Raw genomic sequence first — 57,301 nt, forward strand, 5'->3', positions numbered from 1 at the left:
CGGTTCGGTCCCCGTCGCGGGGCGGGTAAAGGTCACGATCAGGCGGCGTCCGCCGTCGATCGGAGTACGGGTAATCTGATAATCGGCACCGGCGACCTTAGCCGATGTCGGGCTCTCGGTCATGATGCCGCGCTCCACTTCCTCGCGGCCGGGCAGGCCGAGGCTGGCGAGCGGGCGGTCGACCCAGCGGGCGAACTGTTCCTTCGCAAACGGGCTGGAATCGAGGTTCACGATGTCGAGCGAGAAGGCGAGCTTCCCGATGCGTTGCGCATCGCCGGTCACCGTCAGATTGGCGGTGTTGACCGGCCTGATCGACGGATCGGCCATCGGCGTCGGCTGTGCCGTCGCCTCCATGCCGCCCTCGACCGCTGCATAGGGCGACAGGCGGAAGCCCATGCCGTTCAGCAGGTCGATCGTCTTCGGCGCATCGCCGAACACCGTTGCCCAGCCACCGGTGACGAACGGCGTCGGCGTCGCGCGCGGACGCTCCGCCGCCTTGTCGGCAGCGGGCTGACCACAGCCGGCCAGCATGGCGACAAGCGCCAGCAGGACGGCTCCGCGGATCACAGCGCCTCGGCGCCCGAGATGATTTCGACCAGCTCGGTCGTGATCGCGGCCTGACGGGTGCGGTTATATTCGATCGTCAGACGGTTGATGAGGTCGCCCGCGTTGCGCGTGGCGTTGTCCATCGCCGTCATCTTCGAACCCTGTTCCGACGCCGCATTCTCGCGGATCGCGCGGTAGATCTGCACCGCGATATTGGTCGGCAACAGGCTGTCGAGGATCGCTTCCTCACTGGGCTCATATTCGACGACCGCGTCGGCGGAAGGTTGCGAAGTTGCCACGGACGGGGTCGGAATCTTGACCGGAATCAGTTGCTGTTCCGTGGGTTCCTGCGTCAGCACCGTCTTGAAGGTTGCATAGAACAGGTGCGCGACGTCGAATTCGCCCGCTTCGAAGCGACGGATCAGGTCGTCGGCATAACCCTTCGCATCGGCGAAGGTCAGCTTGCCGAGATCGCCCGGTTCGACCGCATGGACGAAGCCGTCGCGGAACTGACGCGCCAGCACCGCGCGGCCCTTGCGACCGATCGTCAGGAACTTGACGGTCTTGCCCTGCTCCTGAAGCTCCAGCGCACGGCGGCGGGCCAGACGGGCGATGTTCGAATTGAACGCGCCGGCCAGCCCCTTGTCCGAGGTCGCGACGACGAACAGATGGACTTGATCGCTGCCGGTGCCGGCCAGCAGCGGCGAGCTACCTTCGGTGACCTGCACCTTGCTGGCGAGGCTGGCGACGACCTGTTCGACGCGGCTCGCATAGGGACGACCGGCCTCGGCCGCCTCCTGCGCACGGCGCAGCTTGGCGGCGGCGACCATCTTCATCGCCTTGGTGATCTTCTGCGTCGACTTCACCGAGCCGATGCGCAGTTTCAGGGCCTTGAGACTAGCCATTTGTCTTCCCTACTCCCTCCCGGCTTGCACGGAGAGGGCGGGGAAGAGCGGGAGTGGCAACTTCGGCCGTCCCGCGCTTCCCCTCTCCCAACCCTCTCCCCTGAAGGGGAGAGGGCTTTGATTTATGCGAAGTTCTTTGCGAACTGGTCGAGCGCGGCCTTCAGGCCCGACTTCGCCTCGTCGCCCAGATCCTTGGTATCGCGGATCTTGGCGAGCACCTGCGGGTGGTTCGCCTTCAGGTCGGCGAGCATCGCCTGCTCGTAGCGGGTCACGTCGTTCACTGCGACCTGATCGAGATAGCCCTGGGTGCCGGCGAAGATCGACGCGACCTGTTCCTCGAACGGCATCGGCGAGAACTGCGCCTGCTTGAGCAGCTCGGTCAGGCGCGCGCCGCGGTTCAGCAGCTTCTGCGTCGACGCGTCGAGGTCCGACCCGAATTGGGCGAATGCGGCCATTTCGCGATACTGGGCCAGCTCGAGCTTGATCGACCCTGCGACCTTCTTCATCGCCTTGGTCTGCGCGGCGGAACCGACGCGGCTGACCGAGAGGCCGACGTTGATCGCGGGGCGGATGCCGGCGAAGAACAGGTCGGTTTCGAGGAAGATCTGGCCATCGGTGATCGAGATCACGTTGGTCGGGATATAGGCCGACACGTCGCCCGCCTGGGTTTCGATGATCGGCAGCGCGGTCAACGAGCCGCCGCCATTGGCGTCCGACATCTTGGCGGCGCGCTCAAGCAGGCGGCTGTGCAGATAGAACACGTCGCCCGGATAGGCTTCGCGGCCCGGCGGACGGCGCAGCAGCAGCGACATCTGGCGATAGGCGACGGCCTGCTTCGACAGATCGTCGAACACGATCAGGCCGTGCATGCCGTTGTCGCGGAAATATTCGCCCATCGCGGTGCCGGTGTACGGCGCGAGATACTGGAGCGGCGCGGGGTCCGACGCGGTCGCGGCGACGACGATCGAATATTCCATCGCGCCGTTTTCTTCGAGCGTGCGCACCAGCTGCGCGACGGTCGAACGCTTCTGACCGACCGCGACATAGACGCAGTACAGCTTCTTCGATTCATCCGAGCCGGCGTTCGCCGTCTTCTGGTTGATGAAGGTGTCGATCGCCACCGCCGACTTGCCGGTCTGACGATCGCCGATGATCAGTTCGCGCTGGCCACGGCCGACCGGCACGAGGGCGTCGATCGCCTTCAGACCCGACTGCATCGGCTCCGAAACCGACTGACGCGGGATGATGCCCGGCGCCTTCACGTCGACGCGAGCGCGCTGTTCGGACACGATCGGACCCTTGCCGTCGATCGGGTTGCCGAGACCGTCGACGACGCGACCCAGCAGGCCCTTGCCGACGGGAACGTCGACGATGGTGCCGGTGCGCTTGACGGTGTCGCCTTCGCGGATCGACGAGTCCGAGCCGAAGATCACGACGCCGACATTGTCGGCTTCGAGGTTCAGCGCCATGCCCTGGATGCCGCCACCGAACTCAACCATTTCGCCCGCCTGGACGTTGTCGAGCCCGTGGATGCGGGCGATGCCGTCACCGACCGACAGGACCTGTCCGACTTCCGAAACCTGCGCTTCGGTGCCGAAATTGGCGATCTGGTCGCGGATGACCTTCGAGATTTCTGCGGCGCGGATATCCATGTTCAGCCTTTCATCGCGTGCGCGAGCGTGTTCAGTCGGGTCTTGATCGAGCTATCGATCATCTGGCTGCCGATCTTCACGACCAGTCCGCCAAGGAGAGTGGGGTCGACCTTCAGGTCGATCGCGACGTCGCGGCCGACCCGGTGGCGCAGCTGCTGGCGCAGCGCGTCGACCTGCGAATCGTCGAGCGGATGCGCCGAGACCACTTCTGCATTGGTCTCACCACGGCTGCGCGCCGCCAGTTCGCGAAAGGCGCGGATGATCGCAGGCAGATCGCCCAGACGACGATTCTGCGCCAGCACGCCGAGGAAATTGGCGGTGAGCGGGTCGAGGCCCAGCACCGGCACCAGCGCGACGATGGTGCGCGCGGCATCGGCGCGACCGATCAGCGGGCTTTTCACCAGTGCCGCCAGATCGGGCGATTCGGCAATGCCCTGCGACAGCGTCTTCAGGCTCGATTCGACCGCGGTAAGCTGGCCCTGTTGCTGGGCGAGGTCAAACAGCGCGGTCGCATAGCGGCCACCCAGGCTCGCCTGGATCATGCCACCGCCAGTAGTTCCGCTGGATGTCTCCACGCGCGCGTCCTTGTCAGGGGTCAATTCATCGTCCCATGCATGAAAGGGGGCCGCATTCCCAACCGCCGTCGCGAACAAGTGTCGCGCCGCTGACCGGCCCATGCGCCCCCGATGGGTCGTGGGGCCGCTAGCATCGGTGTCACGATTTCGCAAGCTTTGCGGCGAGGATGCGGCGCAATGCGATTCGTGCCGAAGCTGAACGGGGGGTGATGCAGACGAAGCAGGAAGCAGATCCGGTTCGCGCGAAGGCGCGAAGGCGCGGGGCCGCGGAGGGGGCACGTTCGTTGCAATGTCCCCCGCGCCAGCGGCCTAGAGCATGATGACATGAGGCCAATCCGTTCGTCCTGAGTAGCCATTGAGCCTGTCGAAATGGCGTATCGAAGGACCTTCTGGGGAAGGTGCTTCGATACGGGTCTTCGACTTCGCTCAGCCCCTACTCAGCATGAACGCTTCTACTTATTATCATCAGGCTCTACTGCCCGCTGCAACCGAGGGCCGGTTCTCCCGATCGCATGCGACGGCGCGATGAGCGCAACCCTCCGCGTCTCCGCGCCTTCGCGTGAAAATGTCTTAAACTACTTCGCCGCCGTGCAGCGATAGACCAGCCGTTCATTCACCTGCTGCGGCAGCGAAGTGCGAATCGCCGATTGCTGCGTCGCCAGCGCGGCGCGTGCGCCGGTGTCGGCGGCGCATGCCTTTTGCTGCACCTGTCCGCGCAGCGTGCGGGCGCGGTCCATCGATTCGGCGGACAGGAGATAGCGGCTGTTGGTGTAGCTGCCGCTGACCGGATCGAAGCGCAGCACCGACACGGTCGCGTCCTCGCTGGGGACGAGGATGCGTTCCCAGCCGCCGCCCGGCGCCTCGGCATATTGGGTGCGGCCGTTCATGCAGCCATCGGCACGCCAGTCGAAGCGGACGGTTTCGACCGGCGACAGGATGATCCGGCTACGTTCGGGCACCAGCGTGCATTCGAGCGGCCCCGACAGCGGCGTGACGCGGGTCGCAGCGGTATTGCCCGATTCGTCGGCGGACGCGATCGAGGCCGGATCGAAATCGGGCCGGAGCAGGAAGGTCGCGATCGCACCGACAAACAGCACGGCGCCACCGATCGCGGCGAACTTCGCCTCGCGTTTCTGCCCGCGCGTCAGCAACAGCCCGGCCCCGCCCGTCGCCAGCACCGACAACGCCAGCAGCAATGCGGCGGCGGCGATCATGTTCTCGCGCGTCTCGGTATTGTCGGCGCGCGCCTGTTCGAGCGCGGTCGCGCGTTCCTCGCGCGCGCGTTCGGCGGCGGCGCGGGTGCGTTCGCGGTCCTCGACGCTCTGGCGTTCGGCGTCGGCGCGGTCGCGGGCGTCGGCGTCGGCCAGCGTCAGGCACGGGGTGGCGATGGTCGCAACCTGCTGCTCCGCCTCGCGCAAAAACGTGATCAGTTCGCCGTCCGAAATGGCGAAGGCGAAGCTGGCATCGCCTTCTTCGCCACGGGTCAGCGCCGAATTGACGCCGAGCACCCGGCCGCAGGCGTCGAGCAGCGGCCCGCCCGAATTGCCGCGCGCGATGTTGGCGGTGTGAACCAGCACCGCTGTCCCCTCCAGCCGACGATTGCCCGACAGCACGCCCTGCGACCGGACCGGTGCGGTCGGCGTGACGAAATCGTCGACCGACCGCGCGGTGGCCAGGTCGACATTGCCGGGATAGCCGAGCGCGATCGCCGAGTCGCCTTCGCCGACACCGCCGGTATAGAGGGTGAGCGGCGGCAGGCGGACGCCGCTCACCTCGATCAGCGCCAGGTCGCGCGACTTGTCGATGCGCACCACGCGCCCTTCGAACGAACGGTCGCCTTCGGACGGGACGACGCCGACGACGGTATCGCCGGGATAGCGTTCCATCAGTTCGACGACGTGCGCGTTGGTGACGACGCGATTGGGCGCGACCGCAAAGCCGGTGCCGTGTTCGACATCGACCATTTCGCCATCGACCGTGGCGATGACGACAACGCGCACGACCCCGCGCGCCGCCGCCGATACGTCGTCGGCGCGGGCGGGGGCGGACAGGACCAGCAAAGCGGCAAGCGCCGCTAGCCAGAGCGTCAGCAATCGCGGGAACGGGTTCGCGTTGGTAACCATGACCGCCGCCGTTTCGGCGAAACCGGTGCCGGGGGCAAGGGGGTGCGGCGCGTCGACTTCACAGGCCGTATCCCCGCGCAGGCGGGGATCCAGAACCACATACGCAGACCGTTGTTCTGCTTGGCTCTGGACCCCCGCCTGCGCGGGGGTACGGAATGGCCGCGGCTCGGTGTCCTAGAGCGGTTTCCGACCAGCTTGAACCACCGTCATCGCCCTACGGGCGACCGCTGACGCGGCGGGGTGATTTCGGCACGGGGCAGCGTTGCTTCGTCGGTCACGATGCTTCGGCATCGCTCCCTCCTTGCGCCTCGCCCCGAACCAAAATCACCTCCGTGCCGGTGATCCAACCTGATCGGAAACCGCTCTAAACGAAACTGTACGGATCGACGTCGACCGCGACGCGGACCTTCGGTCCCCATTCGACGCCGTCCAGCCAGTCGCGCAGCACGTCCTGCACGTCGAGCGCGCGGGTGGCGTGGACCAGCAGGCGGAAACGATGCCGGCCGCGCAACATCGCCAGCGGGGCGGGGGCGGGACCATAGACATGGCAACCATCGACCTGCGGCGCGGCGCGGCCGATCGCGCGGGCGGTCGCCTCCGCCGCACCCTTGTCCTCCGACGACACGATGATCGCGGCATAGCGGCCGAAGGGCGGCACCTCGGCCTCGCGCCGCGCTTCGGTCTCGGCGGCATAGAAGCTGTCGGCATCGCCCGAGATCAGCGCCTGCATCACCGAAGCATTGGGCTGGGTCGTCTGGATATAGACATGGCCGGGCTTGGTCCCGCGTCCGGCCCGCCCCGCGACCTGCGCGATCTGTTGAAAGGTGCGTTCGGACGCGCGCAGGTCACCGCCCTGCAACCCGAGATCGGCATCGATCACCCCGACACAGGTCAGGTTGGGAAAATGATAGCCCTTGGTCACCAGTTGCGTGCCGACGACGATGTCGATGTCGCCCGCCTCCATGCGGCCGACGAACTCGGCCGCCTTGGCCGGGGACCAGATCGTGTCGGAAGTGACGATGGCGATCTTCGCGGTCGGCCACAAAGCGGCGGCTTCGTCGGCGATGCGCTCAACACCGGGACCGCAGGCGACCAGCGCGTCCTCCGCCTGGCATTCGGGGCAGGCGCGCGGGGTGGGGATGACATGGCCGCAATGATGGCAGGACAGCCGGTGGATCAGCCGGTGCTCGACCATCCACGCGGTGCAATTGGGGCATTGGAAGCGATGCCCGCATGACCGGCACAAGGTCAGCGGGGCATAGCCGCGTCGGTTGAGGAACAGCAAAGCCTGTTCGCGGCGCGCGAGCGTCTCGTCGATCGCCTTGACCAAAGGCGCCGCGATCCAGCGCCCGCGCTCGGGCGGTTGTTCGATCAGGTCGATCGCCTCGATCGTCGGCAGCTGCGCCTTGCCATAGCGGCCGGGCAGCTTGACCTCGGTATAGCGGCCCTGCGCCACCTGTTGCCGGGTTTCGATCGCGGGTGTGGCGCTGGCGAGGATTACCGGGCATTTCTCGAACAGTCCGCGCATCACCGCCACGTCGCGGGCGTGATAATGCACGCCCTCTTCCTGCTTGAAGCTGGTTTCGTGCGCTTCGTCGACGACGATCAGCCCGAGATCGGCATAGGGCAGGAACAGCGCCGAGCGCGCCCCGACCACGACCTTCGCCTGTCCGCTGGCGATCGCGCGCCATGCCCGGCGGCGCTGCGTCGATCGCAGGTCGCTGTGCCATGGCACCGGCTCGCAGCCGAAGCGCGCGGTGAAGCGTTTCAGGAACGGTTCGGTCAGCGCGATTTCGGGCAGCAGCACCAGCACCTGCCGGTTTTGGCGGATTGCTGCCGCCACCGCTTCGAAATAGACCTCGGTCTTGCCCGATCCGGTGACGCCGTCGAGCAGGAAGGGGTGGAAGGCGTCGGCCTCGACCGCCTCCGTCAGCATGTCCGCCGCCGCGCGCTGGTCGGCGGACAGTTCGGGGCGGTGATGGTCGGGATCGGGGATGGCATAGGGCTGGTCGATGTCGACCGACACCGCCTCAATCGCGCCCAGTTTCACCAGCCCGCGGATCACCGCGTCGGACACGTCGGCGATGGCGGCCAGTTCGCGGACCAGCCCGCGCCGCTCGCCGATCCGCTCCAGCGCCTGTTGCCGCTGCGGGGTCATGCGGTCGGGCACCTCGCCGGTCGCGCGGTATTCGATGGCGAGCTTCGCCCCCTCCAGCGCGGAGTTCGACGCGAGGCACATGCGCAGCACCGATGCCGGGGCGGCCAGATAATAGCCCGCCGTCCATTCGACCAGCCGGCGCAAGGGCGCGGCGATCGGCGGCACGTCGGCGACGCCCAGCAACGGGCGCAGGCGATTGTCGCCGACCTCTTCGGTCGCCAGCCGCTCGGCGTCCCAAACCACCCCCAGCAATTGGCGCGGCCCCAACGGGGCGGTGACGATCGAGCCGGGCTCGACGGCCATGCCGTGCGGCACGCGGTAGTCGAGCGGCCCGAGCGCGGCATTGAGCAGGAGAACGCGGGCGCGGGACATGGCGCGCTAGATAGGGTGGGCGGGGGCGGATGGAAATCCATCACGCCCCGCCCGCAAGCGGGGAGGCGGTTACAGAGCCAGCCGCGCGGTCACCCGGATGTCGCGCCCGGCGAGCGGCGCATAGTCCTTCAGGAAGCTCGCATGGCGGCGCGCCTCGACGTCGAAGAGGTTGTTCGCCGACACCATCAGCGTCGTTTTGCTGTCACGACCGAACGGCCGCAATGAGACCGAGGCGTTGACCATCGTATAGGCCGGCGTCGTCGTCTCCAGATCGGCGACGCGGTCCTGTGCGGTCACATGTTCGACCTCGCCGCGCAGCTGCACCAGCCGGCCCTGCGCTTCGACGCCGCCCAGCACGCGTAGCGGCGGGATGCGCGGGGCGGGGCCGCGATCGACGATCGTCGCGCGGGTATAGTCGGCAAGGCCGTCGAGGTTGATCGCGGTCTCGCCGATCTTCGCCAGCCGCGCCGACGCCTCCGCCTCGAAGCCCCATAGCCGCGCATCGGCCTGTTGATACTGGAACACCGGCAGTTCGTCCTGCTCGGCACCGGTCGGATTCTCGTAGATGAAGTTGCGGAACCAGTTGTGATAGGCCGACAGGCCGAAGCTGTAGCCGTCGCCCGACCCCTTCAGCGTCGCTTCGAGACCGTCGCTGATTTCCTTGGCAAAGCCCGGATTGCCGATCTCGAACGCCTGGGTGCCGGCGTGCGGGCCGTTGGCGAACAGTTCCTCGGCCGAAGGCGCGCGTTCGGTATGGCTGGCGTTCAGCCCGAAGCGGACATTGTCGGCCAGCCCGACACTGGCGCCGAGCGAGCCGGAGAAGCTGTCGAAGCGACGGCGGATATTGTCGTTGCCCAGATCGATATCGGCCGCGGCACGGGCGGTGGAATATTCGTAGCGGCCGCCCGCCTCGGCCCGGAACGCGCCCAGATCGAACGACTGGAGCGTGAACAGGCCGAATTGCTGCGTCTCGCTCTTGGGAATGAATTTCTCTTCGCCGACGATGTTCAGGTCGCGGATATACATCTGCCCGCCGAACGCACCGCGCCATGCGCCCTGTGCCGCCTGCACCGCCTCGACGCGCGCTTCCAGCCCGCGATTGTAGAAGCTGGTGCCGATCTCGCCGGTGTCCTCGATCTCGTCATGACGATAATTGGCGATGCCGCCGCGCACGCGCAGCTTTTCGACGAAGCCGTCGCCGGTATTCACCTCGGCACGCATGTCGGCGCGCGTTTGGCGGACGTGCAGCGTCACCTGTTCGTGGCCGTGGCCCTCTTCCTCGCCCTCCGCTTCGCCTTCATGGTCGTGGTCGGCGACGTCGAACCGTTCGGGCACGCCATAGCGATTGTCGAGATGGCTGACCGAAAAGCCGAGATTGCCGGTGTCGGTCACGATCGCGGCACCGCCGGCCACTTCCCACATCCGTGACTGCGAATTGGGCAGCCGCCCGCGCAGGTCGGCGAGTTCGCGCACCTCCGCCTCGTCGCTCGCCGCCGCCTGTTCGCGCAACGGCCGCGACAGCAGATAGCCGCCGGTCCGCAGATCGTCGGTCTGACCGAAGGTGCCATCAAGGTGGAACACGACCTTGTCGGTCACCGGCACATCGACCGCCGCCGCGCCGCTCCGCTCGTTGGCGGCAGTGCCATAGGTACCGATCGCATCGACATGGATCGGTTCGGTCGGCACCCGGCGCGGGATGCGGCTGTCGATGACGTTCACCACGCCGCCGATCGCCGACGACCCGAACAGCAGCGCCGACGGCCCGCGCAGCACCTCGATCCGGTCGGCGGTCAGCGGGTTGATCGCGACGGCATGGTCGACCGAGGTGTTCGATACGTCGAAGCTGCCGATGCCGTCGGTCAGCACGCGCACCCGTTCGCCCTGCAGGCCGCGCAACACCGGGCGTGACGCGTTGGGGCCGAAACTGGTCGCCGATACGCCCGGCTGGCGCGCCAGCGTCTCGCCGATGGTCGGGCGCAGTTCGCGGGTCAGTTCCTCGCCGCTCAGCACGCTGGTGCCCGACAGGATATCGGCCTGGTTGCGGGCATAGGGGGCGGTGATGATGATCTCGGGCGGGGCATCGCGATGATAGTCGTCGCCGGTCGCCGGCACGGGCGCACTCTGGGCAAAAGCGGCGGCGGGAAGGATCAGGGCGGCGCTCGACAACCACAGGGCGGCACGGACCATTTGCTACGACTCCGATGTACAGTGATCCGTGCCGCTACCGTAATATGATACAACGTATCAAGTGCTTTGTGCGATGCAGCGTTTTTGCAGCTTGGGGGCGGCGGACCGGCGTGCAGGTCGCCGGCACCCGCATTGCGCCGTTCCGAAGCAGGATTTGCTACACCTTATTGTGTATGGACTCTGTCGAACCCGCCTTTCTACTTGCCGAAACGTTTCAAGGCGGTTCGATGCAAAGTCCTGTGATATGTCCTACTTGTAAGGTCCGTGATTTTCGTTCCTATGGACAACGCCGTTACGGTCGTGATGCTATCGAACGGTCGCACGGCTGGACGAAGAACGCTTTGCGGATATTGTTCGAACGGTGGATTCCCGACGTAGCGGAGGCGCAGTTCGAATTCCTCGCGTGCAGCAATTGTGGCCTGATGATCTACGAACCCAGGCCGACCACGCAGGATATTGCGGACAAATATAGCTATGTTGGTGGTTTGGGTGACGCGACGCCCAGCAAGTCGGAACGCCCCGAACGAACGGCCCTGCGCGCCCGGCGGGTATTTGGCCTGATGTCGCGCCACCTTTCGCACGGGGCGCGGACGGCGCTTGATTTCGGCGGCGGGGACGGGCGCCTGCTGCAGAAATTCGTGGATCGGGGGTTCGATTGCGCCCTCGTCGACTATGCGGATCGTCCTGTTCCGGGGGTGCGCAAGATCGCCGATACCGAACGCGGCATCCCCCGCCAGGATCGCTACGACGCGATCCTGTGCAGCCACGTCGTCGAGCATCTGCCCGACCCGTTGGAAACGCTGCAGGAGCTTCGACGCTCGCTCGCGGCCGACGGCGTCCTGTATGTCGAGGTTCCTTATGAAATGTACCGGCAATTGCCGGCAAGGTCCGAACCGGTGACCCATGTGAATTTCTTCACCCCCGCCAGCTTGCACAATCTGTTGCAAGCCGCCGGCTATGATGTCGTTCGTTGCGAGATTGACCTGTATCCCCATCCCAAGGGGCATTGGAGCCTGTGCGTCGGCGCGATCGCGACATCGGGCAACGGTCGGTCGCAACGTCGGGCCGATGGTCTGGAAGCGCTTGACCGGGCTATCGCTCCGTCGCGGGGGCGCCGGCTTGCCATTCGCGCCTTTCAGAAATTCTATCCGCGGATCGCGATGGCCCGCTACCGCATCTGACCGGACGCCGCCCCGGCATCGGCTTGCACGGCATCGCATTTGCGACGAAGGTCGTCGCCATGACCACCGACCCCGCCGACCCCGCCGCCGATACCGACGACGATCGCCGCTATCGCGCGCCTGCGCTCGAAAAGGGGCTGGATATCCTCGAACTGCTCGCGGGCTGCGCGACGCCGCTGACGTTGACGCAGATCGTGCAGCGGCTGGGGCGGTCGCATGGCGAATTGTTCCGGATGGTGCAGGTGCTCGAATATCGCGGCTACCTGACCACCGAAGCGGGGGGCGAAGGCTATAGCCTGAGCGATCGGCTGTTCTCGCTCGGCATGAACCAGCCGCGCACCCGCTATCTGATCGAGGTCGCGCTGCCCGAAATGCGGCGGCTGGCGCAAGAGACCGGGCAGTCGTGTCACGTCGCGGTGCATACCATGGGCGATATGGCGGTCGTCGCGCGGATGGAATCGGCCGAGCAACTCGGCTTCTCGGTGCGGGTCGGCTATCGGCGGCCACTGTTGCAGGTGGCGTCGGGCGCGGTGCTCTACGCCTTTCAGCCCGACGACGTCCGCGCTCGCTGGGAAAAGCTGCTCGACCCGCAGCCCGATGCCGACACGCTGGCCGCCTTTCGCGCCCATGCCGACGACGTTCGCCAGCGCGCGGTCGAACGCACCCCCAGCCGCTTCGTCAGCGGCGTGACCGACCTGTCGGCACCGATCCTGCGCGGTGGCGCGGCGGCGGCGGCATTGACCATGCCCTATCTGGCCAAGCTCGGCGAACCTGATGCGATCGATGCGGCGGCCATGGCGGTGCAGGCGGCGGCGGCGCGGATCTCGGCGCAACTGGTGGACGACGACCACCATCCCTGAGGGCGCTAGGGTCGATCGACATTCGGCAACCATCGTCAATCCACATCCCCTTCGTCGGGGGGATGGCGCCGGTGTTGCGTTCGGTCCGCTGCGAACACCCGCTTTCCGGTTGCAAGCGAAAATCTGTTCACATATGAAAACATCATCGGCACCCGATAGGAGGTGACCGGGACGGGGCGGATCGATCATCACCACCGATGCCCCATGGGGGCTGCGCATGACGATCATCACCCGGCTATCGGTCCACGACATCCGGTTTCCGACCTCGACCTTCCTCGACGGGTCGGACGCGATGAACCCGGAGCCGGACTATTCGGCGGCCTATTGCATCCTCGAAACCGATACGCCGGGGCTGGAGGGGCACGGCCTGACCTTCACTATCGGGCGCGGCAACGACCTGTGCTGCGCGGCGATCGCGACGCTGGCGCCGCTGGTCGAGGGACTGTCGCTCGACGCGATCCGCAGCGACGGCGCGGGCTTCTGGCGGCGGATGACCGGTGACAGCCAATTGCGATGGGTCGGCCCGGAAAAGGGGATCATCCACCTTGCCACCGGCGCGGTCGTCAACGCGGTATGGGATCTGCTCGCCAAGGCGGCGGGCCTGCCGCTATGGGACTATATCGGATCGATGTCGGCCAGCGAGATCGTCGGGCTGATCGACTTCCGCTACATGACCGACTGCATCACCCCGGAAGAGGCGGTCGCGCTGCTCGAGGAACGTGCGATCGGCAAGGCGGAGCGGCGCGCCACGCTGCTGGCGGAGGGCTATCCGGCCTATACGACGTCGCCGGGCTGGCTCGGCTATTCGGATGAGAAGCTGGTTCGCCTGTGCCGCGAGGCGGTGGCCGACGGCTTCACCCACATCAAGCTGAAGGTCGGCGGCGATCCCGAGAACGACCGGCGCCGCGTGGCATTGGCGCGCGAGACGATCGGGCCGGACATCGACCTGATGATCGACGCCAATCAGGTGTGGGAAGTGTCCGACGCCATCGCCCGCGTCAACGCGCTCGCCTTCGCCAAGCCCCGCTTCATCGAGGAGCCTACCTCGCCCGACGATGTCGAGGGACATCGCGCGATCCGCGAAGGGGTGCGGCCGGTGCAGGTCGCGACCGGCGAGATGTGCCAGAACCGCATCGTCTTCAAACAGTTCATCATGCGCCACGCACTCGACGTGGTGCAGATCGACGCGTGCCGGCTGGGCGGGGTGAACGAAGTGCTGGCGGTGCTGCTGATGGCCGCCCGCTTCAACCTTGCCGTGTGGCCGCATGCCGGGGGCGTGGGGCTGTGCGAATATGTCCAGCATCTGTCGATGATCGACTATCTGTGCTTTTCGGGCGTGAAGCACGACCGCGCCGCCGAGTTCGTCGACCATCTGCACGAACATTTCGTCGACCCGTGCATCGTCGAGAAGGGCGCGTATCGCGCGCCGACCCGGCCGGGCTATTCGATCGAGATGAAGCGCGCGTCGATGGATGCGCATCGGTGGTATCCTGCCTGAGCACCCCTGCCCGACGAAAGAGCGGAGGCACGCCCCGCGACAAATTGCGACAACTCGCGCATTGCGTCGCTTGACGTCGGGCGTATGAAAACGGTTCACGAAACTTTCGGGTGTCCGGCCGGTTATGCGGCCGGCGCATCCGCGCCGTATCCCGTCGTAAAGGTTGCCGCCTTGATCCGATCCGCGTCGTCGCGTGCTCGCCCGTGCCTGTTGCTACTGTCCTCCGCCCTGCTCCTGTCGAGTTGCGGGGGCGGTGCGGCGGAGGAGAAGGGTAAGAACGGCAAGGGCAATCAGGGCCCGGCCCAGGTCGGCTTCGTCGTGGTCCAGCCGACCAGCGTCGCCCAGACCGCCGACCTTGCCGCGCGGGTCGTCGCCTTCCAGCAATCCGAAGTCCGCCCGCAAGTCGCCGGTATCATCCGCCGCCGCTTCTTTACCGAAGGGGCGTTGGTCCGTGCCGGACAAACCCTCTACCAGATCGACCCGCGCCTTTATCGCGCACAGGCCAACGAAGCGGTCGCGAACCTGAACAGCGCACAGGCCAATGCCGAGGCGACGCGGGTGCGCGCGGAACGCTTCCGCCCGCTGGCCGAGATCGAGGCGGTGAGCCGCCAGGACTATACCGACGCCGCCGCACAGGCGCGTCAGGCCGCGGCCGCCGTCGAACAGAGCCGCGCCCAGCTCGAAACCGCCCGCGTCAACCTGTCCTTCACCAACGTTCCCGCGCCGATCACCGGGCGGATCGGGCGCAGCTATTTCACCGAAGGCGCGCTGGTCACCACCAACCAGACCGATCCGCTGGCGGTGATCCAGCGGCTCGACCCGATCTTCGTCGATATCCAGCAATCGGCCGCCGACCTGCTGGCGCTGCGTCGGCAGCTGGCAAGCGGCGGGGCGGTGCCCGCATCGGCGGCGGTGCGCCTGACCCTCGAGGACGGCAGCGATTTCGGCCAGACCGGCACCGTCCAGTTCGCCGAGGTGATGGTCAATGCCCAGACCGGCACGGTGACGCTGCGCGCGCGCTTCCCCAATCCGCAGGGAATATTGCTGCCCGGCATGTTCGTCCGCGCCAAGTTCGCGCAGGCGATCGACCAGCGCGCGATCCTCGTGCCGCAACAGGCGGTGAAGCGCGATCCTAGGGGCCAAGCGACCGTCTTCGTCGTCGGCCCGAACGATACCGCCGTGCAGAAGACGGTGCAGGCCGACCGGACGCAGGGCCAGTTCTGGGTCGTGACCGGCGGCCTCAACCCCGGCGACAAGGTTATTACGCAGGGGACCGCGAACCTGCGCCCGAACGCGAAGATCAAGCCGGTGCCGGCGAACGTGCCACAACGGATCGCCCCCAAACCCGCCGGCGACACCGCGTCCGCGCCTGCCAAGGGCGGATAAGCCATGTCCCGCATCTTCATCGACCGCCCGATCTTCGCATGGGTGATCGCGATCATCACCATGCTGGCCGGGCTGGGCGCGATCCTGTCGCTGCCGATCGCGCAATATCCCGACGTCGCCCCGCCACAGGTCAATATTCGCGCGACCTATCCGGGCGCCAATGCCGAGACGATCCAGAATTCGGTGACGCAGATCATCGAACAGCAGCTGACCGGCATCGACGGCCTGCTCTATTTCAGCTCGCAAAGTTCGTCGCGCGGACAGGTGACGATCAGCGCGACGTTCGACAAGGGCGTCGACCCCGACATCGCGCAGGTGCAGGTTCAGAATCAGGTGCAGCAAGCCCTGTCGCGCTTGCCGCAACAGGTCCAGCAACAGGGCATTCGCGTCACCAAGTCGAACCCCGACTTCCTGATGATCGTCGGCATCTATGACGAAACCGACCAGCGCACCAATGGCGACGTGTCGGACTATATGGAGGCGAACCTCGTCGAGCCGCTGGCGCGGATCAACGGCGTCGGCGAAACCAACGTGTTCGGGTCGCAATATGCGATGCGCATCTGGCTCGATCCGGCGAAGCTCGCGTCCTTCTCGCTGATGCCCGGCGACGTCATCACCGCGATCCAGAACCAGAATACCGAAGTCGCCGCGGGCGAACTCGGCGGCCAGCCCTCCGGCCCCGAACAGCAATTGAACGCGACCGTCACCGCCCAGTCGCGGCTGCAGACCCCGGCGCAGTTCCGCGCGATCATCCTGAAGACGCTGCCCGACGGATCGACCGTCCGCCTGTCCGACGTCGGGCGGATCGAACTGGGCCAGGAAAACTATGCGGCGCTGAGCCGGGTCAACGCCCATCCCGGCGCCGGCCTCGCAATCAGCCTCGCCCCGGGTGCCGACGCGTTGGAAACCGCCGAGCTGGTCAAGGCCGAGGTCGAGCGGCAATCGGCCAACTTTCCTGCCGGCCTGACCTATGCCTATGCCAACGACACCACCGCCTTCATCGAGCTGTCGATCGAGGAAGTGGTCAAGACGCTGGTCGAGGCGGTCATCCTCGTCGTCATCGTCATGTTCGTGTTCCTGCAAAGCTGGCGCGCGACGCTGATCCCGACGATCGCGGTGCCGGTCGTGCTGCTTGGGACCTTCGGCGTCTTCTATCTCGCCGGCTTCTCGATCAACACGCTGACCCTGTTCGGCCTCGTCCTCGCCATCGGCCTGCTGGTCGACGACGCGATCGTCGTCGTCGAGAATGTCGAGCGGTTGATGGAGGAGAATCCCGACCTCACCCCGCGCGAAGCCACCATCCAGTCGATGGAGGAGATCCAGGTCGCGCTGATCGCGATCGGTATCGTCCTGTCGGCGGTGTTCCTGCCCATGGCGTTTTTTGGCGGGTCGACCGGCGTCATCTACCGCCAGTTTTCGGTGACGATCGTCGCGGCGATGATCCTGTCGGTGCTGGTCGCGCTGATCCTGTCGCCCGCGCTCACCGCGACGCTGCTCAAGCAGAAGAAGCGCGGCGAGGACGGCAGTCTGGAGGGCGGCTGGCTGGAGCGCAAATTCCCGCGCGTCGCCCATGTCGGCGAACGGCTGCGCAACGGCTTCAACACCCGGTTCGATCGCGGGGTCGAGAAGTACGAACGCGGCGTCGTCCATGTCATCGACCGCAAATGGCTGTACCTGCTGCTCTATGCGGCGGTGCTCGCGATCCTCGTGCTGCTGTTCGTCCGCCTGCCGACCAGCTTCCTGCCGACCGAGGATCAGGGCGCGGCGCAGATCCGCTTCCAGTTGCCCGCCGGCTCGACGCGCGGCCGTACCGAGGAGGTGCAGCGCTCGGTCGAACAATATCTGCTGACTCATGAGAAGAACAATATCCGCACGATCCTGACCGTCGCCGGCGGGGGCGGTGGCACCTCGGGTCAGAATACCGGGCAAGGCTTCATCAACTTCACCGACTGGGCCGATCGCAAGGGCAAGGAAAATGGCGCCGACGCGATCGTCGACCGTGCCTCGTCCGCCTTCCGCAACTTCCGCGATGCACAGGTCTTCGCGCTGCTGCCCGCCGCCATCCGCGGGCTGGGGCAGTCGAACGGTTTCACCATGGAGTTGCAGAATGCCAGCGGTATGAGCGCGGCGCAGTTCGCCGAGGCGCGCGACAAGCTGCTCGCCGCCGCCAACGCCGATCCGATGCTGACCGGCGTGCGCCTGTCCGAACTGCCCGACATCGCGACGCTGAACGTCGATATCGACCAACAACGTCTGTCGACGCTGGGACTGAGCCAGGGCGACGTCAACAACACGCTGTCGACCGCATGGGGCGGGCGCTATGTCAACGACTTCATCGATCGCGGTCGGGTGAAGCGCGTGTTCGTACAGGGCGACGCGCCCTATCGCAGCGAACCCGGCGACCTGTCGCAATGGTTCGTGCGCGGGTCGAACGGACAGATGGTGCCCTTCTCCTCCTTCTCGCGCACCGGCTGGACCGTCGCGCCGACCACCCTGTCGCGGTTCCAGGGCCTGCCCTCGTTCGAATTTCAGGGACAGGCGGCGCGCGGCGTCAGCTCGGGCGAGGCGATGGACCGCATCGCCGAACTCGCCGGACAGATTCCGGGCACCAGCGTCGCATGGGCCGGGCTGTCGTTTCAGGAACGGCTGTCGTCGGGACAGGCGCCCTTGCTCTACGGCCTGTCGATCCTCGTCGTGTTCCTCTGCCTTGCCGCGCTCTATGAAAGCTGGTCGATCCCGATCGCGGTGCTGCTGGTCATTCCGCTCGGCCTGATCGGCGCGATCGCATTCGTCACGCTGCGTGGCCTGGAAAATGACGTCTATCTCCAGATCGGGTTGCTGACGACGATGGGCCTGGCCGCCAAGAACGCGATCCTGATGATCGAATTCGCCGAACAGGCCGAGAAGAAGGGCGCGCGCGTCATCGATGCCGCGCTGGAGGCGGCGCGCATCCGGCTGCGCCCGATTCTGATGACGTCGCTTGCCTTCATCTTCGGCGTGTTGCCGCTCGCCATCTCGACCGGGGCGGGTGCCAACAGCCGCATCGCCATCGGCACGGCGGTGATCGGCGGCATGTTCACCGCGACGGTGCTGGCGATCTTCTACATCCCGCTATTCTTCGTGCTGGTCCGGCGCGGCGTGCGCGACGGCCTTGCCAAGCTGCGCGGCCGTAAGGCGACGGACAAGCAGGCGGAGGCGTCGGCATGAAGCGGTTGACCCTCGCGCTGCCGGCGCTGCTGCTGGCCGGCTGTTCGATGACCCCGGCCTATGAACGGCCGCAGGCGGTGGTGCCGCTGTCCTGGCCGGTCGGCGACGCCTATCTGCGGCAGAGCGAGGCGACGCTGCCCGCGCTGACCTTCGAACAGGTGTTCACCGATCCGCGGCTGCGCACGCTGGTCGGGCAGGCGCTGGTCAATAACCGTGACCTGCGCATCGCCGCCGCCAATATCCGCGCGGCGCGCGCACAATATCGCATCCAGCGTGCCGACCTTTTGCCGCAGGTCGATGCATCGGGCCGTTACAGCTATCGCGGCACCGGCAACGGCGCGACCACGACGACCATTCCCGGCACCGGAACGGGAACCGGCGGCACCGGAACGGGGACCGGCAATGGCGGCACCGGCACCGGCACCGGCGGGACGATCGTCACCAGCAGCCGGTCGCCGAGCAGCTTCTCGCTCGATCTCGGCGCGACCGCGTTCGAAATCGACCTGTTCGGCCGCATCCGCTCGCTGACCGAGGCCGAACAGAATCGCTATTTCGCGACCGAAGCCGGCGCGCGCGCGACCCGCCTGACGCTGGTCGGCGACATTGCCGAGGCATGGGCGGCGTACGGCGCCGACCGCAGCCTGATGGCGATATCCGAAGCGACGGCGGCGAGCGCCCGGCGCAGCGTCACCCTGACCCGCGCGCGGCTACAGGGCGGCGTCGCCCCGCGCACCGATCTGCGTCAGGCCGAACAGATCCTCGCGACCGCCGAAAGCGACCTCGCCGAACAGCGCACGCAATTGGCACAGGATATCAACGCGCTGCAATTGCTGGTCGGAGCGCCGATCGATCCGGCGTTGCTGCCCGCATCGATCGACCGCGTGCTGCCGACCATCGCCAACCTGCCGGCGGGTGTCGATTCGAGCATCTTGCTGCGGCGGCCCGATGTGGTGCAGGCCGAATATGAACTGCTCGCCGCCAATGCCGATATCGGTGCGGCGCGCGCGGCGCTGTTCCCGCGCCTGTCGCTGACCGGGCTGGTCGGCTTCGCCAGCGATGCGCTGCGTACGCTCTTCACCGGCGGTGCGTTCAACTATTCGGTCGCCCCCTCGCTCAGCTACCCGATCTTCCGCGCCGGGGCGGGCCGGGCCGGGGTGGAATTCAGCCAGGCACAGCGCGACGCACTGCTCGCGACCTATGAACGCACCATCCAGTCGGCGTTCCGCGAAGTGTCGGACGCGCTCGCCCGGCAGGGGACGATCACCGAACAGACCCGCGCCGACCGCGCCAACCTCGATGCGGCACAGGACACGTTCCGCTTGACCGAGGCGCGCTATCGCGGCGGCATCGACACCTTCCTGTCCAGCCTCGATGCGCAGCGTTCCTATTACACCGCGCAACGCCGGCTGGTCGCGACGCAGCTGGTAGCGGCGACGAACCGGGTGACTTTGTACCGGACGCTGGGCGGCGACTCGCTGCTGGAGGCGGGACCGGACGGGCCGGTGCCGGTGCCGGTGGGTACGCCCGTTCCCTGAACCGATATACCGTCGACGTACCCCGGCGAAGGCCGGGGCCCAGTTGGGGGACGCCGATGGCATGCGGGAAAGCCTGCCCAACTGGACCCCGGCCTCCGCCGGGGTACGGTAGGACTACGGGATGCTTGGGACCGTTGCGAGCCTCCCGCCTGTTCAAATGACGAGTGGGAATGCGTGCGGCCATCACGCCGCCAGCCAGACCCCCGCCGGCCCATCATCGTTCGCCGCCTTCCGCGCCGCGCGCACCCGCCGCGTCCGCCGGCTACGCCCTCTCGGCAGCCACCGCGCGACCCACAGCCGCACCGCCGTCCCGCGCACCGCGCCCGCCACCGCGAAGGCCGCCAGCATCGCATCGAGATACGCCGCGACATCGATCACCGCCAAAACGCCGGCCAACTCGGGCGCACCCAATGCCGACACGACAAGCATGTCGCCACCCATCCACAGCACCGTGCCGGTCGCCGCTGACACGATCAGAAACAACAGCCAATGCCCCGGCGTCAGCGCGGCGAGCTTTCGCGCCGCCGGCACGACCAGCACCGCCGCCAACGCGCGCGCCAGGGGTAGCTCCGGCCACCACCGCAAGATGGCGATACAGGCAATCAGAACGGCACCGACGATCAGCATATATTCCCCCTCCGTAACGACATGGGAAGCCGGCCGACGCGTGTAAAGATCAGCCGCCGTCGACGATCAGATCGACCGATGTGCCCTGTCCCTCAGGCGACAGGAACACCGCGTAGGCCGCATTGCCGCGCGTCCCGCCCAGCACATGCTGGTCGCCATCGGCCTGATGCTCGGTTGAATAGCCGCCCTTGGTCGCGCGGGTATAATACCAGTCGACCATGCGCCTGACCGGCTGCGCGATCACGAAGCTGACCACCCGCAACCGGCAACCATCGGCATCGGTCCACGCCGCTTCGGTCACCCGCGCATCGGGATGCAGCGCGAAGGCGGCGGGCAACCGGTTGGCCCAGCCCGCCGAATAGCCGACCTTGCTCGCGCATTGCCGGTTGCCGCTGCGCTGCACGCTGGCCAGTTCGCCCAGCGTCAGCGCCTCGCGTCCGCCCTTGCACGACGGACAGGCGCCCGGCGCGGGGGCCGATTGCAGCGTTTCCTCCGTCGCCGCGCTGCCCGCCGCGACGGTCGGGGCGGGGGCGGCGGCGCTGTACGGACGGTCGGGCGGGCGGACCGCGTCGCCATTGGCCTGTGACGTCAGCGTCGGATCGACCATGATCTGGTCCTGCAACGCCGCGGTCACCGCTGGATCGGTCGCATTCGCCTGGGCAAGTTGTGCGTCGAGTGTGTCGAGGCCGTTGTCGGGCGCAGTCGCGCCGCCGCATCCGCCCAACAGCAACAGGATCGCGAGGGGCAGGGCACGAATCATCGACTTGCGGCTCCGGTGGTCGGTCGGCGGCAACCGTTAGGGCGCGCGCCTTAAGATTCCATCGTACCGTAAAAAACCATTGCTGCCATTGCTCGACGGCGGACGGGGGGCCATGTCCTGTCCCATGCTGAACATATTCTCGATCCTGATCGGCCTTGTCGCACTGGTGCTGGCCATCCCGGCATTGATCCCGTTCATCTCGCTGATGAACTGGATCGTGTTCCCGATCGCGCTGGTCGGCTTCGTCGTCGGGCTGTTGTCGTCGAAGACGTCGGGCCGCAACCTGAACCTCATCATCCTGATCGTCAGCGGCCTGCGCCTCTTCCTGACCGGCGGCCTGATCTGACGACATGAGCGAGGGGGTGGACCGGCAGGGGCTGGCGTTCGGCGTCGGCGCCTATGTCCTGTGGGGCTTGCTGCCCCTGTATTTCCGGCTGTTGGGGCCGATCGACGCGGGCGAGATCGTCGCGCAGCGCGTGCTGTGGTCGGCGCTGCTGGTCGCGGGCATCGTCATCGCGGCCCGGCGCGGCGCGCTGCTGCGCGCGGCGTTCACTGACCCGAAGGCGCTGGCCAATCTGGTCGCCAGCGCCGGCTTCATCGCGATCAACTGGCTGGTCTATGTCTGGGCGGTGCTGCACGGGCAGGTGCTGGCCGCCAGCCTCGCCTATTTCCTCAACCCGCTGCTCAACGTTCTGCTCGGCGTCGTCCTGCTCGGCGAGCGCATGAACCGGACGCAGGGACTTGCGGTGGCGCTGGCCGGGGCGGGCGTGGCGCTGTTCGCCTTCGGATCGTCATGGATCGCGCTCGGTATCAGCCTCAGCCTCGCGATCAGCTTCGCGCTCTACGGCCTGATCCGCAAGACGGTGTCGGTCGGTGCGCTCGAAGGGTTGATGGTCGAAACCACGCTGCTCGCCCCCGTCGCGCTCGGCTATCTGCTATGGCTGGGCAGCAAACAGCCAATGGCGTTCGAACAGGGGCCGGGCATGGCGGGCCTACTGGTGCTGGCCGGTGCGGTGACCACCGCGCCGCTACTGCTGTTTTCCGCTGCCGCGCGCCGCCTTCGCCTCGCGACGATGGGCATGTTGCAATTCATCGCCCCGTCGCTGCAATTCCTGCTGGCGATCGCGGTGTTCGGCGAGACGCTGACGCCGACCCGGCTGGCCTGTTTCGGCCTGATCTGGGCCGGCCTCGCCGTCTATATCATCGGCGGGCGTCGGCCGGGGCGGCGCTCCACCGCCCCGGCCACCCGCTAACGGATCAGCGGCAGACCACCTGTCCGCGATCGACCGACCGGCCGAGCAGCGCACCCGCACCGCCACCGATCAGCGTGCCGAGCAGCCGCGAATCACCGCCCGCAATCACATTACCGAGCACACCGCCGCCGAGGCCGCCGATGATGAGGCCGGTCGTGCCGTCACTGCGCCGGCAATAATAGCGGCTGTCCTGCCCGCGATAGATGCGGTCGTTGCGGGTCAGCGCGCGGGTCCGGTAATATTGGCCGTCGCGATAATAGCGGTCGGCATAATAGCGGTTCCGGCCCGGTTCGAACCGATTGTAGTCATAGTTGCGATAGCCGCGCCAATCGCGCTGGTTCTGGCGCAAGTCGCGGCGCGCGTCGCGCACGTCGCGGCGATATTCGTTCTCGGCGCGGCGCAGGTCGCGGCGGTCGTCGGCCCGGCGGACGTCGCGGCGGTAATCGCGGCGCGCATCGCGCAGGTCTTCGCGATATTCCTGGCGGGGGGTCTGCGCCATCGCCGGTGCGGCGGCGATGGTCGGCAGAGCAATCGCCGCGACCAGCGTGGCAAGGATCGGGGTACGCATCTTACTTCTCCACTCCGTGAGGATGGCAAGTAGAACGGCGTGCCCCGGTCCAAGTTGCGTGAACGGAAAACTACGTTCCGTTCACTTTTGGGTCAGCTATATTTCTCGCCCGGATAGGCGAACAACAGGTCGGCATCTTCTCCCGACCGAACGGTAACTTGCCCTTCGAAGGTCAGGCAATCGCCCGCCGCCCAAGCGACGCCGTCGGCGCTGCCCGATCCGGTAACCGGCACGAACCAGCCCTTGACGCCTGCGGGCACCGTCACCGTGCGCTCGCCGCCGGTCCAGCGTTCCAGCACGAATTTCGGCCCGTCGACCAGGATGCTGCGATCCTCGGCGATCTTGCCCGGTGCTTCGGGTGCCACGAACGGTCGCGCGTCCGACACCGCGACGCCGTCCTCCAGATGCAGTTCGCGCGGACGGCCATAATCGTACAGCCGGTACGTCGTTTCCGAATTCTGCTGAATCTCGATCAGCGTGATGCCGGCCCCGATCGCATGGACCGTGCCCGACTTGGCATAGAAGAAATCACCCGGCTTGACCGGCTTCCAGTCGAGCTTTTCCTCGATCGACCCGTCGAGCGCCGCGTCGCGCAGCTGTTCGGCGGTCATCGGTTCGAGCGTACCCAGCGCGATCGTCGAATCGGGTTCGGCGGCCAGCAGCGTCCAGCATTCGTCCTTGCCGCGCGGCAGCCCGCGCGCCTGCGCCTGACGATCGTCGGGATGGACCTGCACCGACAGTTTTTCCGACGTGAACAGGTACTTGACCAGCAGGTCGGGAGTGTCGTCACCCGGCGTCTTGTACCAGATTTCGCCGACCGGATCGCGGTCCGCCGGCTGGTCTTCGAAACCGAAGCCGAGGCTGTGGCGGCCCCATGGTTTTTCGACGCGGTGCATTTCGAGCTTGGTGACGGGCATGAACGCACTCCGATTGGGCGTTGAACAGGTCGCGGCTCCCATGCGCGAAACCCATGGTTAGCGCTACCCCTTACCCTCGCGCGAAAGGGACTGTTCGCGATACCCCTTGCACAGTAGAAGCGTCGCCCATGCGTACCGTATCGACCCGCGCATCCGCGCTCATCCTCGTTGCTCTCGCCGGCGTCGGCCTTTCCGCCTGTGCCCGTGGCGGCGCGGGGGCCGGCCGCGACCTGCCCTATGTCGCCCGCGACGTGGGCACGCTCTACACCGCCGCCAAGAGCAGGCTCGACCGCCAGCAGTACAAGGTCGCCGCCGCCCTGTTCGACGAGGTGGAGCGCCAGCACCCCTATTCGATCTGGGCGCGCCGTGCACAGCTGATGGGCGCGTTCAGCTATTATCTCGACGGCGACTATACCAAGGCGATCGCCGGGGCGCAGCGCTTCCTGTCGGTCCATCCGGGCAACCGCGACGCGCCCTATGCCTATTATCTGATCGCGCTCTCCTATTACGAGCAGATCAGCGACGTGACCCGCGACCAGAAGATCACGATGCAGGCGATGGACGCGCTGGGCGAACTCTCGCGCCGCTATCCCAACACCGCCTATGCCGCCGATGCCCGGCTGAAGCTCGACCTCGTGCGCGATCACCTCGCTGGCAAGGAGATGGAGATCGGCCGCTTCTATCAGCAGCGCGGCCAGTGGCTGGGCGCGGCGATGCGCTTCCGCGCGGTCATCGACCAGTATCAGACGACGACCCACGCGCCGGAGGCGCTGATGCGCCTGACCGAAACCTATCTGGCGCTGGGCGTGCCCGAAGAGGCGAAGAAGTCGGCGGCAGTGCTCGGCGCCAACTATCCGGGCACCGACTGGTATCAGCGCGCCTATGACCTCATCAAGGACAAGAGTCCGCCGCCGCCCAAGCCGATCCCGGTCACCTATGCCAAGCCCGCCCCGCCGCCGGTCGGCACGGTGACGGTCGAACCGGCCGAGGACACGCCCGAAGCGACGCTCAACCCCGCCGGCGCGCCGACCCCGCCCGCCACCACGCCGCCCCCGGTCACCGGATCGCCGACCGGCCCGACCGACGGCACCACCACCGGCGGTTCGGGCGGATCGGTCGGCAATCCGGGCAACTGAGGCGACGTTTCGCTGCGTCCTGCTAGTATTCGGCCGGCATCGGGCGAGGGACGTATCGTTCCGAAAACAGCCGGTTGGTACCCCGGCGAAGGCCGGGGTCCAGTCGGGAAGGCCTTTCGGTAAGTTGCCGACCTCCCCCAACTGGGCCCCGGCCTTCGCCGGGGTACGGTAGGAAGCGCAGCCGGCGTCGGCAAAGGATTGGTTGCCGCGGGAACGGGAGTTCTCGTCGAACATCCTGTTTGATTGCGGCGGGATCGCGCTCGTCCCCCGGCAGATCGGAACGGCCTCCACCCTCCAAAACCCGCGCCGCGCCACACGAAGGGGTTTGTTCTCCGGCTGTTCCGCGGGTAAGGAGAGCGCGATGCTGACGGCGCTTTCCATTCGTGACGTGGTGCTGATCGAGGCGCTCGACCTCGATTTCGCCGCCGGTCTCGGCGTGCTGACCGGGGAGACCGGCGCGGGCAAATCGATCCTGCTCGACGCGCTGGGCCTCGCACTCGGCGCGCGCGGCGATACCGCCTTGGTCCGCCATGGTGCCAAACAGGCGGCGGTGACCGCGATCTTCACCGCGCCCGCACCCGACGGCCCGGTCGCGCGGCTGTTCGACGATAACGGTCTCGACCTCGAACCCGGCGAGCCGCTCATCATCCGCCGCATCGTCAAGGCCGATGGCGGCAGCCGCGGCTTCGTCAACGACCAGCCGGCGTCCGCAGGATTGCTGCGCGACCTTGCCCCCTATCTGGTCGAGATTCACGGCCAACATGACGATCGCGGCCTGCTCAACCCGCGCGGCCACCGGGCGCTGCTCGACGGCTTCGGCCGGATCGACACCGCGCCACTGACCCGCACCTATCGCGACTGGCGCGACGCCGAAGCGGCGCTGGGCGTGGCGCTGGCCGAGATCGAGGTGGCGCAGCGCGACCGCGACTGGCTCGAACATGCCGTCGGCGAGTTGACCGCGCTCGCCCCCGAAGCGGGCGAGGAGGAGGCGCTCGCCGAACGCCGCCGTTCGATGCAACGCGCCGAAAAGGTCGCCGGCGACCTCACCCAGGTCGAGGAACGACTCGACGGTCCCAATGGCGCGCTGTCGGCGCTGCGACAGGCGGCGCGCGCGCTCGAACGCATTGCCGAAGCGCATCCCGCGCTCACCGAATCGCTCGCCGCCGTCGACCGCGCGCTGGTCGAGGCTGAGGCCGCCGAAATCGCGCTACGCGATGCCGCCGATGCGCTCGCCTTCGATGCGGGCGCGCTGGAGGAGGACGAGGCGCGGCTGTTCGCGCTGCGGGCGATGGCGCGCAAGCACCGGGTCCAGCCCGACGACCTCGCCACGCTTACCGGCGACCTCGCCGCCCGGCTGGCACTGCTCGAATCGGGCGAGGCCGGCATCGGCAAGCTGGAGGCGACGGTCGCGACCACCCGTGCCGCCTTCGTGAAGGAAGCCGATCGAGTCCACACCGCGCGCACCGAAGCGGCGACCCGCCTCGACGCCGCCGTCGCGGGCGAACTCGCGCCGCTGAAACTCGACGCCGCGCGCTTCCGCACCGTCGTTGCCGATCTCGATGAAGGGCAATGGTCGGCCTCGGGCCGCGACCGGGTGGAATTCGAAATCTCGACCAACCCCGGCGCCCCCTTCGCTCCGCTCGCCAAGATCGCGAGCGGCGGCGAATTGTCGCGCTTCATCCTCGCGCTGAAGGTCGCACTGGCCGAAGAGGGCGGGGCGGCGACGATGATCTTCGACGAGATCGATCGCGGCGTCGGCGGCGCGGTCGCCTCGGCGATCGGCGATCGCCTCGCACGCCTGTCGCGCGCGACGCAGCTGCTGGTCGTCACCCACAGCCCGCAGGTCGCGGCGCGGGGCGACCGCCACCTGCTGATCGCCAAAGCGCATGACGGCACCGTCACTCGCACCGGCGTGCGACCCCTGTCGAGCGACGAACGCCGCGAGGAAATCGCGCGGATGCTCTCGGGCGCCGAGATCACCGACGAGGCCCGCGCCCAGGCCCGGCGGCTGATCGAACCGGCATGACCGACCCGCCGCGCACGCCCGACGGCCGCTATATCGTGGTCGACGGCGTGCTATGGCGCGCGACGCGGCCGGACCTGTCCGATGCGGAGCGCGAACGGCTGGTCCACGACCTGATGGACGCCCGTCGGGCGGTGGGTGCGGGGAAGCGCGCGGGCGACGATGCGGCGGTGGCAGCGGCGCGCAAGGCGGTCGATGCAGCCAAGGTGGCTTTGGGTGAACGGGGGCCGGTCTGGTGGAACGACGGCGCACCCGACTATAACCGGCGCAAGGTCGGGAACACGCCCTATGCCGGCTGGTGGGCTACCCCCTCCGGTCGTTCCGAGTAGCTCGGCCCTGCTCGGCACGAAGGGTCAGCCTAATCGTGTCGACAACAGCTAGGCCCGTTCGTGCTGAGTAGGGGCTGAGCTTGTCGAAGACCCGTATCGAAGCATCTGTGGCACAAGTCCTTCGATACGCCATTTCGACAAGCTCAATGGCTACTCAGGACGAACGGATTAGCCTCTGTCATTACGCTTTAACCAGCACGCTGCATCAGGCCGCCAAAAGTCACGTAGCGTTTCCCGACCTACTCCCGGGTCGCATTCCAATTGAAAAGAAACTTGCGATGCTCGGCCCAGGTCTGCCCCTCGACCACCGCGCCGCGCAGGCAAGCGCTGCTGTGATACGGCCCGACGCCATCGCTTGTCCGGAAACTGACGCAGGTCCGTCCCCGATCGGTCTTCCACCGCCCGCTTTCGATCACACTGTCGTAAAAGCTCCCGGCGACCGATCCATCGGGTGCCAGCTGCAATTCCATGGTCTTGCGATACGGCTTGGCCGGATCGGTCGACAGATCGACGACCCAGCGCCCGCCCAGCGGGTTGGCCGGCTCGGCAGCGGTAAGCGGCGCGGCACAGACGATGGCGAGCAACAACATCCCATGCATGGCAGTTCCCCCGAAAGTCGGCGGCAGACTAACCCTGAAACCCGGTCTTGCCCATGCCCCACCACCGGCGTCTTTTCCCTCTCCGGGCGCGAGAGGGGGAGGGAGCGGCGCAGCCGCCGAAGGGTGAGGGCGACCGGAGATCGCCACGTTCGACGCCAGACCGGAACCGCTGTCCTACAGCCGCCCACCCTGTCATATGTGCCGCCACTCCTTGATAACCGCATTTGCTACTCGAACGCGGTAACGTCACGTGAAGCGCGCACGACGTGGCGAGCGTGAACTTTGTGAACTTATGCGGATTTTCGCTTTGTTTTCAGTGGTCCGCCGCGGGCGAAATCGGGGTTGGTCGCACCGCCGACCGGGTGCGGCTTGAAGCCTCGGTGCAGTCTTGCTGGACCTCAGGCGCCGCGCCTAGATCGCACTATTCTTGGCCGCCTGCGTCGCCGGGTCGAACATGTAATGGTGCCACGCAAACACCGTCGCGGCGCTGCGATGCGGGCGCCATTTCTCGGCGAGTTCGCGAATCGCCTTTTCGCTCGGCCGTTCGGGCAGGCCCAATATCCGTCCGATCTCGACCTGCACCGCCAGGTCGCCCGCCGGCCAGACATCGGTCCGCCCCTCGGCGAACAACAGGTAGATTTCGGCCGACCACCGTCCGATCCCCTTGATCCGCACCAGCTGCGCGATCGCTTCCTCGTCGTCGGCGGGCAGGTTGGCGAGGTCGAGCCGCCCGCTCAGCACTTCGTCGGCAAGGCTGCGGGCATAGCCGGTCTTCTGCCGCGACAGGCCGGCGGCGCGCAGCTCCTCGTCGCTGGTCGCCGCGATCCGCGTCGGGTCGGTGGCATCGCCCAGCGTCGCCTCCAGCTTCTTCCACACCGCATCAGCCGCCTTGTAGCTTACCTGCTGCCCGACGATGGTCCTGAGCAGCGTCGCATAGCCTCGCTCGCGGATGCGCGGCTCGGGATAGCCGGCATAGGCCAGCGCCGCCCCGAACGCCGGCTCGATCCGCGCCAGCGCGTCGAGCGAGCTGCGTAATTGTTCGGCGGAAAGCCCCATGACCGGTCCTTGAAAAGCTTCGGCCGTCCCGGCATGGGGCGGCGACAGGAGAATGCACGATGCCCAAGCTTACCGTCGTCACCCGCGCCGGGGAAGAACGAACCGTGGACGGCGAGGCCGGGCTCTCGGTCATGGAAGTGCTGAAGGTCAACGGCTTCGACGAACTGCTCGCGCTGTGCGGCGGCTGCTGTTCGTGCGCGACCTGCCATGTCTATGTCGACCCGGCGTTCCTCGACCGCCTGCCGCCGATGAGCGAGGACGAGGACGATCTGCTCGATGCGGTCGATGATCGGCGAGCGACGTCGCGGCTGTCATGTCAGCTTCCGTTTGAGGCGGGGCTGGATGGGCTCACCGTGACCATAGCGGACGAAGACTGAAGCCGCAGCGTGAACAAGCCGCTGGCGGGACATGCCCCGCCCGGCCGGCGGGCCATCGGCCCGTCCGACGTCATGGGCTTTGCCCATGACGGCCTGTTTATGGGGAACCCCGTTCTTGATACGGGCTCTCGACTACGCTCGATCCCTACTCGAACCGAACGGGGTGGGGGGGTTAGGGGCACGCCATTACCCCAAATCCGTTCAGTTCGAGCAGCTTCGAGCTTGTCGAGAAGCGTCCGTCGAGAACCCGGTTGCCCCCACAAGCCCGCCATGGGCAAAGCCCATGTCGTCGGACGGGGCGCTGCCCCGCCGGCCGGGCTAGACGGGGTGCGAATTAGCGCCGCTAATTCGTCAGCCCGCCGTCGCCACCGCATACAAGGCGATCGCCGCCGCATTCGACACGTTCAGGCTCTCCACCCGGTCCGAAATCGGCAGCTTGGCGAGGATGTCGCAATGCGCCTCGGTATTCTGCCGCATGCCTTCACCCTCGGCGCCCAGCACCAACGCAACGCGCTTCGGGCCCAGCGCCTGCGCCAGCGTCGTGTCGGTATGCCCGGTCAGCCCGACGCGCCAATATCCCGCCTCGCCCAGTTCGACCAGCGCCCGCGACAGGTTTACGACGCGCACCCACGGCACGCTCTCCAGCGCACCCGACGCCGAGCGCGCCACCACCCCCGATTCGGGCGGAGCATGGCGGTCCTGCGTCACGATGCCCAGCGCATCGAACGCCGCCGCCGATCGCAGGATCGCGCCGACATTATGCGGGTCGGTTACCTGATCGAGCAGCAGGATCGGCCGGTCGTCGTCGCGCCCCTGTTCGATCAGGTCCGCCAGCCAGATATCCTCCAGCGGATCGGCCTCGACCACGATCCCCTGGTGCGGCGCATCGGGCGGCACGAAGCGGGCGAGGTCGGCGGCCTCGGCGAACACCACCGGCACGCCTTCGGGCAGGACCAGCTGCGACCCCATTTCGCGCGTGCACCAGATCTTGCGGATCACCCGCTCGGGATTGTCGAGCGCGGCGAAGGCGGCATGCCGGCCCCAGAAGCGCGGACGCTGCGGCGAAGCCTTGCTGGGGCGGTGTCCTTTGCGGGCCATGTCAGTCTTTCTCAGGGATTGCGTAGGGGTCGGTGGCGACCGGCTGGGTGGGCAGGGGCGGACGCGGCAGCGGCCGTTCGGCATTGGCCGCGCTCAGCAGCAGCGACGCGAGAATGATCGCGTTCTGCCGCATGTCGGGGCCTTTCAGGTGATCGTAGGTATCGATGCTGCTATGGTGCAACCGGCTGCCATAGTCGAGCGGGTCCTGAATGAACTGATATCCCTGCAGGCCGACCGACTGGAAGAAATAGTGATCGGTCGATCCGGTCCGCCGGTTGGCGACGGTGGTCGCGCCCATCGATGCGAAGGGGCTGAGCCATTCGCGTAAGCTCGGTACGGCGGCAACGTTGTTCTCGGCATTGATCCCGCGAATCTTGCCCGACCCGTTGTCGATGTTGAAATACGCGGTCATCGCGTCATAGCCGGGCTTCTTCGTGATCGGGAAGCGGTTGGTCCAGCCATAGAAGCAGGCGAGGCCACCATCCTTGCCGCCCGCCGGTTCGGGCCGCGCCGCGATATGCCGCTCGACATAGGCGAGGCTGCCGAGCAGCCCCTGTTCCTCGGCATTCCACAGTGCAAAGCGGATCGTCCGCTTCGGTTTGACCTTCAGCGCCGACAGGATGCGCGCCGCCTCCATCACCACCGCGGTGCCCGCGGCATTGTCGGCGGCGCCGTCGCCCGCGACCCAGCTGTCGAAGTGCGCGCCGGCCATGACATAGCCGGCCTTGGGATCGGTGCCGGGCAGGTCGGCGATGATGTTATACGCCGTCGCGTCGCTATCATCGAAGCGAACCTGCGTATCGATCTCGAGCGTCGGCGCCGCCCCGCTGACCGACAGCCGGGCGAGGCGGCGATAATCCTCCGCCGCGATCTCGATCCCCGGCACGGCGGGCGCGACCGCGCGCGTGAACAGATAGCCCGATCCGTGCAGCAGCTTGCCGTCGCGCGACGACATCGTCGCCATCGCCACCGCACCCTCAGCCTTCAGAAACGCATCGAGCTTGCGCGCGAAGTCGAGCCGCTTCGCCCGGCGGTCGGTGTCGGCCGGATCATACACCGGCTCCTTCCAGCTATCGGCCTTGGCCAGATCCTCGCCGGTCAGGCGGCGGAACGGTGCCTCGCCCGGTTCCGATCCCTCGCCCGGCCGCGATACCATCACCACCTTGCCCGACAGCTTGCCGCGCCAGTCGGTGAAGTCGGCCTCCTCGGCGATCGGCGCGACGATCACCGGCGCGGTGATGCGGCCATTGGTGCCCGGCGTCCACGCGATCGGGATCGCGGTCAGCTGGATCGGCCGGGGCGTGACCATGCGGACGCTGGAGCGCTCGATCGTCCAGCCGCGACCGAACTCGAATCCTTCCTTGCTGACGCTCAATCCCCATTCGCGGAACTTGGCCTCGGTCCAGCGCTCGGCGTCGCGCATCGCCGGCGAATTGGGCAGGCGCGGACCGATCACGTCGGTCAGGTGCTGGGCGATCGGCATCACCTGCGTATGGCTGGTGCCTTCGTCGATGATGCGGTTCACGGCGTCGCGATCGACGCTTTGCGCCGCCAGCGGTGCGGCGATCAGGGTGGTTGCCAGCAGGATTGCGCGCAATTCGGGGTCCTCGCGTCGAAAAATATGTGCCGACGACGCTAAGTTGCCCGACAAAGTGGCGCAAGGCGTTGACAGCGCCGCCCGGGGACGGCAATGGGCGCGCTCGCTCGGACGGCCAGCCCGTCCAAGCGGCGGCTGGACAGGTGGCCGAGTGGTTAAAGGCAGCAGACTGTAAATCTGCCCGGGTTTCCCGTACGCTGGTTCGAATCCAGCCCTGTCCACCACCGCCCGCGCTTTGGCGCGGCGGTGTTTCGCGGGAAGCAAGACGATCCCGACCCCCATCCTCTTCGCCATCGCCGCGCTGCTCGAAATTGCCGGCTGTTTCGCCTTCTGGGCATGGTGGCGGCTCGACCGGTCGCCATGGTGGCTGCTGCCTGGCCTCGCCGCATTGGCGGCCTTCGCATGGATACTCGCACAGAGCGACGCCGCCGGGGCGGGGCGCGCCTATGCGGCCTATGGCGGCATCTATGTGCTGAGCGCGGTGCTGTGGGGCTGGGCGGTCGAAGGGCTGGTGCCCGACCGGTTCGACCTTGCCGGCGCGGCACTATGCGTCGGCGGCTGCGCCGTGATCCTGTTCGGCCCGCGATAGGGGATTGGAGCGGGTAACGGGAATCGAACCCGTGTATTCAGCTTGGAAGGCTGCTGCACTACCATTGTGCTATACCCGCCCGCACGCTGCGGCGTGGAGGCATTGCCCCTGCCACAGTCGGGCGGACATGGTCAATGGTGCGCGTTCGCGGCATCTGCACCGGACCGGACAGGATCGAACGCCGTACCCCCGGCGCTAATCGCTGGCGTTCGGACGGCGGACGCCATAAATACCGCCGCCCAATGGCCAAGATCACGACACCACGCCCGGTCCGGGGCACGCAGGACATATTCGGCGATTTCGAGCGGCGCTTCACCCATGTCGCCGAAACGTTCGAACGCGTCCGCCGCCTTTACTGTTTTTCGCGGGTCGAGGTGCCGGTCTTCGAATCGACCGCGGTGTTCGCACGCTCGCTGGGCGAAACGACCGACGTCGTGTCGAAGGAAATGTATTCGTTCGAGGATCGCGGCGGCGATTCGCTGACGCTGCGCCCCGAATTCACCGCCGGCATCGCCCGCGCGTACCTGACCGAAGGGTGGCAGCAATATGCACCTTTGAAGCTCGCGACCCACGGCCCGGTCTTCCGCTACGAACGCCCGCAAAAGGGCCGCTATCGCCAGTTTCACCAGATCGACGCCGAAGTCATCGGCGCGGCCGAACCGATGGCCGATGTCGAATTGCTGGCGATGGCCGATCAACTGCTCCACGAACTGGGCATCGCCGATGGCGTGACGTTGCAGCTCAACACGCTGGGCGATGCCGCCACGCGTGATGCATGGCGCACCGCGCTGGTCGAGCATTTCGAGGCGCATCGCGGCGACCTGTCCGAAGACAGCCTCAAGCGGCTCGACAAGAACCCGATGCGTATCCTCGATTCGAAGGATCCGCACGACCGCCCGATCGCCGATGCGGCACCGGGAATCGACGCGTTTCTGACGGCGGAGGCGGCGGACTTCTTCGCGGCGGTGACCGGTGGTCTCGACGCGGCGGGGGTCAAGTGGACCCGCAACGACCGACTGGTGCGCGGCCTCGACTATTACCGCCACACCGCGTTCGAATTCGTCACCGACCGGCTGGGGGCGCAGGGCACGGTGCTCGCCGGCGGGCGCTATGACGGGTTGATCGAAAGCCTTGGTGGCCCCGCGACGCCGGGCGTCGGCTGGGCGGCCGGGATCGAGCGACTGGCGATGTTGCTGGACGAGCCGGAAGCGCCGCGCGCCGCGGTCTGTGTCATCCCGCGCGAGGGCGGGGCGGACACGCCGGCCATGGCGTTGCTGCAGGAACTGCGCGGCGCGGGGGCGGTCGCCGACATGGCCTATCGCGGCAACCTGAAGCGCCGCATGGCCAAGGCCGATACGCAGGGCGCGTCGATGGTTGCGCTGGTCGGGGCCGACGGGGCGGTGACGGTCAAGTTGCTCGCCACCGGTCGTCAGATCGATCTGTCCGCCGAGGATCGTGACGCCTTCCTGCATGCCGCCACGCTTTATTCATCGGGACTGACCGATGGGGAAGTCGATGGCGAATCGGTGTTGGACGAAATGATCGGCGAATGGCGCGAAGGGCTCTGGCAGGTATCGGATAGCGAATGACCATCGCTCCCGAACGCATCGCCCAGATCGAGGCGCGGCGCGACGAACTGGCGGCGCAGATGGCGACGGGCGACCTGCCCGGCGACCGGTTCGTCGCGGTGTCGAAGGAATATGCCGAACTCGAACCCGTCGCACAGGCGGCGGGCGAGGTGCGGCGGCTGCGCGCCGAGAGCGAAAGCCTCGCCTATATGACGCAGGACGCCGATGACGATCTGCGCGCGATGGCGGTCGAGGAACTCCACGCCAACCGCCAGCAGCTCGACGCTGCCGAACGCGCGCTGGCGCTCGCGCTGCTGCCGCGCGACGCGGCCGACGAACGCGCGGCGATGCTCGAAATCCGCGCCGGCACCGGCGGCGACGAAGCGGCGCTGTTCGCGGGCGACCTGTTCCGCATGTATCAGCGCTATGCCGACAATCGCGGCTGGCGGGTCGAGCTGATCTCGGCATCGGTGTCGGATGCCGGCGGATACAAGGAAGTCGTCGCCAGCGTCACCGGCGCGGGCGTGTTCGCGCGGCTGAAGTTCGAAAGCGGCGTCCACCGCGTGCAGCGCGTACCGGCGACCGAGAGCGGCGGGCGCATCCACACCAGCGCCGCGACCGTTGCCGTCCTGCCCGAAGCGGAGGACGTCGACGTGCAGATCGACGACAAGGATCTTCGCATCGACGTCTATCGTTCGTCGGGGCCGGGTGGCCAGTCGGTCAACACCACCGATTCGGCGGTGCGCATCACCCACTTGCCGACCGGGCTGGTCGTGATCCAGCAGGACGAAAAGTCGCAGCACAAGAACAAGGCCAAGGCGCTCAAGGTCCTGCGTACCCGCCTATACGAGGCGGAGCGCCAGCGGCTGGCCGACGAACGTGCCGGCACCCGTCGTTCGATGGTTGGATCGGGTGACCGCTCCGAACGCATCCGTACCTACAATTTCCCGCAGGGGCGGGTGACCGACCACCGCATCAACCTGACGCTGCATCGCCTGCCCGAAATTCTCGAAGGCGAAATGGAAGAACTGATCGGCGCGCTGATCGCGCAGGACGAAGCGGAGCGGCTGGCGACGCTGGATGCTTGATTCACGCGAAGGCGCGAAGACGCGAAGCGAAGAAAAGAGTTTTCGCGCAGAGGCGCAGAGGGAAGCTGGAAAGCGCCTGACGGCGCGGAACGTCCCCCGGAACACAACCCCTCTGCGCCTCTGCGTCTCTGCGCGAAATCTAGCCTTTTTCTTCGCGCCCTCGCGCCTTCGCGTGAACCCATGACCACGCTTCGCCAAGCGCTGACCGAGGCAGCGGCCCGCATCGCCAACGTCTCGCCCTCCCCCCGCCTCGACGCAGAACTGCTCGCCGCCCATGCCCTTGGCTGCTCCCGCGAGGCGATGCTGCTCGCCCGGCTCGACGATCCGGTCCCGGCGGCGTTCGACGTGCTGGTCGAACGCCGCCTGACCCATGAACCGGTCGCCTATATCACCGGCACGCGCGCCTTCTGGACGATCGAACTGGCGGTCGGCCCCGGCGTGCTGGTGCCGCGCGCCGACAGCGAGACGCTGATCGAGGCGGCGGTCGCGCATTTCGGCGGTAGCGCGCCCGTGCGGATTCTCGACCTCGGCACCGGGCCCGGCACGTTGTTGCTGGCGGCGCTCGCCGAATGGCCGGGGGCGAGCGGGCTGGGCATCGATGCGTCGGAAACGGCGCTCGATTATGCCCGCCGCAACGTGGCCGCCCTTGGGCTGTCGGATCGCGCCGTCCTGCGCACCGGCGACTGGACCGTCGGCATCGACGAACGCTTCGACCTGATCCTCGCCAACCCGCCTTATATCGGGACGACGGAGATATTGCCGCACGAGGTGGCCGGCCATGAACCGGCGGCGGCGCTGTTCGCGGGCACGGACGGGCTCGACGATTATCGCCGGATCGTTCCCGACCTGCCGCGCCTGCTCGCCCCCGGCGGGATCGCGGCGATCGAGATCGGGCATGAACAGGATGATGCGGTCATGGCGCTGGTCTGCTCGGCCGGTTTGCCCGCTCGGCTGGTGCGCGATCTGGGCGGCCGACCGCGTTGTGTGATCGCCGGTTGAAATGCACCGGATCGGACCCATATTTCCCCTTGGATAAGCCGTGCGCAGCCGCTAAGACCGGCTCGGGGCAGGCACCATCGACCAGGTCGTTGATTGCGGGGCGTGGCTCCTTCCATCGTCATGTGCACCACTGTCGTCCGGTGGTCATGGCAGGCGGACGGTGCCCATGCATCGCCTTGCGGATTTGCTCGCATCCGGGATCGGTAGATCGACGGACAGGTAAGGACAGGACAACCAACCCTTGATGAACAATCGTCAGGCCGGCCGCCGTCGCGGTCGCGGTGGCCAGCGTCAGCCGGGAAGCGGCGGCGGCAACCCGCGCGACAACGGCAATCGCATCGACAATCGCGCCCGCGGCAACGCCGCGCAGTTGCTGGAGAAGTATAAGAACCTCGCCGCCGACGCCCAACGCGCCGGCGATCGGGTGAACACCGAATATTATCTCCAGTTCGCCGACCATTATTTCCGGGTGCTCGAAGCCGGCCGCTCGCGCGTCGAGGAACAGCGCCGCGCCCGCGACGAGTTTGACGGCGCGGAGGACGAGGATTTCGATCTCGACGAGAACGAGACCGGCAACGATCGCGGCAACCAGCGTGAAGACCGCGGCAATCGCGAAGATCGTGGCAATCGCGACGATCGCCAACGCGAGGACCGCCAACCACGCGCCCAGCGCGAGGATCGCTATGCCCGCGACGACCGCCAGCCCCGCGAAGACCGCGCGCCGCGCGAGGAGCGTCAGCCACGCGAGGAGCGTCAGCCACGCGAGGAGCGTCAGCCGCGCGAGCGGCTGCGTCGCGACGGCGGCCGGCTGCAGCAGCCTGCCGCCGATCTTGGCGAACAGCGCGGCGTCGAAGGCGAAGTCGGCACCCAGCAGGTCGAAGCGGCTCCGGTAGCGGCGCCTGCGCCCGCTCCAGCACCGGTCGCTGCCGAAGCGGCCGAGGCCAAGCCGGTCCGTCGCCGTACTACGCGTGCCCGCGTCGAAGCGGCACCCGCGGCGGTCGAAGAATCGGCGCCGTCGATCGAGGCGGATCGCCTGCCGCCGGCGCTGTCGGCCGGTGACGATACCGCCGAACGTCCGCGTCGCCGTCGCCGCGTCCGTACCGAGGAAGAAGCCGTACCGCCGGCCGCCTGATCGGATGCGCGACGGCTGAAAACGAAAACGCCCCGGGTCAAACCGGGGCGTTTTTCATGCCGGGCTCAACGCTGCGCGCGCGGTTTCCAGGTGATGACGCGGTAGAGGTAGAACAGCACGATCGCGACCGACATGCCGATCGCGACCGGGCCGACATAATGGTCGAGCTGTTCGAAATTCGATCCCAGCCACAGTCCGGCATAGGCCAGCACCGCGTTCCACACGATGCTGCCGGTGAAGGTCGCGAGGAAGAAGCGCCAGCGCGGCATGCACGCCATGCCGGCGGGCAGCGAGATCATCGTGCGAAAGGTCGGCATGAAGCGGAACACGAACACCGTCTTGCCGCCATGTTTCCGGAAGAAGCGGTGCAGCTTCTCGACATCCTCCCACTCGACCGTCAGCCACCGGCCCCAGCGGTCGACGAACGGCTTCAGCCCGTGATAGCCGAAGCGCCGCCCGATCGCGTACCAGAAATAATTGCCGGCGGTGGTGCCCGCCGTACCCCAGAGCAGTAGCGGCACCATCCCCATGTCGCCGCGCGCCACCGCCATCCCGCCCACGCCCATGATGACCTCCGACGGGATCGGCGGAACGACATTCTCCAGCGCCATCAACAGGAAGATGCCGATATAGCCGCCGCGCGCGATGGCATCGAGGATGAAGGTCGTCATGAGAGTTCGGAACGTGCAGGCAAGGGTTTCGTGCCGTTACCGCGCCGCAACGCGAGCCTCGATCGCGTCCCAGATCATGCCCGCGATGTCGGTGCCGTCGAACTTTTCGATCGCGACGATGCCGGTCGGGGAGGTGACGTTGATCTCGGTCAGCCATTCGCCGCCGATCACGTCGATGCCGACGAAGATCAGCCCGCGCCGCTTCAATTCCGGCCCCAACGCCGCGCAGATTTCGCGCTCGCGCTCGGTCAACTCGGTCTTGGCCGCAGTGCCGCCGACCGCGAGGTTCGACCGGATTTCCCCGGCACCTGGCAGGCGGTTGACCGCGCCCGCGACCTCACCATCGACCAGCACGATCCGCTTGTCGCCCTGCGCCACCGCCGGCAGGAACGCCTGGACCATATGCGGTTCGCGAAAGGCGGTGTTGAACACCTCGATCAGCGACGACAGGTTCTGCGCATCGCTGTCGATCTTGAAGATCGCCTTGCCGCCATTGCCGTGCAGCGGCTTGACCACGATCGAACCGTGCTCGGCGAGGAACGCACGCGCCTCGTCGACCGATCGGGTGATGAGCGTCGGCGGCATGAAGCGCTGATAATCGAGCACGAACAGCTTTTCGGGCGCGTTGCGCACCGATGCCGGATCGTTGACCACCAGTGTCCGGTCGCTGATCCGCTCGAGCAGATGCGTCGCGGTGATATAGCCGAGGTCGAAGGGCGGGTCCTGCCGCATCAGGACGACGTCGGCCTGCTCGCCGAGATCGAGCGAGACCGGATCGCCGAGCGTGAAGTGATCGCCGACCACCCGCTGCACCGTCACCGGAAAGGCCCGCGTCCACACCCGGTCGCCCGACTGGTTCAGGTCCTCGGGCGCGTAATGGAACAGCCGGTGCCCGCGCGCCTGCGCCGACAGCATCAGCGCAAAGGTCGAATCGCCCGCGATGTTGATGCCCGATATGGGGTCCATCTGGACGGCGACGGTCAGCGACATAGGGTATCTCCGGTGGTTCGCGGTTCAGGTAGGCGCGGGTGCCGCGAATGTCACGTCAGCGCAGCGGTTGCCCCGAATCCTTCCAGCGATCGAGGATCTGCGAATCGGCCGGCAGCGCAGGTGCCGCAGGTGCCGCGGGCGCCGCCGTGGCGGCGGGCGCGGGCGGGGGTGGCGCTGCGATCGGTATCGTCACGCTCGGCATGGCGGTGGCGGGTAGCGGCGGGGGCTGCAACGGTCCGGGCAGCGGCTCGCCACCCATATGGCGGTCGCGAAACGCGGCGGGGGTGCCCCACCACCCCTTCCACCGGTGGAAGAAATGCGCGCCGAACACTCCGGTCATCACCAGCCCCCGGTTCCACGACGGCGTGACGGCATAGGTATGGTAATGCGTCGCCAACCCGACCGGTGCGAACACTTCGCCGGTCAAGGCGCGCGCCGCGACCCGCCGGGCGCGCAGCCAGACCGCAGATGCCGGCGTCCGTGCCATCGCTCCGTCGCAGGCAAAGCTGAACTGGCAGCGCGGATGGTCCGATCCTTGAAACACAACGCCGCACACCGTCGCCGGAAAGGCGGGATGCCGCACGCGGTTTAGCACGACCTGCGCCACGGCGCGCTGCCCGGCATCGGGTTCGTTGCCGGCTTCGTAATAGACCGCGCTGGTCAGGCATTGCAGCGCACGGGCGCGATCGAGCTGGGTGCCGCGCAGGACGAAGGGTTGGGCGGCGTGGACTGAGATGTCGGGGCTGTCGTTCGGGACGGGCGGCTGGGGCAGGGCGGTCGTGCCGGTCTCGCCCCGGCGGACGGGGGCGTCGAGCAACAGCAACGCCGCGCCGGGGAAATGGTCGTCGGCTTCATAGCCGAAGCGGGCGGGCGGGGGTGCCGGTTGCGGTTCGCGCGGTTGGAACCGGGCGAGTGCGATTCCTGCGAAGAACAGGGCGATAGCGGTCGCTATCCACCGGTTCCGGTCAAGGGTCGCAAACGCCGCCATCGTGTTGGTCTGTAACCGAAATATGTAGCCACATAGTGAACCAGATCCTCCCCGGGACGGGGAGGGGGACCAGCCGCAGGCTGGTGGAGGGGGATTTCCACGAACGTACCGCCTGCGGACACCCCCCTCCACCACCGCTACGCGGCGGTCCCCCTCCCCGCGGAGCGGGGAGGATCTGGTTACCGCAGATCCGCGCTCCCCAGATCGACCGACGCCGCCGGGATCACCACCAGCCCCGGATACGCTGCGCGCAGCGGTTCGAGGAACTGCTTGGCGTCGCCGACCACGACGATGCTCGCCGCCTTCGGGTCCATCACCCGCGCCGCAACCGACTGGACCGCTGCCGGCCCGACCGCCTCGACCGAGGGGAGGAAGGTCGCGATCCGGGCGAGCGGCACGCCATCGGCGACATAGGTGGCGATGGTGCCGGCAATGCCGCTGGTGCGTTCGATCGTCCGCCCGAAATTGCCGGTCAGCACCGCCTTGCGCGTCGCCAGTTCGGCTTCCGGCGCGGGTTCGGTGCCCAGTCGGCGGAACTCGTCGGTGATGATCTTGACGACCTCGGGTGCCGACGGGTTCTTGGTCTGGGTCGCCGCACCAATCGCACCGCCTGCGCGGCGCGCATCGAGCTCGGAACGTGCGCCATAGGCCAGCCCGCGCTTGATCCGTATTTCCTGGTTGAGCCGCGAGGAGAAGCCGACGCCCAGTGTCGCGTTTGCGACGGCGGCGGGGAAATAATCCTTGTCGTCGCGGGCGATGCCGGGACGCGCAACGACCACGCCGGCCTGTCCGGCGCCGGGCATGTCGACGACGATAACGCGCGGGGCGGGTGGTGCGACTGCTGCGACCGCAGCGGGCGTCGTCCCCGCCGCTGCCCGCCAGTCGCCGAACAGCTTCGTCGCCAGTGCCATGCCGCTATCGGCGGTCAGATCGCCGACCAGGATCAGCGTGGTCTCACCCGGCTGCCACGCGCGGGCATAGGCACCGACGATATCGTCGCGGGTGATCGCCTTCAGCGTCGCCGGCGTGCCGCTGGCTGGATGGCCATAGGGTGCCGCGCCGAACACCGCGCGATCGGCGACCAGGCTCGCCAACTGCCCCGGGTCGGTCAGCGCCACCGACACGCCGTCGATGGTCCGGGTGCGCAGCCGGTCGATCTCTTCCTGTGCAAAGGCGGGGTTGCGCGCGACATCGGCAAGGATGGCGAGCGCGGGTGCGGCCTGTGCCGACCCGACGGTCAGCGTCACGCTCTGCGAATCCCAGCCGGCACCGCTGCCGATGCTGCCGCCAAGCGATTCGATGGCGCGCGCGATCTCGGTCGCCGACCGGGTCTTCGTCCCCTGCGTCAACAATCCGGCAGTCAGTTCACCGACGCCCGCGCCTCCTTGCGGGTCGGCGACCGCACCGCCGCCGCCGACCAGCGCGGCGGTTACGACCGGAAGCCCGCGCTTCTCGACCACGACGACGCGCATGCCGTTGGGCAGGCGGCGTTCGACCGGCACGGGAATCGCGACCTGCACCGGCGCGGCGGGGGCGGGGGGCAGGATGCGCTGACCCTCGGGCGCGGGCGTGTGGATGGCGATGCCCGGCGGCACCGCCAGCGGCGCGGTGACGACGCTGTCGGCGATGGCGATCGTGTCGCTCGCTGCATTGGCTGGCTTGGCGCTGTCAGGCAGATAGCGGATCGTCGCGGCGCGGTTGGCCGCCAGCCAGATGCGGGCGACGCGCTGGACATCGGCGGCGGTGACCCGGCCGATCGCGGCAAGGCCCTTGTCGGCGGCCTGCGGGTCGCGCTCGACGATCACGCCCTGCGCCAGCGCCGACGCTTTCCCCTCCGCCGTTTCGCGCGACAGCAGTTCGGCGGTCGTGATCTCGTTCTTGGCCTCGGCCAGTTCGGCGGGCGTGGGCGGGGTCGCAATCAGGCTGGCGACCTCACGCTTCAGCGCCGCCTCGCCTTCGGCGACCGACTTGCCGCTGGCAAGGATGGCGTAGAGCGACAAGGTGCCCGGCCCCTGCTTGGCGTCGAGCTGCACGCCGACGTCCTGCGCGATCTGGTCGCGATAGACCAGCGACTGGTGCAGGCGCGAATTGTCGCCGCTCGACAGGATCGCGTCGAGTACCTCGAGCGCTGCCTGATCGGGATGATTGGCGGGCGGCAGCGGATAGCTGATGAGGATTGCGGGCAATGGCGTGTTCGCCTCGTACACCGTCTTGGTCACCGGCTGCTCGCGGACCGGTTCGTCGGTGGTCACGCGCGGGATCGGGCGGTTTGGCTTCGCGATCGGCGCGAAATATTCGTCGACCCAGCGGTTGAGCTGCGCCGGATCGAAATTGCCCGCGACCACCAGCACCGCATTGTCGGGCCGGTAATAGGTGGCGTGGAAGGCGCGGATATCGTCGATCGTCGCCGCATCCAGGTCGGCGATCGACCCGATACCCGGCCGGGCATAGGGATGGCGGCTATAGGACACCATCGGCGCGTACAGGCCGAACAGCTTGCCATAGGGCTGGGCAAGGATGCGACTGCGCAATTCCTCCTTCACCACCTCGCGTTCCGACGCGAAGGTCTTGGGATCGACGACCAAGGTCGCCATCCGGTCCGCCTCGGCGAACAACAGCCGTTGCAGATGGTTGGCCGGCACCACCTCGTAATAATTGGTGTAATCGTCGGCGGTGGACGCGTTGTTGTATCCGCCGACATCCTCGGTCAGCCGGTCGAGCTGTTCGGGGACCAGGTTGCGCGTCGCCTTGAACATCAGATGTTCGAACATGTGCGCGAACCCCGACCGTCCGGCGGGATCGTCCTTCGACCCGACATCGTACCAGACCTGCACCGACACGTTCGCGCTCGACGTGTCGCGAATGGCATAGACGCGCAGGCCGTTGGGCAGGGTGCGTTCGGTATAGGCGATCGGCGGGACCGTCGCTTCGGCAGTCGCTAATGGACGTTGTTGCGCATGGGCAGGGGCGAACAGGGCGGTCGAAAGCAGCAGCGCAAGGCCGAGACGCATCGTGAAACTCCGGCAAGGATAAGGCCGGAGGTGTGGGCCGCCCGAACGGCAGGTGTCAACGTATCATCGGTTACCAGCGTCACACCGGACTAGCCGGCGTAACGCTGCGACCGCCGGTTCAGCCCTTCTTGCGCCCTGCATTGGCATAGAGCAGCGCGGCGGCCAGCGCGGCCGATCCGATGCCGATGCCCACGCCGATCGGCACCAGTGGCCATGGCTGTCCCTTCGAAGGCTGTTTCGTGTCGGCAGCCGCGTCGGCCAGACGCTTGGCTTCCTTGGCGGCCGCGGCGACCTCGTTCAGTTCAGTCTTCTCAGTCATGTTCCTCTCCCTCTTATGGCTCTAACGTTTCTCGGCGCCGTAGCGTGCCCGGAAATCGTCGGCGAAAACGGTCAGCGTGTCGCTGGCGATCGCGGCGCGCAGATCGGCCATCAGCGCCTGGTAGAAATAGAGATTATGCTCGGTCATCAGCATCGCACCGAGGATTTCGCCCGCGCGGACCAGATGGTGGAGATAGGCGCGGCTGAAATTGCCGCACGTCGGGCAGGCGCATTCCGGATCGAGCGGTCCCGTATCCTCGGCGAACTTGGCGTTGCGGATGTTGATCGGGCCGGATCGCGTGAACGCCTGTCCGGTGCGCCCCGACCGGGTCGGCAGCACACAATCGAACATGTCGATGCCGCGTTCGACCGCACCGACGATATCGTCGGGCTTGCCGACACCCATCAGATAGCGGGGTTTGTCGACCGGCAACTGCTGCGGCGCATAATCGAGCACGCCGAACATCGCCTCCTGCCCCTCACCCACGGCAAGGCCACCGACCGCATAGCCGTCAAAGCCGATATCGATCAGCGCGTCGGCGGAAGCTTTCCGCAGCTTTTCGTCGAGCGCACCCTGCTGGATGCCGAACAAGGCGGCGCGTGACGCATGGTCCTCGCCCGAATCGAAACCCGCCCGGCTGCGGCGCGCCCAGCGCATCGACCGCTCCATCGCGCGCGCCTGTACGTCGCGGGTCGAGGTCGTCGGCACCAGTTCGTCGAACGCCATGACGATGTCGCTGCCCAGCAGCCGCTGGATTTCCATCGACCGTTCGGGGCTCATCAGATGGCGGGTACCGTCGAGATGGCTCTTGAACTCGACGCCGTCCTCCGACCGCTTGGTCAGCTCGGACAGGCTCATCACCTGATAGCCACCGCTGTCGGTCAGGATCGGCCGGTCCCAGCCCATGAAGGCGTGCAAGCCGCCCAGCCGCGCGACGCGTTCGGCAGTGGGGCGCAGCATCAGGTGATAGGTATTGCCGAGCAGGATATCGGCACCGGCGGCGCGCACGTCCTGCGGCTTGACCGCCTTGACCGTGGCGGCGGTGCCGACCGGCATGAAGGCGGGGGTACGGATCTCGCCACGCTGCATGGCGATGGTCCCGGTGCGGGCGCGGCCGGAGGTGGCGGTGACGGTAAAGGCGAAACGGGGCGGCATAAGGGGTCGCGTCATGCCGGACCTTACCCGCGCTGTCGACCGTTGTCGCGGCTTCGCAAAGGAGAGACATGATGGCCGAACCGCTCAACCCCGGCGACGACGCCGCCCCCGGTACGCCCGGCACCGGCGAGGACATCTGCCCGCGCTGCGGCGGCAAGGGCACGATCGAAGGCGGCGAATGCCAGAATTGCGGCGGGACGGGCAAGGTGATCGAAGGCATCGGTGGCGCCTAAATCCTCCCCGTGCCGGGGAGGAATTTTAGATCGCCGCCAGCGCCTGCTCGAAATCGGCAATCAGGTCGTCGGCATCCTCGACCCCGATCGAGATGCGGACCAGATTGTCGGTAATCCCCAGCGCCGCCTTGCGCGCATCGGGCACCGACAGATGCGTCATCCCGGCCGGATGGCTCGCCAGCGTCTCGGTCCCGCCGAGGCTGACCGCGAGCTTGGCGATGGTCAGCGCGTCTAGGAACGCGAACGCCTCGCGCTCGCCGCCCTTCAGGTACAGCGAGAAGGTCGAACCACCGCCGGTGCAGTGGCGGCGATAGATATCGGCCTGGCGGTCGTCCTTGAGGAAGCCGAGATAGCCGACCCGCTCGACCTTGGGATGGTCGCGCAGGAACGCGCATACCTTTTCCGCATTCTCGCCCGCCCGGCTCATCCGCAGTTCGAGCGTCTCGAGCGACCGCAACAGCATCCACGCCGTGTTCGGGTCGCAGATCGTGCCGATGGTGTTGCGCATCGAGCGGATGGTGTTGATGTGCGCCTTTGATCCCAGGACACCGCCCGCCACCAGGTCACTGTGGCCGCCCGCATATTTGGTGAGCGAGTAAACGACGAGGTCGGCGCCGTGCTGCAGTGGTTGCTGCCAAAGTGGTCCCAGAAACGTGTTATCGATCGCGATCGGCGGTTTTTCGGCGTTATCGCCGAACACGGCGTCGCGGGCGGCCGCGACCGCTTCGATATCGACCAGCGCGTTCGTCGGGTTGGCCGGGCTTTCGAGGTAGATCAGCGGCACGCGGCCTTCGGCCTTGCGCAGCACCGCCTCGATCTCATCCTGCGTGGCACCTGCCGGAAAGTCGAGATAGTTCACCCCAAAGCGCCCAAGCACGCGGCCGATCAGCGTCTCGGTCGCGGCATAAAGCGGCCCCGAATGGATGATGGTGTCGCCCGGCTGGACCATCGACAGGAAGAGCGTCGCGATCGCGGACATGCCGCTGGAAAAGACCAGCGCGTCCTCCGCCGCTTCCCACACGCCCAGCCGATCCTCGAGGATTTCCTGGTTCGGACCGTTGAAGCGCGAATAGACCAGCCCTTCGGCCCCGCCGGGACGCTTGCCGGTCACGCCCTCGAAATGGCGCTTGCCCGCCGCGGCGTTGGGAAAGACATAGGTCGAGGTAGCGAAGATCGGCGGTTTCAGCGATCCTTCGGACAACACCGGGTCATAGCCATGCCCCATCATCAGCGTCGCCGGCTTCAGCCGCCGCCCGCCGACCGTGTCGACCGAGGGTTTTGGACGGCGACGTGGCGGGACGCCGGTCAGATCGGCTTCGGTTTCGTCGGACATTGCGAGTCTCTCCTGCTTTGCGGCGGCAGGGTAACGATAGTTACGGTAGAAACCAAATGCGGCGGTCGCACCCGTCCGTCGTCCCGGCCTCCGCCGGGATGAGGAGAATTATGAAGTGATCCCGATCACCGACAATTGCCGTCCATAATCCGGCTCGCCGCGATGGGTCGCGCGGCGGAAGCTGTAGAAGCGATCCGCCTGCGCATAGGTGTCCTGACCCAACGCCTCGATCCGCCGCACGCCCGCCGTCGCCAGCCGGTGGACGACATAGGCTTCGAGGTCGAACCGGGCATGGCCGGGACGGTTTTCGGCAAAGAAGCGTTCATTGGCCGGATCGGTCGCACAGAAGCGTTCGACGAAGCCCATATCGACCTCATAGCTCGCCCGCGCGATACACGGGCCGATCGCGGCGGCAATGCGGTCGGCGCGGGCGCCCAGCTTTTCCATCTGCGCGATGGTCGCGTCGGTGATCCCGGCGAGCGCCCCCTTCCACCCGGCATGGGCGGCACCGACCACCCCGGCCTGCATGTCGGCGAGCAGCACCGGTGCGCAATCGGCGGTGACGATGCCGAGCAATATGTCGGGCCGTTCGGTGACCATCGCATCGCCCTGCGGCCGGTCGGCGTCCGGAAAGGCGGTCAGCACGCGGACGACCGATGCCGAATGCGTCTGGTACAGCCCGCACAGCGCCGCGCCCGGCAGCACCGCCGCCACGGCACGCGCGCGGTTCTCCGCCACCGCCGCCGGATCGTCGGCCGAGCCGAGCCCGACGTTCAGCCCGGCGACGACCCCGTGCGACACACCGCCCCGCCGCCCGAGAAAGCCGTGCGCCGCGCCGTCCAGCGCAGCGGCGCGGATCACCTCGACCTCGCTCACAGCGCCACCCGCATCACGTCATCCACATCCCGATGATTGCCGACCATGAAGTCGTACGTACCGACCCGTTCGAAGCCATAGCGTTGATAGAAGCGCCGGGCGCGATGATTGTCGACGAACACCGACAGATAGCATTCGTCCGCGCCGGTCGCGCGCGCCTGTTCGAGCATATGCTCCATCATCCGCGCGGCAAGGCCGCTGCCCTGCCATGGCCCGCAAACATAGAATTGGCGCAGTTCGATCGGCTTGCCCTGTGGCGTGAACGGCAGCGAGGGCGGGCCGAGCTTGGCGTAGCCGGCGGCGTCATCGCCCGCCATCGCCAACACGACATGATAGCGCGGGTCGGCCAGTTCGGCGTTCCATTTGTCGGGCGTGTGATTGGTCAGGAACGCGGCAAGATCGGCGGGGTCGTAGAGATGGCCGAACGTCTCGGTAAAGGTCTCCGCCCCGATCTTCGCCAGCAGCGCGGCATCGGCGATCGTCGCGCGGCGCAGCACCGGGGTCATGCGAACCCCGCCGGGACCGGCCAGCCGGGGCTGGTGATCGCGATCGCCTTGAACAGGCTGCCCATCTGTTCGTCCTCCACCAACCGGTCGCGATCGGCGCGCAGTCCCTCCGCCCGGTCCGGCGACTTGGACGACAGCGCCTGCACCCGCGCGTCGATGCCGAGCGCCTTCAGCAGCGCGCCCTGTTCGACCGGGCCGTAGGCCACAGCATCCTCCGCTCGTGCAGCCTCGGCGAGCGTCGCGAAATCGACATGCGCGGTCAGATCCTGTTCGCCCGGCTGGTCGTACGGGTTGACAAAGCCATGACCACGCACCGCCTGCAACGTGTCGCCGATCGCCGGGCCGCTATAGCCATAGTCGATGATGATCGCGCAGCCGCCCTGCGCGACGAGCCGCTTGGCAAGCTGGCGCAGGATGGCGACCGATGCGGGCGCGGTTTCAAGGACCGATCCGACCGGCGCGTCGCGCAGGTGTGGCGGAATGATCGGGTCGAAGCCGCGCTGTCCCACGATCGGCAGGAACAGCGTGTCCTGACACGCGACCAGCCGTTCGCGCCAGCCCTCCGCCGTCTTGACCAGTTGCCGGATCGGCAGCGCATCGAAGAATTCGTTGGCGACGACCAGCAGCGGGCCATCCTCGGGCAGGCCGACACTGTCCATCGCCCATTCGGCCTGCGGCACGCGCTTCGCCTGTTCGGCACGCAGCGTGGGGCTGGTTTCGACGAAATGGACGGCGGGCGTGCAGCCGGCCGAGGCCATCGCGCGCAGCGCATCGGCGGCGAGCGTCCCGCGGCCGGGGCCGAACTCGACATAGCGCGCTGCCGGACGGCCCGCGCGATCCCATTGGTCGGCCAGCGACAGGCCGATCAGTTCGCCGAACATCTGGCTGATTTCGGGCGCGGTGGTGAAGTCGCCGTTCGCGCCCAGCGGATCGCGCGTTGCATAATAATGCGCATTGGCCGCGCCCATGAACTGGGCGAGGCTGATCGGCCCGGCAAGGGTGATCGCGCGGGCGAGCCGTTCGGGGAGGGCGCTATCCATCGATCCTCCCCGGCACGGGGAGGGGGACCGCCGCGAAGCGGTGGTGGAGGGGGGTGGCGGCAGACGCTACGGTTGTGGCGGAGGCACCCCCCCTCCACCAGCCTGCGGCTGGCCCCCCTCCCCACAGGGTGGGAAGGAATTTCAGGAGCTTCACGCCACGCTCTCCGTGCCGGCGATCGGTTCCACTCGCACGCGGCGCTTCCTCGCGGTCGCGATCAGGTAGATGCCGCCCGCGATCATCGGCAGCGTCAGCCATTGGCCCATGTGAAGCCCGGTCGCCTGCGCGAATTCGACCAGCTGTGCATCGGGTTCGCGCCAGAATTCGACGAAGAAGCGCGACAGGCCGTAGCCGAGCAGGAACGCGCCGACCAGCTTGCCCGGCTGGTAGCGGGCATCGGTCTTCCAGAACAGGAACCACAGGACGAGGCCGAGCAGCAGCCCTTCGAGGCCCGCTTCGTACAGTTGGCTGGGATGGCGCGCCGGGTCGAGCCCGCCGGGAACGGTGCGGGGGAACACGATCGCCCATGGCACGTCGCTCGGCCGGCCCCACAGCTCGCCATTCACGAAATTGGCCAGCCGCCCGAAGAATAGCCCGAACGGGGCGCAGCACGCGACATAGTCATGGACGCGCAGCCAGTTCAGGCCGTGCTTGCGCGACAGCAGGATGATGCCGACCATGGTGCCGATGGCGCCGCCATGGAACGACATGCCGCCGTCCCACAGCCGCAGGATCTTGATCGGGTCGAGGATCATTTCGGGTGCGTAGAACAGCACATAGCCGATCCGCCCGCCCAGGATGATGCCGAGCGTCGCGTAGAAGACGAAGTCGTCGGCATGACGCCGCGCCATCGGTGCGCCCGGCTGGTCGAGCAGCTTGAGCAGATACCACCAGCCGATCAGGATGCCGGCGATATAGGCCAGCGAGTACCATTTGAGCTGGAAGAAGCCGAGGTTCAGCGCGACCGGGTCCAGCCCGAGGTCGCTGTAGCGGATATGGCCCGCGGCCATGCCGAGTTCGCCGGTGGCGGCGGCGAGGGTGGAAAGGATCAAGAGGAACGCTCCGGCTGTGTGGCGGCGGGTAATATCGGGCTTGGCGGCATAGGGAAACAGAAACTCCTCCCCGGCACGGGGAGGGGGACCATGCGCAGCATGGTGGAGGGGGCGTCGGCAAACGAGACGTAAGCGTTTGGGGCCAACCCCCTCCACCATCCGCTGCGCGGACGGTCCCCCTCCCCGTGCCGGGGAGGATTTGCTAGGGCACGGTAATGGCCGGACCTTCCACGCCCCGCATCACCCGCCGCAACCTGCTGATCGGCGGCGGGGCGGGGGTCGGGTTGATCGTCGCATGGGGCCTGTGGCCGCGCCGCTACGGCGTCAATCTCGCCGCGGCCGAGGGCGAGAGCGTGTTCGGCGCCTATCTGAAGATCGGCAGCGACGGACAGGTGACCGTCGCCGTGCCGCAGACCGAACATGGTCAGGGCGTCTATACCGCCCTGCCGCAGATCGTCGCCGACGAACTGGGCGCCGACTGGCGGACGGTCGCGGTGGAGGCGGCGCCGATCAACCCGCTCTATGCCAATCCGCTGGCCGCCGGCATCCTGTTCGGCGACGCGCTGGCGCTGCTCCCGCAAGCGACGCGCGCCACCCATGCCGAGCGTAGCGCGCTGATGCTGACCGCAGGATCGACCTCGGTCCGCCGGTTCGAGGCACCGTTGCGCGCGGCGGGTGCTGCGGCACGGGTGTTGCTGTGCAAGGCGGCGGCGCGGGGCTGGGGCGGCGACTGGCGCAGTTGCGGCACTGCCGACGGGTTCGTGGTGATGGGGGAGCGGCGCGAACGCTTCGGCGTGCTGGCCGAACGCGCCGTACGCGAGAACCTGCCCGGCGGCGAGCTTCCCTTGCGTACCGGCGACGACAAGCGGTTGATCGGCACGCCCGCCCCCCGGCTCGACGCGCCCGCCAAGGTCGATGGCAGCGCGACCTTCGCCGGCGACGTCCGCAAGCCCGGCATGGTCTTCGCCTCGATCCGACAGGGGCCGATCGGCGATGCGAAGCTGCTGAGCGTCGACAAGGCGGCGGCCGAAGCGGTGCCGGGCGTGGTCAGCGTGATCGAGACCGATCGCTGGGTCGCGGCGGCGGCGGCGACGTGGTGGGCGGCCAATCGCGCGGTCGATGCAATGGCGCCGCGTTTCGAAACGCACGGGCTGGTCGACGACCGTTCGATCGCCTCCGCGCTCGATTCCGCGCTGGCGGGGGAGGGGGCGAGGGTCCATGACGTGGGCGATGTCGACGCCGCGTTCGCGGGCGGGCGGACCCAGACCGCGACCTATCGTGTCCGCGCCGCGCTCCATGCCGCGATCGAGCCGACCAGCGCCACCGCCGAATGGAATGACGGCACGCTGACGTTATGGATGCCGACGCAGGCGCCGACGCTGGCCCGCGCCGCCGCCGCCCGCGCGATCGGTATCGGCGAGGACCGGGTGATCCTGCATCCGACGATTGCGGGCGGGTCGTTCGGCGCCAATCTCGACCACCGCGTCGCCGAACAGGTCGCGGTGCTGGCACGACGGCTGGAGCGGCCGGTGCAGCTGACCTGGTCGCGCGGCGAGGACTGCCTTGCCGATCGCTACCGCACCCCTGCCGCCGCGCGGATGACGGCGCGGCTGGGGCGGGGCGGCAGCATCCTGGGCTGGCGGGCGCAGATCGCAGCGCCGCGCACCGGGCGCGATCTGACCCGGCTGCTGCTGGGCGGCGACGTGGCGGCGTCGCTCGGCATGGCACTGCCCGGCGACCGCGGCGATGCGCTGGCGACCGAGGGCGCGGTGCCGGCCTATGGCGTGCCGAACGTCGCGGTCGATCACCATCCCGTCGACCTGGGCCTGCCCGCCGGCTGGTGGCGGTCGGGGGCGCATAGCTACACCGCCTTCTTCACCGAATGTTTCCTCGACGAACTGGCCGGCTTTGCGGGAATGGAGGCGCATTCGTTCCGCATCGCGATGCTGGGCGGTGACGTCGCGCTCGCCCGCTGCCTGTCGACGGTCGCGACGATGGGCGGGTGGCAGGGCGGGGTGCCCGGCAGCGCGCAGGGCATCGCCTGTCACCGGATGCGCGGATCGGCGATCGCCTGCATGGCGGAGGCGCATCTCGACGGGGGGCGGGTCAAGGTCGACCGGCTGGTCGTCGCGGTCGATTGCGGGCGGGTCATCAACCCCGATCTGGTGCGGCAACAGGTCGAGGGCGGGCTGCTCTTCGGCATGGCGCAGGCGGTCGGCGCGGCGACCGGGTTCGACGCGAACCTGCCCGCCGTGCGGGGGTTCGGGGGGCTGAACCTGCCACGGCTGGCCGATAGTCCCGAGATCATGATCGAACTGATCGAATCGGATGCCGATCCGGGCGGGGTCAGCGAATTGGCGGTGCCGGTCGTCGCCCCCGCCATCGCCAACGCGCTGCACGCCGCGACCGGACGGCGCTATCGCACGCTGCCGCTGCTCGGGTGAAGGAAGAAGAGTGTTTTCGCGCAGAGGCGCAAAGGACGCAGAGAATGAGGTGCGCTTGGAAATGCTTCGCGCTTAAGCGCCTTCTGTATTCGGTTGCAGCGGCCCAAGCGGTCTCCCGGTCGCGAAACGCCGGCCAATAACGCAACCCCTCTGCGCCCTTTGCGCCTCTGCGCGATTACAGATCTTCTTCTTCTCGGCACCTTCGCATGGACTGAATCCCCTTGCACCAAAGCCGAAGCTCGCGCGTTACACGGCGCCATGGACCTGCCGCCGAATCACCCCGCCATCCCGAAGCGCCGCGTCGGCGTGTTGCTGATGAACCTCGGCACGCCCGACGATCCCTCGCCGCGATCGGTGAAGCGTTATCTCGCCGAATTTCTGTCCGACCGCCGCGTGGTCGAAATCCCGCCGATCGCGTGGCAGCCGATCCTGCGCGGCATCATCCTCAACACCCGACCGAAGAAATCGGCCCATGCCTATCAGCAGGTATGGAGCGACCAAGGCTCCCCGCTCGCCGCGATCACCCGCGCGCAGTCGGAGGCGATGCAGGGTCAGTTTGGGGACGGGGTCGTGATCGACTGGGCGATGCGTTACGGCAATCCCTCGATCGCCAGCCGGATCGAAACGCTCCGCCAGCAGGGCTGCGATCGCATTCTGCTCGCCCCGCTCTACCCGCAATATTGCGCAGCAACGACCGCAACCGCCAATGACAAGGCATTCGCGCATCTCGCCAAGCTGCGCTGGCAGCCGGCGATCCGCACCCTGCCACCCTATTATGACGACCCGCTCTATATCGACGCCCTGGTGACGACACTGCGCGAGGATTTGGCGAAGCTGTCGTTCGAACCCGACGCGATCGTCGCCAGCTTCCACGGCATGCCCAAACGGACACTGGAACTGGGCGACCCCTATCACTGCCATTGCCAGAAGACCGCACGGCTCGTGCAAGAGGCGCTTGGCCATCCGCTGACCGTCGCGTTCCAGTCGCGCTTCGGCCCCGCGAAATGGCTCGGCCCCGCCACCGACGAAACGCTGGTCGAACTGGCAAAGGCCGGCAAGCGCCGCGTCGCGATCTTCGCACCCGGGTTCTCGGCGGACTGTCTGGAGACGCTGGAGGAACTGGCTATCCGCGGCAAGGAAAGCTTCGAAGAAGCGGGCGGTACCGATTTCGCCTATCTTCCTTGCCTGAACGCCGAGCCGACAGGCAATAAAATGTTGCGCAACATTATCGCGCGCGAACTTGCGGGCTGGATCGACCCCGCCTAGCAGTAACGGAAATTGATCAGGAGAGAATGCATGGCACGGGTAGCGATCGTCACCGGCGGCACGCGCGGTATCGGCGAGGCGATCAGCCTCGCGCTGAAGGATATGGGCGTGACCGTCGCCGCCAACTATGCCGGCAATGACGAAAAGGCGAAGGCATTCACCGAACGCACCGGCATCGCCGCGTTCAAATGGGACGTGGGCGATTTCGAAGCGACCCAAGCCGGCGTCAAGCAGGTCGAGGAAGCGATCGGCCCGGTCGATATCGTCGTCAACAATGCCGGCATCACCCGCGACGGCACGCTGCTGAAGATGACGTACGAGATGTGGGAAGACGTGATCCGCACCAATCTCGGCGGCTGCTTCAACCTCGCCAAGGCGACCTTCCCCGGCATGCGCGACCGTAAATGGGGCCGTATCGTCAATATCGGCTCGATCAACGGGCAGGCGGGCCAATATGGTCAGGTTAACTATGCCGCCGCCAAGTCGGGCATCCATGGCTTTACCAAGGCGCTGGCACAGGAAGGTGCGCGGTTCGGCGTGACCGTCAACGCGATCGCGCCGGGCTATATCGACACCGACATGGTCGCTGCGGTTCCGGCCGATGTCCTCGAAAAGATCGTGGCGAAGATCCCGGTCGGTCGTCTGGGCCAGGCCAGCGAAATCGCGCGCGGCGTCGCGTTCCTGTGTTCGGAAGAAGGCGGGTTCGTGACCGGCTCGACGCTGAGCATCAACGGCGGCCAGCATATGTATTGATCGTGGTCCCGCGGGCATCCCGCGGGTTCGATGGTTCGAAAACGCCCCGGTGAAAGCCGGGGCGTTTTTTGTGCGACTATCTACGCGCGGGCCGACCTGCCTAGCCCTGCACTGTCCCGGGAGGACCAGCGCCGCGGTCCAGCATCGAAACGCAGTCGGTCCGCGAGCGCAACCGTAGCGCGGTCTCTCGATACCCTTTTTTCATCGAGCATCATCTGGCTGAAGGCGATGCGGGCATGGTCGCCGATACGGGCCCCGGCCTTCGCCGGGGCAGGCTCCGGACGACTTCCCAGCCAAATGGTCCAGCGCCATGACGGTAACGCTGTCTTGCTTGGCTGCGGCCACCACCTACGCGGCGGCACGGCGGAGTCTCAACCAAGCTAGAGTCGGGTGACATGCCCCGTTCGTCCTGAGTAGCCATTGAGCTTGTCGAAATGGCGTATCGAAGGACTGCTTGGGGCTGGTGCTTCGATACGGGTCTTCGACTAGCTCAGCCCCTGCTTAGCACGAACGCTTCTACCTCTTGTCATCACGCTATAGGGTCCGATCCACCCGCATCGAACCGGACGCCATCCCGGCGCAGGCTGGTTCTCCCGACGATAGCGAGCAGCAGGAGCCGCCTGCGACCCCAGCCTTCGCTGGGGTGACGTTTCTATGTAGGTGAATCAAACGCGAGCGACGTTCGTAAAAATCTCGGCTCGATCCGGGGTAGTTAAACGTCGCCCGTATTTGTATCGGCTTAAATCACGTCGTTACGCAGAAAATAGTGCGACCGTGCGATACTTTGCGTTTACTATACGGCGCATGGACCGACGCGATCTCCTCCGTGCTTTCGTCGCGCTTCCGCTGATCTCTTCCGGCCGCGCCGTTGCCGCGCCGGACGCTTCCGGCATCGACGAGGATTTCGCGGTTTTGCGCGCGGCGATGGCAATCCATCCCGGGGCACATCGTTATCTGTCGCCGGGGGAATTGGCCCGTCATCTCGCGGCATTCGAATCGGACTATGCCGCCGGCGTACGCGCGGCATCGTACGATCGATGCTACCTCGCTTTGTCCCGCTTCCTGACCACCATCCGCTGCGGACACAGCTATCCCAATTTTTTCAACCAGACCGATCCGGCGGTGAAGGCCCTGTTCGACCGGCCCACCCGATTGCCGTTCGATTTCGAATGGATTGGTCGGTCGATGATCGTCACCGCCGATCACAGCGGTACGAACGCACTGCCACGCGGGGCCCGCATCACCGCGGTCGACGGACGCGACGTCGGCGACATTCTCGATACGCTGATGCCCTATACGCGCGGCGACGGGCATAATGACGGCAAGCGCCGGTCGCTGCTGGGGGTGCGCGGGGCAGAGGATATCGAATATTTCGACGTCTTCCACGGACTGCTGCTGCCACCGATCGGGGGCGTGCATCGCCTGGCCTTGGTGCAGCCCGACGGTCGGGCAACCCGGGTCGAAGTGCCGGCGATTGGACTGGCCGCCCGACAGGCGACGATGACTCGCGTGCGCGAGGACAGCGACGCCCCGCGCTGGACCTATCATGTCCGGCCGGACGGGGTCGCCGTGCTGGACATGCCCGGTTGGGCGATGTGGAACTCGAAATGGGACTGGAAAAGCTGGCTTTCGGATCGCCTCGACGAGGCGGCGACCACCCATGGCCTGGTGGTCGACCTTCGTCGGAACGAGGGTGGCGACGATTGCGGTGACCCGATTCTGGCGCGATTGATCCAACGCGATCTGATCGGCTGGACCTTCGAACCGAAGGTGCGGTTTCGCGAGGTGCCGGCGACGCTCGCGCCGCACGTTTCCACGTGGGATGACGGTTTCCGGCGCATCGGGGTGCGCGGCGCCGATCTGGGCGGCGGCTGGTACGGCCTGCCCGACCGCGCAAGGCCGGTGCCGATCCGGCCGGATGCGAAACGTCTCGACGTGCCGGTCGCGGCGCTGATCGGCCCTGCGAACAGTTCGGCGACCTTTGGTTTCATCTATGCGGCACGGCGCAGCGGCCGCGTCAGGATGTTCGGTGAACCGACCGGCGGCAACCGGCGCGGAATCAATGGCGGCGGCTTCTTCTTTACGAAGCTGCCGGGCAGCGGCATCGAGTTCGACCTGCCGCTAATCGGCTATTTTCCGACGACGCCGCAGCCCGATGCCGGGATTGAACCGGACGTCGTCGTTCCGGTGACAGTCGAAGCGATCGCGACGGGACGCGATCCCGTACTTGACGCCGCCGCGGCATGGGCGGTGGCGCATCGCGCCGGTCCAGTGCGCGGCTGACCAGGCGTTCCGCTGCGGCATCCGCGCGGATGTTTCGATGGCGCACCGGACCGATTGGCCGTCGGGACGGAACGGCGCTCGCCGCCCGCCCTTGGCTCAATATCCCAGATCGCGCAGCGCGGTCTCGACGAACGCCGCATCCGCCTGCACCCGGCCGATGATCTCGACCGATCCGGCATCGACCGCACGCGCCAGCAGCACGACATAGGGTTCGTCGCCCGGCGCGACGGGCACGACCACGTTCGGCGTCGCGGCGGGGCGGGCGCCGGTGCGCTCGATCCATTCGGCGAACTCGCCTTCGCCCACCCCGGCGCGATTGGCGCGGGCGAGCAGGCGGGCATGGCCTTCGTGCGGCGTGCCGAACAGCAGGCGGACCAGCGTTTCCACCGGTGCGCGCGGATCGACGGTCAGTCCGGCACCCGCCAGCATCGCCGCATAGCCCGCCGCGTCGCGGTCGCTCGCGATCAGAAAGTCATAGGCTG

General features: G+C 67.3%; 49 protein-coding genes and 2 tRNA genes (2 of these 51 cut by a window edge). 23 read left to right on the plus strand and 28 right to left on the minus strand.

Annotated elements, in window-relative coordinates:
• From AAIO73_RS17140 to AAIO73_RS17170, 7 genes are all read right to left on the minus strand, one after another.
• A protein-coding gene (locus AAIO73_RS17140; protein WP_345879630.1) for a hypothetical protein crosses the window boundary here: on the minus strand, positions 1-567 show its 5' portion. It extends 12 nt beyond the left edge of the window; the window shows 567 of its 579 coding nt (coding positions 1-567); it begins with the start codon at positions 565-567; its stop codon lies off the left edge, out of view.
• Positions 564-1,451 (minus strand): F0F1 ATP synthase subunit gamma, encoded by an 888-nt coding sequence (locus AAIO73_RS17145; protein ID WP_345879632.1) that lies wholly within the window; start codon positions 1,449-1,451, stop codon positions 564-566. The genes AAIO73_RS17140 and AAIO73_RS17145 overlap by 4 nt, the downstream gene beginning before the upstream one ends.
• A gap of 122 nt (positions 1,452-1,573) precedes the next feature.
• Complete coding sequence (gene atpA / locus AAIO73_RS17150; protein ID WP_345879634.1) at positions 1,574-3,103, minus strand: F0F1 ATP synthase subunit alpha; 1,530 nt, start codon at positions 3,101-3,103, stop codon at positions 1,574-1,576.
• Between the two features lie 2 nt (positions 3,104-3,105).
• Entirely contained in the window at positions 3,106-3,645 is a 540-nt protein-coding gene (locus AAIO73_RS17155; protein WP_345879636.1) for a F0F1 ATP synthase subunit delta, read from the minus strand.
• Between the two features lie 608 nt (positions 3,646-4,253).
• On the minus strand, positions 4,254-5,900 hold the full coding sequence (locus AAIO73_RS17160; protein ID WP_345879638.1) for a S1C family serine protease: 1,647 nt from the start codon (positions 5,898-5,900) through the stop codon (positions 4,254-4,256).
• A gap of 265 nt (positions 5,901-6,165) precedes the next feature.
• Complete coding sequence (locus tag AAIO73_RS17165; RefSeq protein ID WP_345879641.1) at positions 6,166-8,331, minus strand: primosomal protein N'; 2,166 nt, start codon at positions 8,329-8,331, stop codon at positions 6,166-6,168.
• A 69-nt stretch (positions 8,332-8,400) separates the two neighbouring features.
• Entirely contained in the window at positions 8,401-10,518 is a 2,118-nt protein-coding gene (locus AAIO73_RS17170; protein WP_345879642.1) for a TonB-dependent receptor, read from the minus strand.
• Positions 10,519-10,859: 341 nt separating this feature from the next.
• On the opposite strand from AAIO73_RS17170, the gene AAIO73_RS17175 reads away from it, so the two are divergent.
• From AAIO73_RS17175 to AAIO73_RS17200, 6 genes are all read left to right on the plus strand, one after another.
• Positions 10,860-11,699, plus strand: a complete 840-nt coding sequence (locus AAIO73_RS17175) for a class I SAM-dependent methyltransferase (protein WP_345879644.1) — start codon at positions 10,860-10,862, stop codon at positions 11,697-11,699.
• A 59-nt stretch (positions 11,700-11,758) separates the two neighbouring features.
• Positions 11,759-12,559 carry an IclR family transcriptional regulator gene (locus tag AAIO73_RS17180; RefSeq protein WP_345879645.1) on the plus strand — a complete coding sequence of 267 codons (801 nt, stop codon included), beginning with the start codon at positions 11,759-11,761 and terminating at the stop codon, positions 12,557-12,559.
• Positions 12,560-12,776: 217 nt separating this feature from the next.
• The gene (locus tag AAIO73_RS17185) at positions 12,777-14,057 is read left to right on the plus strand and encodes an L-fuconate dehydratase (RefSeq protein WP_345879647.1); all 1,281 of its coding nucleotides are present in this window, start codon (positions 12,777-12,779) and stop codon (positions 14,055-14,057) included.
• A 174-nt stretch (positions 14,058-14,231) separates the two neighbouring features.
• A complete protein-coding gene (locus AAIO73_RS17190; RefSeq protein ID WP_345879715.1) occupies positions 14,232-15,443 on the plus strand; it encodes an efflux RND transporter periplasmic adaptor subunit in 1,212 nt (403 codons plus the stop codon).
• Positions 15,444-15,446: 3 nt separating this feature from the next.
• Positions 15,447-18,650, plus strand: coding sequence for an efflux RND transporter permease subunit (locus AAIO73_RS17195; protein ID WP_345879649.1), 3,204 nt, complete (start codon positions 15,447-15,449; stop codon positions 18,648-18,650).
• Positions 18,647-20,185: an efflux transporter outer membrane subunit gene (locus AAIO73_RS17200; protein ID WP_345879650.1), complete on the plus strand. Its 1,539-nt coding sequence runs from the start codon at positions 18,647-18,649 to the stop codon at positions 20,183-20,185. The genes AAIO73_RS17195 and AAIO73_RS17200 overlap by 4 nt, the downstream gene beginning before the upstream one ends.
• A 183-nt stretch (positions 20,186-20,368) precedes the next feature.
• On the opposite strand, the gene AAIO73_RS17205 is transcribed toward AAIO73_RS17200, so the two are convergent.
• Positions 20,369-20,812, minus strand: a complete 444-nt coding sequence (locus AAIO73_RS17205) for a hypothetical protein (protein ID WP_345879653.1) — start codon at positions 20,810-20,812, stop codon at positions 20,369-20,371.
• A 49-nt stretch (positions 20,813-20,861) separates the two neighbouring features.
• Positions 20,862-21,572, minus strand: a complete 711-nt coding sequence (locus AAIO73_RS17210) for a hypothetical protein (RefSeq protein WP_345879655.1) — start codon at positions 21,570-21,572, stop codon at positions 20,862-20,864.
• 124 nt (positions 21,573-21,696) lie between these two features.
• Here AAIO73_RS17210 and AAIO73_RS17215 point away from each other — a divergent pair, with 124 nt between their 5' ends.
• Positions 21,697-21,918 carry a hypothetical protein gene (locus AAIO73_RS17215; RefSeq protein WP_345879657.1) on the plus strand — a complete coding sequence of 74 codons (222 nt, stop codon included), beginning with the start codon at positions 21,697-21,699 and terminating at the stop codon, positions 21,916-21,918.
• Between the two features lie 4 nt (positions 21,919-21,922).
• A complete protein-coding gene (gene rarD / locus AAIO73_RS17220; RefSeq protein WP_345879660.1) occupies positions 21,923-22,825 on the plus strand; it encodes an EamA family transporter RarD in 903 nt (300 codons plus the stop codon).
• A 4-nt stretch (positions 22,826-22,829) separates the two neighbouring features.
• On the opposite strand, the gene AAIO73_RS17225 is transcribed toward rarD, so the two are convergent.
• Together AAIO73_RS17225 and AAIO73_RS17230 are read right to left on the minus strand one after the other, a co-directional pair.
• A complete protein-coding gene (locus AAIO73_RS17225; protein ID WP_345879662.1) occupies positions 22,830-23,393 on the minus strand; it encodes a glycine zipper 2TM domain-containing protein in 564 nt (187 codons plus the stop codon).
• A 92-nt stretch (positions 23,394-23,485) separates the two neighbouring features.
• A complete protein-coding gene (locus AAIO73_RS17230; protein WP_345879664.1) occupies positions 23,486-24,310 on the minus strand; it encodes a class I mannose-6-phosphate isomerase in 825 nt (274 codons plus the stop codon).
• 128 nt (positions 24,311-24,438) lie between these two features.
• Here AAIO73_RS17230 and bamD point away from each other — a divergent pair, with 128 nt between their 5' ends.
• From bamD to AAIO73_RS17245, 3 genes are all read left to right on the plus strand, one after another.
• On the plus strand, positions 24,439-25,446 hold the full coding sequence (gene bamD, locus AAIO73_RS17235) for an outer membrane protein assembly factor BamD (RefSeq protein WP_345879665.1): 1,008 nt from the start codon (positions 24,439-24,441) through the stop codon (positions 25,444-25,446).
• Between the two features lie 361 nt (positions 25,447-25,807).
• Complete coding sequence (recN, locus tag AAIO73_RS17240; protein WP_345879667.1) at positions 25,808-27,472, plus strand: DNA repair protein RecN; 1,665 nt, start codon at positions 25,808-25,810, stop codon at positions 27,470-27,472.
• Positions 27,469-27,798, plus strand: a complete 330-nt coding sequence (locus AAIO73_RS17245; RefSeq protein WP_345879669.1) for a hypothetical protein — start codon at positions 27,469-27,471, stop codon at positions 27,796-27,798. The genes recN and AAIO73_RS17245 overlap by 4 nt, the downstream gene beginning before the upstream one ends.
• 239 nt (positions 27,799-28,037) lie before the next feature.
• On the opposite strand, the gene AAIO73_RS17250 is transcribed toward AAIO73_RS17245, so the two are convergent.
• On the minus strand, positions 28,038-28,397 hold the full coding sequence (locus tag AAIO73_RS17250; RefSeq protein ID WP_345879671.1) for a hypothetical protein: 360 nt from the start codon (positions 28,395-28,397) through the stop codon (positions 28,038-28,040).
• A 411-nt stretch (positions 28,398-28,808) separates the two neighbouring features.
• The gene (locus AAIO73_RS17255) at positions 28,809-29,453 is read right to left on the minus strand and encodes a DNA-3-methyladenine glycosylase family protein (RefSeq protein ID WP_345879673.1); all 645 of its coding nucleotides are present in this window, start codon (positions 29,451-29,453) and stop codon (positions 28,809-28,811) included.
• A gap of 59 nt (positions 29,454-29,512) precedes the next feature.
• Between AAIO73_RS17255 and AAIO73_RS17260 the strand changes: the two genes are divergently transcribed.
• A complete protein-coding gene (locus AAIO73_RS17260) occupies positions 29,513-29,830 on the plus strand; it encodes a 2Fe-2S iron-sulfur cluster-binding protein (RefSeq protein WP_345879675.1) in 318 nt (105 codons plus the stop codon).
• A gap of 351 nt (positions 29,831-30,181) precedes the next feature.
• Here the strand turns inward: AAIO73_RS17260 and rlmB are convergent, their stop codons facing one another.
• Both rlmB and AAIO73_RS17270 read right to left on the minus strand, forming a co-directional pair.
• A complete protein-coding gene (gene rlmB / locus AAIO73_RS17265) occupies positions 30,182-30,928 on the minus strand; it encodes a 23S rRNA (guanosine(2251)-2'-O)-methyltransferase RlmB (protein WP_242119221.1) in 747 nt (248 codons plus the stop codon).
• A gap of 1 nt (position 30,929) precedes the next feature.
• Positions 30,930-32,525 (minus strand): M20/M25/M40 family metallo-hydrolase, encoded by a 1,596-nt coding sequence (locus AAIO73_RS17270; protein WP_345879678.1) that lies wholly within the window; start codon positions 32,523-32,525, stop codon positions 30,930-30,932.
• A gap of 137 nt (positions 32,526-32,662) precedes the next feature.
• Between AAIO73_RS17270 and AAIO73_RS17275 the strand changes: the two genes are divergently transcribed.
• Both AAIO73_RS17275 and AAIO73_RS17280 read left to right on the plus strand, forming a co-directional pair.
• Positions 32,663-32,749: transfer RNA gene (locus tag AAIO73_RS17275), tRNA-Tyr, on the plus strand.
• Positions 32,750-32,760: 11 nt separating this feature from the next.
• Entirely contained in the window at positions 32,761-33,114 is a 354-nt protein-coding gene (locus AAIO73_RS17280; RefSeq protein WP_526023819.1) for a YnfA family protein, read from the plus strand.
• Positions 33,115-33,119: 5 nt separating this feature from the next.
• On the opposite strand, the gene AAIO73_RS17285 is transcribed toward AAIO73_RS17280, so the two are convergent.
• Positions 33,120-33,193 (minus strand) — tRNA-Gly (locus AAIO73_RS17285).
• Positions 33,194-33,356: 163 nt separating this feature from the next.
• Here AAIO73_RS17285 and hisS point away from each other — a divergent pair.
• From hisS to AAIO73_RS17305, 4 genes are all read left to right on the plus strand, one after another.
• On the plus strand, positions 33,357-34,703 hold the full coding sequence (gene hisS, locus AAIO73_RS17290; protein ID WP_345879680.1) for a histidine--tRNA ligase: 1,347 nt from the start codon (positions 33,357-33,359) through the stop codon (positions 34,701-34,703).
• Entirely contained in the window at positions 34,700-35,770 is a 1,071-nt protein-coding gene (gene prfA / locus AAIO73_RS17295; RefSeq protein ID WP_242119228.1) for a peptide chain release factor 1, read from the plus strand. The genes hisS and prfA overlap by 4 nt, the downstream gene beginning before the upstream one ends.
• A gap of 180 nt (positions 35,771-35,950) precedes the next feature.
• Positions 35,951-36,769, plus strand: a complete 819-nt coding sequence (gene prmC, locus AAIO73_RS17300) for a peptide chain release factor N(5)-glutamine methyltransferase (protein ID WP_345879683.1) — start codon at positions 35,951-35,953, stop codon at positions 36,767-36,769.
• A 244-nt stretch (positions 36,770-37,013) separates the two neighbouring features.
• Positions 37,014-37,901 carry a DUF4167 domain-containing protein gene (locus AAIO73_RS17305; RefSeq protein WP_345879685.1) on the plus strand — a complete coding sequence of 296 codons (888 nt, stop codon included), beginning with the start codon at positions 37,014-37,016 and terminating at the stop codon, positions 37,899-37,901.
• A gap of 65 nt (positions 37,902-37,966) precedes the next feature.
• Here AAIO73_RS17305 and AAIO73_RS17310 read toward each other — a convergent pair whose 3' ends face one another.
• The 6 genes from AAIO73_RS17310 to tgt all read right to left on the minus strand — a co-directional run bounded on the left by AAIO73_RS17310 (position 37,967) and on the right by tgt (position 45,035).
• The gene (locus AAIO73_RS17310) at positions 37,967-38,572 is read right to left on the minus strand and encodes a DedA family protein (RefSeq protein ID WP_345879687.1); all 606 of its coding nucleotides are present in this window, start codon (positions 38,570-38,572) and stop codon (positions 37,967-37,969) included.
• A gap of 36 nt (positions 38,573-38,608) precedes the next feature.
• A complete protein-coding gene (gshB, locus tag AAIO73_RS17315; protein ID WP_345879689.1) occupies positions 38,609-39,562 on the minus strand; it encodes a glutathione synthase in 954 nt (317 codons plus the stop codon).
• 55 nt (positions 39,563-39,617) lie between these two features.
• On the minus strand, positions 39,618-40,550 hold the full coding sequence (locus tag AAIO73_RS17320) for a cell wall hydrolase (protein ID WP_345879690.1): 933 nt from the start codon (positions 40,548-40,550) through the stop codon (positions 39,618-39,620).
• Between the two features lie 179 nt (positions 40,551-40,729).
• Positions 40,730-43,561 carry a M16 family metallopeptidase gene (locus AAIO73_RS17325; protein WP_345879692.1) on the minus strand — a complete coding sequence of 944 codons (2,832 nt, stop codon included), beginning with the start codon at positions 43,559-43,561 and terminating at the stop codon, positions 40,730-40,732.
• A gap of 118 nt (positions 43,562-43,679) precedes the next feature.
• Positions 43,680-43,880 (minus strand): hypothetical protein, encoded by a 201-nt coding sequence (locus tag AAIO73_RS17330; RefSeq protein WP_345879693.1) that lies wholly within the window; start codon positions 43,878-43,880, stop codon positions 43,680-43,682.
• Between the two features lie 21 nt (positions 43,881-43,901).
• Complete coding sequence (gene tgt, locus AAIO73_RS17335) at positions 43,902-45,035, minus strand: tRNA guanosine(34) transglycosylase Tgt (protein ID WP_345879719.1); 1,134 nt, start codon at positions 45,033-45,035, stop codon at positions 43,902-43,904.
• Positions 45,036-45,103: 68 nt separating this feature from the next.
• Between tgt and AAIO73_RS17340 the strand changes: the two genes are divergently transcribed.
• Entirely contained in the window at positions 45,104-45,268 is a 165-nt protein-coding gene (locus AAIO73_RS17340; RefSeq protein ID WP_345879696.1) for a hypothetical protein, read from the plus strand.
• A 25-nt stretch (positions 45,269-45,293) separates the two neighbouring features.
• Here the strand turns inward: AAIO73_RS17340 and AAIO73_RS17345 are convergent, their stop codons facing one another.
• The 5 genes from AAIO73_RS17345 to lgt all read right to left on the minus strand — a co-directional run bounded on the left by AAIO73_RS17345 (position 45,294) and on the right by lgt (position 50,073).
• A complete protein-coding gene (locus AAIO73_RS17345; RefSeq protein ID WP_345879697.1) occupies positions 45,294-46,601 on the minus strand; it encodes a cystathionine gamma-synthase family protein in 1,308 nt (435 codons plus the stop codon).
• 108 nt (positions 46,602-46,709) lie between these two features.
• Entirely contained in the window at positions 46,710-47,477 is a 768-nt protein-coding gene (gene pgeF / locus AAIO73_RS17350) for a peptidoglycan editing factor PgeF (protein WP_345879700.1), read from the minus strand.
• The gene (locus AAIO73_RS17355) at positions 47,474-47,983 is read right to left on the minus strand and encodes a GNAT family N-acetyltransferase (protein ID WP_345879701.1); all 510 of its coding nucleotides are present in this window, start codon (positions 47,981-47,983) and stop codon (positions 47,474-47,476) included. Before AAIO73_RS17355 ends, pgeF begins: the two co-directional genes overlap by 4 nt.
• Positions 47,980-49,023, minus strand: a complete 1,044-nt coding sequence (locus tag AAIO73_RS17360; protein WP_345879702.1) for a class I SAM-dependent methyltransferase — start codon at positions 49,021-49,023, stop codon at positions 47,980-47,982. Before AAIO73_RS17360 ends, AAIO73_RS17355 begins: the two co-directional genes overlap by 4 nt.
• Before the next feature lie 150 nt (positions 49,024-49,173).
• Positions 49,174-50,073: a prolipoprotein diacylglyceryl transferase gene (gene lgt / locus AAIO73_RS17365; protein ID WP_526023820.1), complete on the minus strand. Its 900-nt coding sequence runs from the start codon at positions 50,071-50,073 to the stop codon at positions 49,174-49,176.
• Positions 50,074-50,288: 215 nt separating this feature from the next.
• Here lgt and AAIO73_RS17370 point away from each other — a divergent pair, with 215 nt between their 5' ends.
• The 4 genes from AAIO73_RS17370 (at position 50,289) to AAIO73_RS17385 (ending at position 56,819) form a co-directional block, all read left to right on the plus strand.
• A complete protein-coding gene (locus AAIO73_RS17370; protein WP_345879705.1) occupies positions 50,289-52,517 on the plus strand; it encodes a xanthine dehydrogenase family protein molybdopterin-binding subunit in 2,229 nt (742 codons plus the stop codon).
• Between the two features lie 258 nt (positions 52,518-52,775).
• Entirely contained in the window at positions 52,776-53,783 is a 1,008-nt protein-coding gene (hemH, locus tag AAIO73_RS17375; RefSeq protein WP_345879708.1) for a ferrochelatase, read from the plus strand.
• 30 nt (positions 53,784-53,813) lie between these two features.
• Positions 53,814-54,536, plus strand: coding sequence for an acetoacetyl-CoA reductase (phbB, locus tag AAIO73_RS17380; RefSeq protein ID WP_242119276.1), 723 nt, complete (start codon positions 53,814-53,816; stop codon positions 54,534-54,536).
• An 804-nt stretch (positions 54,537-55,340) separates the two neighbouring features.
• On the plus strand, positions 55,341-56,819 hold the full coding sequence (locus AAIO73_RS17385) for a S41 family peptidase (protein ID WP_345879709.1): 1,479 nt from the start codon (positions 55,341-55,343) through the stop codon (positions 56,817-56,819).
• Positions 56,820-56,915: 96 nt separating this feature from the next.
• Here the strand turns inward: AAIO73_RS17385 and AAIO73_RS17390 are convergent, their stop codons facing one another.
• A protein-coding gene (locus AAIO73_RS17390; RefSeq protein ID WP_345879712.1) for a hypothetical protein crosses the window boundary here: on the minus strand, positions 56,916-57,301 show its end. It continues 685 nt past the right edge of the window; the window shows 386 of its 1,071 coding nt (coding positions 686-1,071); the start codon falls outside the window, past its right edge; its stop codon occupies positions 56,916-56,918.

Origin of the sequence: Sphingomonas epibiotica, from assembly GCF_039615155.1 — a bacterium.
GTDB lineage: Bacteria > Pseudomonadota > Alphaproteobacteria > Sphingomonadales > Sphingomonadaceae > Sphingomonas.

What these genes read in the sequence shown, in the direction of transcription:
- rlmB (WP_242119221.1), bottom strand. Translation starts at nt 30,928, where the DNA reads ATGGCCCGCAAAGGACACCGCCCCAGCAAGGCTTCGCCGCAGCGTCCG.
- phbB (WP_242119276.1), top strand. Translation starts at nt 53,814, where the DNA reads ATGGCACGGGTAGCGATCGTCACCGGCGGCACGCGCGGTATCGGCGAG.
- AAIO73_RS17180 (WP_345879645.1), top strand. Translation starts at nt 11,759, where the DNA reads ATGACCACCGACCCCGCCGACCCCGCCGCCGATACCGACGACGATCGC.
- AAIO73_RS17195 (WP_345879649.1), top strand. Translation starts at nt 15,447, where the DNA reads ATGTCCCGCATCTTCATCGACCGCCCGATCTTCGCATGGGTGATCGCG.
- AAIO73_RS17155 (WP_345879636.1), bottom strand. Translation starts at nt 3,645, where the DNA reads ATGATCCAGGCGAGCCTGGGTGGCCGCTATGCGACCGCGCTGTTTGAC.
- rarD (WP_345879660.1), top strand. Translation starts at nt 21,923, where the DNA reads ATGAGCGAGGGGGTGGACCGGCAGGGGCTGGCGTTCGGCGTCGGCGCC.
- prfA (WP_242119228.1), top strand. Translation starts at nt 34,700, where the DNA reads ATGACCATCGCTCCCGAACGCATCGCCCAGATCGAGGCGCGGCGCGAC.
- AAIO73_RS17320 (WP_345879690.1), bottom strand. Translation starts at nt 40,550, where the DNA reads ATGGCGGCGTTTGCGACCCTTGACCGGAACCGGTGGATAGCGACCGCT.
- AAIO73_RS17230 (WP_345879664.1), bottom strand. Translation starts at nt 24,310, where the DNA reads ATGCCCGTCACCAAGCTCGAAATGCACCGCGTCGAAAAACCATGGGGC.
- AAIO73_RS17210 (WP_345879655.1), bottom strand. Translation starts at nt 21,572, where the DNA reads ATGATTCGTGCCCTGCCCCTCGCGATCCTGTTGCTGTTGGGCGGATGC.
- AAIO73_RS17340 (WP_345879696.1), top strand. Translation starts at nt 45,104, where the DNA reads ATGATGGCCGAACCGCTCAACCCCGGCGACGACGCCGCCCCCGGTACG.
- bamD (WP_345879665.1), top strand. Translation starts at nt 24,439, where the DNA reads ATGCGTACCGTATCGACCCGCGCATCCGCGCTCATCCTCGTTGCTCTC.
- AAIO73_RS17370 (WP_345879705.1), top strand. Translation starts at nt 50,289, where the DNA reads ATGGCCGGACCTTCCACGCCCCGCATCACCCGCCGCAACCTGCTGATC.
- hemH (WP_345879708.1), top strand. Translation starts at nt 52,776, where the DNA reads ATGGACCTGCCGCCGAATCACCCCGCCATCCCGAAGCGCCGCGTCGGC.
- hisS (WP_345879680.1), top strand. Translation starts at nt 33,357, where the DNA reads ATGGCCAAGATCACGACACCACGCCCGGTCCGGGGCACGCAGGACATA.
- AAIO73_RS17255 (WP_345879673.1), bottom strand. Translation starts at nt 29,453, where the DNA reads ATGGGGCTTTCCGCCGAACAATTACGCAGCTCGCTCGACGCGCTGGCG.
- AAIO73_RS17360 (WP_345879702.1), bottom strand. Translation starts at nt 49,023, where the DNA reads ATGGATAGCGCCCTCCCCGAACGGCTCGCCCGCGCGATCACCCTTGCC.
- AAIO73_RS17245 (WP_345879669.1), top strand. Translation starts at nt 27,469, where the DNA reads ATGACCGACCCGCCGCGCACGCCCGACGGCCGCTATATCGTGGTCGAC.
- AAIO73_RS17310 (WP_345879687.1), bottom strand. Translation starts at nt 38,572, where the DNA reads ATGACGACCTTCATCCTCGATGCCATCGCGCGCGGCGGCTATATCGGC.
- AAIO73_RS17325 (WP_345879692.1), bottom strand. Translation starts at nt 43,561, where the DNA reads ATGCGTCTCGGCCTTGCGCTGCTGCTTTCGACCGCCCTGTTCGCCCCT.
- AAIO73_RS17205 (WP_345879653.1), bottom strand. Translation starts at nt 20,812, where the DNA reads ATGCTGATCGTCGGTGCCGTTCTGATTGCCTGTATCGCCATCTTGCGG.
- gshB (WP_345879689.1), bottom strand. Translation starts at nt 39,562, where the DNA reads ATGTCGCTGACCGTCGCCGTCCAGATGGACCCCATATCGGGCATCAAC.
- AAIO73_RS17355 (WP_345879701.1), bottom strand. Translation starts at nt 47,983, where the DNA reads ATGACCCCGGTGCTGCGCCGCGCGACGATCGCCGATGCCGCGCTGCTG.
- AAIO73_RS17200 (WP_345879650.1), top strand. Translation starts at nt 18,647, where the DNA reads ATGAAGCGGTTGACCCTCGCGCTGCCGGCGCTGCTGCTGGCCGGCTGT.
- recN (WP_345879667.1), top strand. Translation starts at nt 25,808, where the DNA reads ATGCTGACGGCGCTTTCCATTCGTGACGTGGTGCTGATCGAGGCGCTC.
- prmC (WP_345879683.1), top strand. Translation starts at nt 35,951, where the DNA reads ATGACCACGCTTCGCCAAGCGCTGACCGAGGCAGCGGCCCGCATCGCC.
- AAIO73_RS17185 (WP_345879647.1), top strand. Translation starts at nt 12,777, where the DNA reads ATGACGATCATCACCCGGCTATCGGTCCACGACATCCGGTTTCCGACC.
- AAIO73_RS17215 (WP_345879657.1), top strand. Translation starts at nt 21,697, where the DNA reads ATGCTGAACATATTCTCGATCCTGATCGGCCTTGTCGCACTGGTGCTG.
- tgt (WP_345879719.1), bottom strand. Translation starts at nt 45,035, where the DNA reads ATGCCGCCCCGTTTCGCCTTTACCGTCACCGCCACCTCCGGCCGCGCC.
- AAIO73_RS17250 (WP_345879671.1), bottom strand. Translation starts at nt 28,397, where the DNA reads ATGCATGGGATGTTGTTGCTCGCCATCGTCTGTGCCGCGCCGCTTACC.
- atpA (WP_345879634.1), bottom strand. Translation starts at nt 3,103, where the DNA reads ATGGATATCCGCGCCGCAGAAATCTCGAAGGTCATCCGCGACCAGATC.
- AAIO73_RS17145 (WP_345879632.1), bottom strand. Translation starts at nt 1,451, where the DNA reads ATGGCTAGTCTCAAGGCCCTGAAACTGCGCATCGGCTCGGTGAAGTCG.
- AAIO73_RS17330 (WP_345879693.1), bottom strand. Translation starts at nt 43,880, where the DNA reads ATGACTGAGAAGACTGAACTGAACGAGGTCGCCGCGGCCGCCAAGGAA.
- AAIO73_RS17170 (WP_345879642.1), bottom strand. Translation starts at nt 10,518, where the DNA reads ATGGTCCGTGCCGCCCTGTGGTTGTCGAGCGCCGCCCTGATCCTTCCC.
- AAIO73_RS17165 (WP_345879641.1), bottom strand. Translation starts at nt 8,331, where the DNA reads ATGTCCCGCGCCCGCGTTCTCCTGCTCAATGCCGCGCTCGGGCCGCTC.
- AAIO73_RS17305 (WP_345879685.1), top strand. Translation starts at nt 37,014, where the DNA reads ATGAACAATCGTCAGGCCGGCCGCCGTCGCGGTCGCGGTGGCCAGCGT.
- AAIO73_RS17260 (WP_345879675.1), top strand. Translation starts at nt 29,513, where the DNA reads ATGCCCAAGCTTACCGTCGTCACCCGCGCCGGGGAAGAACGAACCGTG.
- AAIO73_RS17225 (WP_345879662.1), bottom strand. Translation starts at nt 23,393, where the DNA reads ATGCGTACCCCGATCCTTGCCACGCTGGTCGCGGCGATTGCTCTGCCG.
- AAIO73_RS17385 (WP_345879709.1), top strand. Translation starts at nt 55,341, where the DNA reads ATGGACCGACGCGATCTCCTCCGTGCTTTCGTCGCGCTTCCGCTGATC.
- AAIO73_RS17345 (WP_345879697.1), bottom strand. Translation starts at nt 46,601, where the DNA reads ATGTCCGACGAAACCGAAGCCGATCTGACCGGCGTCCCGCCACGTCGC.